Annotated in this window: 55 protein-coding genes (2 of these 55 cut by a window edge); 32 read left to right on the top strand and 23 right to left on the bottom strand. The window is 59.7% G+C overall.

Features of this window, described 5'->3' with window-relative positions; translation table 11 throughout:
* The 3 genes in view from AC1DA5_RS01835 to AC1DA5_RS01845 are tightly spaced (at most 11 nt apart) and all read left to right on the top strand, a layout consistent with a single transcriptional unit that may run on beyond the window.
* Positions 1–274 carry the final stretch of a peptidoglycan recognition protein family protein gene (locus AC1DA5_RS01835; RefSeq protein ID WP_480289098.1) on the top strand. It extends 476 nt beyond the left edge of the window, so the window shows 274 of its 750 coding nt (coding positions 477–750); the start codon falls outside the window, past its left edge; its stop codon occupies positions 272–274.
* Positions 274–522: a phage holin gene (locus tag AC1DA5_RS01840; protein WP_480289099.1), complete on the top strand. Its 249-nt coding sequence runs from the start codon at positions 274–276 to the stop codon at positions 520–522. The genes AC1DA5_RS01835 and AC1DA5_RS01840 overlap by 1 nt, the downstream gene beginning before the upstream one ends.
* A gap of 11 nt (positions 523–533) precedes the next feature.
* Positions 534–857: a hypothetical protein gene (locus AC1DA5_RS01845; RefSeq protein WP_480289100.1), complete on the top strand. Its 324-nt coding sequence runs from the start codon at positions 534–536 to the stop codon at positions 855–857.
* Here the strand turns inward: AC1DA5_RS01845 and AC1DA5_RS01850 are convergent.
* Genes AC1DA5_RS01850 through AC1DA5_RS01865 form a run of 4 tightly spaced genes read right to left on the bottom strand, consistent with a single transcriptional unit; the run spans position 854 to position 5287 of the window.
* The gene (locus AC1DA5_RS01850) at positions 854–1690 is read right to left on the bottom strand and encodes a tyrosine-type recombinase/integrase (RefSeq protein ID WP_480289101.1); all 837 of its coding nucleotides are present in this window, start codon (positions 1688–1690) and stop codon (positions 854–856) included. The genes AC1DA5_RS01845 and AC1DA5_RS01850 overlap by 4 nt on opposite strands.
* 19 nt (positions 1691–1709) lie before the next feature.
* Positions 1710–2771, bottom strand: a complete 1062-nt coding sequence (gene gluQRS, locus AC1DA5_RS01855) for a tRNA glutamyl-Q(34) synthetase GluQRS (RefSeq protein ID WP_480289102.1) — start codon at positions 2769–2771, stop codon at positions 1710–1712.
* A gap of 28 nt (positions 2772–2799) precedes the next feature.
* A complete protein-coding gene (locus AC1DA5_RS01860; protein WP_092648961.1) occupies positions 2800–3624 on the bottom strand; it encodes a hypothetical protein in 825 nt (274 codons plus the stop codon).
* A 16-nt stretch (positions 3625–3640) separates the two neighbouring features.
* On the bottom strand, positions 3641–5287 hold the full coding sequence (locus AC1DA5_RS01865) for an L-serine ammonia-lyase (RefSeq protein ID WP_092648960.1): 1647 nt from the start codon (positions 5285–5287) through the stop codon (positions 3641–3643).
* A 110-nt stretch (positions 5288–5397) separates the two neighbouring features.
* Here AC1DA5_RS01865 and AC1DA5_RS01870 point away from each other — a divergent pair, with 110 nt between their 5' ends.
* The 7 genes from AC1DA5_RS01870 (at position 5398) to ppgK (ending at position 13336) form a co-directional block, all read left to right on the top strand.
* The gene (locus tag AC1DA5_RS01870; RefSeq protein WP_092648959.1) at positions 5398–6636 is read left to right on the top strand and encodes an ROK family transcriptional regulator; all 1239 of its coding nucleotides are present in this window, start codon (positions 5398–5400) and stop codon (positions 6634–6636) included.
* A 237-nt stretch (positions 6637–6873) separates the two neighbouring features.
* Entirely contained in the window at positions 6874–8310 is a 1437-nt protein-coding gene (locus AC1DA5_RS01875; protein ID WP_480289103.1) for an extracellular solute-binding protein, read from the top strand.
* Between the two features lie 4 nt (positions 8311–8314).
* Positions 8315–9211: a carbohydrate ABC transporter permease gene (locus AC1DA5_RS01880; RefSeq protein WP_092649160.1), complete on the top strand. Its 897-nt coding sequence runs from the start codon at positions 8315–8317 to the stop codon at positions 9209–9211.
* Positions 9208–10050 (top strand): carbohydrate ABC transporter permease, encoded by an 843-nt coding sequence (locus AC1DA5_RS01885; protein ID WP_092648957.1) that lies wholly within the window; start codon positions 9208–9210, stop codon positions 10048–10050. Before AC1DA5_RS01880 ends, AC1DA5_RS01885 begins: the two co-directional genes overlap by 4 nt.
* On the top strand, positions 10047–11156 hold the full coding sequence (locus AC1DA5_RS01890; RefSeq protein ID WP_092648956.1) for an ABC transporter ATP-binding protein: 1110 nt from the start codon (positions 10047–10049) through the stop codon (positions 11154–11156). Before AC1DA5_RS01885 ends, AC1DA5_RS01890 begins: the two co-directional genes overlap by 4 nt.
* Positions 11156–12433, top strand: a complete 1278-nt coding sequence (locus AC1DA5_RS01895; protein ID WP_092648955.1) for a CehA/McbA family metallohydrolase — start codon at positions 11156–11158, stop codon at positions 12431–12433. The genes AC1DA5_RS01890 and AC1DA5_RS01895 overlap by 1 nt, the downstream gene beginning before the upstream one ends.
* 150 nt (positions 12434–12583) lie before the next feature.
* Positions 12584–13336, top strand: coding sequence for a polyphosphate--glucose phosphotransferase (ppgK, locus tag AC1DA5_RS01900; RefSeq protein WP_092649159.1), 753 nt, complete (start codon positions 12584–12586; stop codon positions 13334–13336).
* 3 nt (positions 13337–13339) lie between these two features.
* On the opposite strand, the gene AC1DA5_RS01905 is transcribed toward ppgK, so the two are convergent.
* Positions 13340–14812 carry a mannitol dehydrogenase family protein gene (locus AC1DA5_RS01905; RefSeq protein ID WP_092648954.1) on the bottom strand — a complete coding sequence of 491 codons (1473 nt, stop codon included), beginning with the start codon at positions 14810–14812 and terminating at the stop codon, positions 13340–13342.
* 121 nt (positions 14813–14933) lie between these two features.
* On the opposite strand from AC1DA5_RS01905, the gene mtnN reads away from it, so the two are divergent.
* The 3 genes from mtnN to AC1DA5_RS01920 are packed head-to-tail and all read left to right on the top strand — an operon-like array spanning position 14934 to position 17020.
* Entirely contained in the window at positions 14934–15656 is a 723-nt protein-coding gene (mtnN, locus tag AC1DA5_RS01910; RefSeq protein WP_058237922.1) for a 5'-methylthioadenosine/S-adenosylhomocysteine nucleosidase, read from the top strand.
* 4 nt (positions 15657–15660) lie between these two features.
* On the top strand, positions 15661–16137 hold the full coding sequence (locus AC1DA5_RS01915) for a low molecular weight protein-tyrosine-phosphatase (protein ID WP_058237530.1): 477 nt from the start codon (positions 15661–15663) through the stop codon (positions 16135–16137).
* Positions 16121–17020, top strand: a complete 900-nt coding sequence (locus tag AC1DA5_RS01920; protein ID WP_227469118.1) for a hemagglutinin — start codon at positions 16121–16123, stop codon at positions 17018–17020. Before AC1DA5_RS01915 ends, AC1DA5_RS01920 begins: the two co-directional genes overlap by 17 nt.
* Here the strand turns inward: AC1DA5_RS01920 and AC1DA5_RS01925 are convergent.
* Positions 16996–18192 carry a glycoside hydrolase 5 family protein gene (locus tag AC1DA5_RS01925; protein ID WP_480289104.1) on the bottom strand — a complete coding sequence of 399 codons (1197 nt, stop codon included), beginning with the start codon at positions 18190–18192 and terminating at the stop codon, positions 16996–16998. The two genes, AC1DA5_RS01920 and AC1DA5_RS01925, sit on opposite strands and share 25 nt — an antisense overlap.
* 288 nt (positions 18193–18480) lie before the next feature.
* Here AC1DA5_RS01925 and AC1DA5_RS01930 point away from each other — a divergent pair, with 288 nt between their 5' ends.
* From AC1DA5_RS01930 to AC1DA5_RS01940, 3 genes are all read left to right on the top strand, one after another.
* Positions 18481–19788, top strand: a complete 1308-nt coding sequence (locus tag AC1DA5_RS01930; protein WP_092648952.1) for an ABC transporter substrate-binding protein — start codon at positions 18481–18483, stop codon at positions 19786–19788.
* A gap of 100 nt (positions 19789–19888) precedes the next feature.
* A complete protein-coding gene (locus AC1DA5_RS01935; protein ID WP_092648951.1) occupies positions 19889–20851 on the top strand; it encodes a carbohydrate ABC transporter permease in 963 nt (320 codons plus the stop codon).
* Positions 20848–21693 (top strand): carbohydrate ABC transporter permease, encoded by an 846-nt coding sequence (locus tag AC1DA5_RS01940; RefSeq protein ID WP_092648950.1) that lies wholly within the window; start codon positions 20848–20850, stop codon positions 21691–21693. Before AC1DA5_RS01935 ends, AC1DA5_RS01940 begins: the two co-directional genes overlap by 4 nt.
* Positions 21694–21782: 89 nt before the next feature.
* Here the strand turns inward: AC1DA5_RS01940 and AC1DA5_RS01945 are convergent, their stop codons facing one another.
* On the bottom strand, positions 21783–22679 hold the full coding sequence (locus tag AC1DA5_RS01945; RefSeq protein WP_480289105.1) for a type 2 periplasmic-binding domain-containing protein: 897 nt from the start codon (positions 22677–22679) through the stop codon (positions 21783–21785).
* Between the two features lie 111 nt (positions 22680–22790).
* Here AC1DA5_RS01945 and AC1DA5_RS01950 point away from each other — a divergent pair, with 111 nt between their 5' ends.
* The gene (locus AC1DA5_RS01950) at positions 22791–23510 is read left to right on the top strand and encodes an ROK family protein (RefSeq protein ID WP_257590326.1); all 720 of its coding nucleotides are present in this window, start codon (positions 22791–22793) and stop codon (positions 23508–23510) included.
* Here AC1DA5_RS01950 and AC1DA5_RS01955 read toward each other — a convergent pair.
* The 8 genes from AC1DA5_RS01955 to AC1DA5_RS01990 form a co-directional block, all read right to left on the bottom strand.
* Complete coding sequence (locus AC1DA5_RS01955; RefSeq protein WP_058237521.1) at positions 23494–24123, bottom strand: nucleoside/nucleotide kinase family protein; 630 nt, start codon at positions 24121–24123, stop codon at positions 23494–23496. The genes AC1DA5_RS01950 and AC1DA5_RS01955 overlap by 17 nt on opposite strands.
* Positions 24104–24688 carry a phosphoribosyltransferase gene (locus AC1DA5_RS01960; protein ID WP_058237520.1) on the bottom strand — a complete coding sequence of 195 codons (585 nt, stop codon included), beginning with the start codon at positions 24686–24688 and terminating at the stop codon, positions 24104–24106. The genes AC1DA5_RS01955 and AC1DA5_RS01960 overlap by 20 nt, the downstream gene beginning before the upstream one ends.
* A gap of 11 nt (positions 24689–24699) precedes the next feature.
* Positions 24700–25830 (bottom strand): 6-phosphofructokinase, encoded by a 1131-nt coding sequence (locus AC1DA5_RS01965; protein WP_058237519.1) that lies wholly within the window; start codon positions 25828–25830, stop codon positions 24700–24702.
* Between the two features lie 84 nt (positions 25831–25914).
* On the bottom strand, positions 25915–26439 hold the full coding sequence (locus AC1DA5_RS01970; protein ID WP_257525591.1) for a SprT-like domain-containing protein: 525 nt from the start codon (positions 26437–26439) through the stop codon (positions 25915–25917).
* A 9-nt stretch (positions 26440–26448) separates the two neighbouring features.
* Complete coding sequence (locus AC1DA5_RS01975; protein ID WP_074026221.1) at positions 26449–27801, bottom strand: carbohydrate ABC transporter substrate-binding protein; 1353 nt, start codon at positions 27799–27801, stop codon at positions 26449–26451.
* Positions 27802–27817: 16 nt separating this feature from the next.
* Complete coding sequence (locus AC1DA5_RS01980) at positions 27818–27997, bottom strand: DUF6903 family protein (protein WP_058237517.1); 180 nt, start codon at positions 27995–27997, stop codon at positions 27818–27820.
* Positions 27994–28932: a carbohydrate ABC transporter permease gene (locus AC1DA5_RS01985; protein WP_257525590.1), complete on the bottom strand. Its 939-nt coding sequence runs from the start codon at positions 28930–28932 to the stop codon at positions 27994–27996. The genes AC1DA5_RS01980 and AC1DA5_RS01985 overlap by 4 nt, the downstream gene beginning before the upstream one ends.
* A 10-nt stretch (positions 28933–28942) precedes the next feature.
* Positions 28943–29869, bottom strand: a complete 927-nt coding sequence (locus AC1DA5_RS01990) for a carbohydrate ABC transporter permease (protein WP_082628613.1) — start codon at positions 29867–29869, stop codon at positions 28943–28945.
* A 241-nt stretch (positions 29870–30110) separates the two neighbouring features.
* On the opposite strand from AC1DA5_RS01990, the gene AC1DA5_RS01995 reads away from it, so the two are divergent.
* Positions 30111–31568 carry an alpha-L-fucosidase gene (locus tag AC1DA5_RS01995; RefSeq protein ID WP_058237515.1) on the top strand — a complete coding sequence of 486 codons (1458 nt, stop codon included), beginning with the start codon at positions 30111–30113 and terminating at the stop codon, positions 31566–31568.
* Here the strand turns inward: AC1DA5_RS01995 and hrpA are convergent.
* A complete protein-coding gene (gene hrpA, locus AC1DA5_RS02000) occupies positions 31558–35910 on the bottom strand; it encodes an ATP-dependent RNA helicase HrpA (protein WP_058237514.1) in 4353 nt (1450 codons plus the stop codon). The two genes, AC1DA5_RS01995 and hrpA, sit on opposite strands and share 11 nt — an antisense overlap.
* 38 nt (positions 35911–35948) lie before the next feature.
* Positions 35949–38975, bottom strand: a complete 3027-nt coding sequence (locus AC1DA5_RS02005; RefSeq protein ID WP_480289106.1) for an alpha-mannosidase — start codon at positions 38973–38975, stop codon at positions 35949–35951.
* A 135-nt stretch (positions 38976–39110) separates the two neighbouring features.
* Between AC1DA5_RS02005 and AC1DA5_RS02010 the strand changes: the two genes are divergently transcribed.
* The 3 genes from AC1DA5_RS02010 to AC1DA5_RS02020 all read left to right on the top strand — a co-directional run bounded on the left by AC1DA5_RS02010 (position 39111) and on the right by AC1DA5_RS02020 (position 42533).
* Entirely contained in the window at positions 39111–40457 is a 1347-nt protein-coding gene (locus AC1DA5_RS02010) for an MFS transporter (protein WP_480289107.1), read from the top strand.
* The gene (locus AC1DA5_RS02015; RefSeq protein ID WP_070725475.1) at positions 40454–41149 is read left to right on the top strand and encodes a ChbG/HpnK family deacetylase; all 696 of its coding nucleotides are present in this window, start codon (positions 40454–40456) and stop codon (positions 41147–41149) included. Before AC1DA5_RS02010 ends, AC1DA5_RS02015 begins: the two co-directional genes overlap by 4 nt.
* Positions 41150–41273: 124 nt before the next feature.
* A complete protein-coding gene (locus AC1DA5_RS02020) occupies positions 41274–42533 on the top strand; it encodes a hypothetical protein (protein WP_141757251.1) in 1260 nt (419 codons plus the stop codon).
* A 9-nt stretch (positions 42534–42542) separates the two neighbouring features.
* Here AC1DA5_RS02020 and AC1DA5_RS02025 read toward each other — a convergent pair whose 3' ends face one another.
* On the bottom strand, positions 42543–43313 hold the full coding sequence (locus AC1DA5_RS02025; RefSeq protein ID WP_058237510.1) for an alpha/beta hydrolase: 771 nt from the start codon (positions 43311–43313) through the stop codon (positions 42543–42545).
* A gap of 100 nt (positions 43314–43413) precedes the next feature.
* On the opposite strand from AC1DA5_RS02025, the gene AC1DA5_RS02030 reads away from it, so the two are divergent.
* The 8 genes from AC1DA5_RS02030 (at position 43414) to AC1DA5_RS02065 (ending at position 50217) form a co-directional block, all read left to right on the top strand.
* Positions 43414–43698 (top strand): YtxH domain-containing protein, encoded by a 285-nt coding sequence (locus tag AC1DA5_RS02030; protein ID WP_058237509.1) that lies wholly within the window; start codon positions 43414–43416, stop codon positions 43696–43698.
* 143 nt (positions 43699–43841) lie between these two features.
* Complete coding sequence (locus AC1DA5_RS02035; protein ID WP_082628612.1) at positions 43842–44882, top strand: VIT1/CCC1 transporter family protein; 1041 nt, start codon at positions 43842–43844, stop codon at positions 44880–44882.
* Between the two features lie 19 nt (positions 44883–44901).
* The gene (locus AC1DA5_RS02040; RefSeq protein ID WP_070725480.1) at positions 44902–45657 is read left to right on the top strand and encodes a trimeric intracellular cation channel family protein; all 756 of its coding nucleotides are present in this window, start codon (positions 44902–44904) and stop codon (positions 45655–45657) included.
* Positions 45657–46298, top strand: a complete 642-nt coding sequence (locus AC1DA5_RS02045; RefSeq protein WP_058237507.1) for an SOS response-associated peptidase — start codon at positions 45657–45659, stop codon at positions 46296–46298. The genes AC1DA5_RS02040 and AC1DA5_RS02045 overlap by 1 nt, the downstream gene beginning before the upstream one ends.
* A 34-nt stretch (positions 46299–46332) precedes the next feature.
* A complete protein-coding gene (locus tag AC1DA5_RS02050; RefSeq protein ID WP_257525588.1) occupies positions 46333–47787 on the top strand; it encodes an amino acid permease in 1455 nt (484 codons plus the stop codon).
* 49 nt (positions 47788–47836) lie between these two features.
* Positions 47837–48499 (top strand): HNH endonuclease family protein, encoded by a 663-nt coding sequence (locus AC1DA5_RS02055; protein WP_058237505.1) that lies wholly within the window; start codon positions 47837–47839, stop codon positions 48497–48499.
* Positions 48500–48516: 17 nt separating this feature from the next.
* The gene (locus AC1DA5_RS02060; protein WP_058237504.1) at positions 48517–49368 is read left to right on the top strand and encodes a DUF5926 family protein; all 852 of its coding nucleotides are present in this window, start codon (positions 48517–48519) and stop codon (positions 49366–49368) included.
* 39 nt (positions 49369–49407) lie between these two features.
* Positions 49408–50217 (top strand): glycosyltransferase family 2 protein, encoded by an 810-nt coding sequence (locus AC1DA5_RS02065; protein WP_257525587.1) that lies wholly within the window; start codon positions 49408–49410, stop codon positions 50215–50217.
* On the opposite strand, the gene AC1DA5_RS02070 is transcribed toward AC1DA5_RS02065, so the two are convergent.
* The 4 genes from AC1DA5_RS02070 to AC1DA5_RS02085 form a co-directional block, all read right to left on the bottom strand.
* Positions 50141–52441 carry a heavy metal translocating P-type ATPase gene (locus AC1DA5_RS02070; RefSeq protein WP_480289108.1) on the bottom strand — a complete coding sequence of 767 codons (2301 nt, stop codon included), beginning with the start codon at positions 52439–52441 and terminating at the stop codon, positions 50141–50143. The two genes, AC1DA5_RS02065 and AC1DA5_RS02070, sit on opposite strands and share 77 nt — an antisense overlap.
* A gap of 8 nt (positions 52442–52449) precedes the next feature.
* A complete protein-coding gene (locus AC1DA5_RS02075) occupies positions 52450–52689 on the bottom strand; it encodes a heavy-metal-associated domain-containing protein (protein WP_070725493.1) in 240 nt (79 codons plus the stop codon).
* An 11-nt stretch (positions 52690–52700) separates the two neighbouring features.
* The gene (locus AC1DA5_RS02080) at positions 52701–52982 is read right to left on the bottom strand and encodes a metal-sensitive transcriptional regulator (protein WP_058237500.1); all 282 of its coding nucleotides are present in this window, start codon (positions 52980–52982) and stop codon (positions 52701–52703) included.
* Between the two features lie 125 nt (positions 52983–53107).
* Positions 53108–53842 (bottom strand): transaldolase family protein, encoded by a 735-nt coding sequence (locus AC1DA5_RS02085; RefSeq protein ID WP_058237499.1) that lies wholly within the window; start codon positions 53840–53842, stop codon positions 53108–53110.
* A gap of 79 nt (positions 53843–53921) precedes the next feature.
* Between AC1DA5_RS02085 and AC1DA5_RS02090 the strand changes: the two genes are divergently transcribed.
* Positions 53922–55340 (top strand): alpha/beta hydrolase family protein, encoded by a 1419-nt coding sequence (locus tag AC1DA5_RS02090; RefSeq protein WP_070725494.1) that lies wholly within the window; start codon positions 53922–53924, stop codon positions 55338–55340.
* On the top strand, positions 55327–55857 hold the full coding sequence (locus AC1DA5_RS02095; protein WP_058237497.1) for a hypothetical protein: 531 nt from the start codon (positions 55327–55329) through the stop codon (positions 55855–55857). Before AC1DA5_RS02090 ends, AC1DA5_RS02095 begins: the two co-directional genes overlap by 14 nt.
* A gap of 12 nt (positions 55858–55869) precedes the next feature.
* Here the strand turns inward: AC1DA5_RS02095 and purB are convergent, their stop codons facing one another.
* A complete protein-coding gene (purB, locus tag AC1DA5_RS02100; protein ID WP_070725496.1) occupies positions 55870–57324 on the bottom strand; it encodes an adenylosuccinate lyase in 1455 nt (484 codons plus the stop codon).
* A 128-nt stretch (positions 57325–57452) separates the two neighbouring features.
* On the opposite strand from purB, the gene AC1DA5_RS02105 reads away from it, so the two are divergent.
* Positions 57453–57671, top strand: the 5' end (the start) of a protein-coding gene (locus tag AC1DA5_RS02105; RefSeq protein WP_058237495.1) for a gluconokinase. 303 nt of this gene lie beyond the right edge of the window; the window shows 219 of its 522 coding nt (coding positions 1–219); the start codon lies at positions 57453–57455; its stop codon lies beyond the right edge, outside the window.

Below are 57671 nucleotides of genomic sequence, written 5' to 3' on the forward strand. Positions count from 1 at the left end.
CATGACACCCGACCAAGACCGCAAACTCACAGCAATTCTTGACTTACTGACACCCGGTAAAGCCGGCGTCAAATATGCCGGCGACATCGTTCTCAGGCTTGACCGCATCGAGAAACAGGCCGCGCAAATCAGCGCACTATCAGCAGCCCTTAGCGCGCTTTCTCAAGCCAAAGGCCTAGACGGTGAGGCGATCACGCGCGCAATTACCGACGCCGTAGCCCAAGCCCTAGAAGACGTCAAGATCACACTCACCACAGGCAAGGAGAGCGAATAATGAGCGAGTACACGCCTCGGCATATGGCCGACGCGCCACCCGCGCCGCGCGCTGATCTGACCCCGCGCCGCGTTGAATGGCTCACGCCTCAGGCTAGAGCATGGCTTTACGGGATATGCCTCGCAGTCATTGCCCTATTAGGTGCCTACGGGATTATTACCGCCGAAGTAGTGCCTATGTGGATTAGCCTTGCGTCAGCCATTCTTGGCACCGCGACCGCCCTCGTACACACGCCTAAGACCTCATGAACGATCTGGCCATGATTATCACCGCGCTAGGCGGCCTAGGCGGCCTAGGCGCACTCATCGCGAATCTGGCCACGCTTGCCAAGACCCGGCGCGTGAAAGAGGACACGGCGCAATTGCGACCCGATCACGGGAGCAGTATCGCTGATCAGGTGACCCGCATCGAAAAGCACTTGACCGGGGTTGCTGCGACCGTGACCGGCCTAGACGAGCGCACGCGCGCGGTAGGTCACCAGATAGGCGAAATCCGCCGCGATCTAGCAGATGCAGCAAGCGAGCACGCGCGCCGGCTTGATCATCATGATGAGCGGATTAATCAGCTAGAGCAGCGCCGCTAGACTGCTGCAGCAGCCACAGCAGAACGCAGCCGCCCGGCATCTATTGCCACGTAGCGTTGCGTCGTCGCTACTGAGGCGTGACCCAGTAGGCGTTGCACGGTAAGCAGGTCAGACGTAGTGGAATACACAGACGTGGCGAACCGGTGCCGCAAGGTGTGCAGCGTGTACGGCTCAGGCAGCACCCGTGATGCCAGTTTGCCGACCCAGCGAGGCGAGAGGTGCCCGCCGCGCTCAGAGGGCAGCAGCCAGCCAGAGGCGCTATCAGCCAGCACCCCGCGCACCTCACGCGCAAGAGAATCAGTCAAGGGCACCGCGCGCACTTTCTCGCCCTTGCCGTGTACTCTCAGCGAATAGCCCATGAGATCACGATAAAGATCCTTAGTGCTGATCTGTGCTATCTCAGCGCGCCTCAGACCCGCCTCACCAGCGAGACGCAAAATAACGTGAGTGCGAGGACTGGCCGCTGCCAGTGCCGCGCGGTAGGCGCTTTCATCAGCCGGCCGTGGAGCAGGAGCAGCAGCCCTTACCCGTGGCAGCGCGTCGGAAATGTCATCATTGACTGTGCCGCTTTCGAGTGCCCATCTGTAGAACGCTTTGATAGTCGCATACATTGACCGGCGTGTTTCACGCGCCCATGTGTGGCCGCCCGCCCATTCAATAAGGCGTGAGCGAGACAATAGAGCAGGAGAAAGCGCGCCCGTTTGCCGCGACATGCGCCGCATGTGCTCAAGGCGTGTCTCAATGGTCTGTGGTGTGCGACCGGCTGCAACCAGCGCCGCGCGCCACTCGGCTAAAGACTTTTGCCATGCCGGTGTGATCGTTCGCTGTTTCATGTTTGATCAGGCTATATGGCTAGATAGCGCGCCGGTAGTCATCGAGGTTGACCACATTATTGGACACCAAACAGAAGGTTGGGGGTTCGAGTCCCTTCGAGCGCGCAGCGGCCCCGCTCGGTGCGATCCACCGGTCGGGGTTTTGCTTTATTTGCGAGGGCGGCGTCACCATCCAGGGATCTCGCGGCAAGGCGCGAAGCGCCGACAGATCCAACGCGTCAGAAAGATCATTGATCGAACGTGCACCGCGAACCCCCAGTGATTCACCGATCCACTCAATGACGTCGCTAACCGTCCACCCCAGCTTGCGCAGATCCGACAGCGTCACCGCGCCATCGCGCTTCGCCAGGCGCTGACCGGTGCCTGCGGCGAGCGCCAACGGGACATGGACAAAATTCACCTGGTCGATTCCAAGCATGTCGGCCAGCGCTCCCTGCGCCGACGCCTGACTGAGCAGGTCGTCACCACGCGTCACCTGATCCACACCCTGCGCCGCATCGTCCAGTACGACCGCCAGGTTATAGGCGGGCGTACCGTCGGAGCGCTGAATGACAAAATGATCGACCGGAGCGCGCACCTCACCGTAGAGCTCATCGTGAATGGTCCACTCATCCATCGGGGCGCGCAGCCGCAGCGCCGGACGCCTGCCAGATTCAGCCAGGGCCGCTCGGCGTCGCCCTCGTTCCGCATCACTGAGGTTCAGACACGTGCCGGGATAGTGGCCCGGCGGGCGGTGGGGAGCCGACGCAGCCTCACGAATATCGCGGCGCGAACAGTAGCACTCGAAAACCAGTCCCTGCTCCACCAGGTAGTCGATCGCGCGGCGGTGCACATCCAGGCGGGTTGACTGATACATGACTGGCGCATCCCACATCAGACCCAGCGCCGTCAGGTCAGCGATCTGCGAGTCAGCTGCTCCTGAGCGCACCCGGTCCAGATCCTCGATGCGTAACTTGAAACGCCGGCCCGTTGCCTTCGCCCACAGCCACGCCAGCACCGCGGTGCGCAGATTACCCACATGCAGATCCCCCGACGGAGAAGGCGCGAAACGTCCGGCTCCTAGGGCTTTCACCTCACTCATGCGTCCCTCCTTTCATTGTCGAGGGCGCCTAGCGGCCACTTTGATGCAACGTGATGGATGCCCATACGAACAGGAAGACCGCGACCAGGGCCAGCAGGTGTAACACCACGGTGAGCCAGTTCATCGGATGGACGAATGTGCGATACGTGGCCCAGCCGTCCAGAACGAGAGCCGTCATCAGGTAGTACCAGCGGGCAGTGCGCAGGGGATTCGATGTCACTTCCGGGCGTGACGTCAAACGCGCGGCATACTCCTCAGGCGTGCCGAAATACTCCCACGGATCCAGGTCGTCGGCCTCACCCGGTTCAGTCAGGTGCGACTGGGCGTGTTGCAGGTCGGCACGTGCCAGACGCACCTGCGCCTCGGCTTCCTCCGGGGTCCAGAAGTGGGCGGCTCGCAGAACCCGCGAGGTGCGGACGTACCAGTTGTTTTGTCTGTGATCATTGTGCTCGTGGAGGGCGTCAGTCTCGCGCCACAACCCGATGCATACGATGATGACGCCGACGGCGAGGATACCGAGACGCGGAACCAGGACGCTGAGTTCATTGGGCACGCGCTGATCCACGATGTGAGCCAGTGCGATGATCATGCCGATTGTGGCGATGGCGCCGACAGACCACGCCACCATGTGGTGCCACAGACCCCGTACATATGACAGGGAAATGCCGTGCGCACAGGTCGCCACGAAGAAGACGGCGACGGCGATGAACAGGTGCCGGGTTTCAAATATGGTGGGTGCCATGCGCAGGCGCCATGTTCCCTCGCCAAGAAGTGACAAGGCAATGATGACGATGCCGAGGATCAGGGTCGCGCCTTTCGCCACGCCCCAGTATCGCTTCGGTGGTGGAGCCATTTCGTCACCTTCTCATTCAGCATTCCACGACGTTGACGGCTAATCCGCCAGCTGACGTCTCTTTGTATTTCGACAACATGTCGTTACCGGTTTGGCGCATCGTTTCGATCACGGCATCGAGGCTCACTGTGTGCCTCCCGTCGCCCCATAGTGCCATACGGGCTGCGTTGATCGCTTTGACGGCGGCAATCGCGTTGCGTTCAATGCATGGAACCTGCACCAAACCTCCCACAGGATCGCACGTCAACCCTAAAGAATGCTCCATGGCGATCTCCGCTGCATTTTCCACCTGGAGTGGTGAACCACCCAGAGCCTGAGCCAGTCCGGCTGCAGCCATCGCAGATGCTGATCCCACTTCACCCTGGCATCCCACTTCGGCACCAGCGATTGACGCATTCGTCTTGATCAGCGCGCCGATGGCCGTGGCTGCGAGCAGGAATTGGCGTATGGCTCGGGTGCGGCGCATACCCGAGCCGCCCTCGTCATCACTGGCGAACAGAGATGAGTCGACGCTGGGCGTAAACGTGGTGGCCCCCGCCTCAGGGCAATACGACACAAGGTATCCGAGCACGGCGGGGATGACGCCGGCTGCTCCGTTCGTCGGAGCAGTGACGATCTGGTGACCTGACGCATTTTCCTCATTGACAGCCAGTGCAAACAGGTTGACCCAGTCGATTGCGCGCATCGGATCGTCAGGTCGCTCGGCCCACGATGGTGCTGCAGAATTGCCATGCTGAGGGCGGTTACCTTGGGCGCACAGTTGAGTGAACAATGTGTGGGCGCGTCGACGCACATCGAGTCCGCCCGGCAGGATCCCGGTCGCGCTGATTCCCGCTTCGATGCAGCTGAACATCGTCGCGGCGATGCGGTCAATGTACCCGTCGACCATTTCGGTTGGACGCATCGACCGCTCATTGGCGTAGACGAGATCTGCGATGGACAGCTGCCGGGATGCGCACTGATCCAGCAGCTCGCGACCAGATGCAAAGGGATAGGGAGCCTGGCAGCCGTGAATGTCGGCAGCATCGGGAGCTACGAGGGATGTCACCTCCGGATGGGCGGTGTCATCGTTGGTTTGCATCATGACGAAACCGCCGCCGATGGAGTAGAAGGTGCGCCTGCGCGCAATGCGCCGATACATCTGGTCTGCCCACGCCGTGATGGTCAGCGCGTTGACGTGGTACGGCAGGATCGTTTCAGGTTCGAAACGAATATCGCGCGCGATGTCGAAGAACACGGAGCGGTGGGCACCCACGGGCAAAATTCCTGTGCGGCTGACCGTGGGGAAGAGCGATTCGACGGTGGTGATGTTCACGGTTTCCGGGTCGTAGCCAGCCAGTCCCAACAACGTGGCTCGGTCGGTGTTGTGGCCTCGTCCAGTTGCTGCCAGCGACCCGTACAGGTCCACTGTGATTCGTTCGGGTGCAGTGTCGGTGTACTCCAGCTCGGTGGCAAAGGCCAGCCCCGCGCGCATCGGGCCAACCGTGTGGGACGAGGAAGGCCCAATCCCAATGCGAAATAGATCGAAGACCGACAGGGGGTGCGGCGCGTCCGCTGCACTGACGGCGCCGGCCAGGAGTGACGCAGGGGTAGGCTCTTCAGCCCCTCCCTGAGCAACAACTGCCTGCCCCCGGTTGAAATAATGGTCGTTAATCCTGTGCATAGGCCTATTGTGCCGCCTAATTGGACTTCAAGTTGCGTAAAGTAGTAGGTGATTATGTTTGTTGCTGCCACCGTTGCGGATGGTCGCTCAATAATCTAACGGAGGGGAAGATGAGAATCGGGACCAGTCTGGTAGAAGTTGGTCAATATAACGAAAAAGTTGTCCTAAATGCTTTAAGACGTCTGGGGCCTGCGAGCCAGCGTGATATTGCCGCAAGCACCCAGCTATCGGTTCAAACTGTGTCGGCAATCGTTCGCCACCTTCTGTCCATCGACGTCCTCAGGGAAATCGGTACGGACTTTCGTGGACGAGGGCGTCCCCACGTCATCGTTGATCTGGTCCCGGAAGCTGCCTACTCGATCGGCGTTCACGTCGATCCGGCGGTGACCAGCCTGGTTATGCTCGATATGAAAGGCCGTGTCGTTGCTTCCAGCGATTCCGATGAGCCAACCTTGGCTGATCCGGTTGAGGCGATGAAGCAGACTGCCGGAAGGATCCGGGAGCTGGCGGAACGAACCGGTGTTCCGGAAGACAGAATTGTCGGCGTGTGCATGGCAGTGCCTGGAGTTGTTGACGTGGCGAACGGATCGCTTAGGGAATCCGTCTGGCTTCCTGAATGGCAGGACGCACCGCTGGGTGCACTGCTGGCGGAAGGGCTGGGAGCTGAAAAGCCCATTCCGGTTGTCAAAGACACGATTTCGGCATCGATCGGTGAATGCTGGGTGCGCGGTGGCGACATCTTGGATTCAACGATGGTCTTCGTCTACCTCGGCGCCGGTATTGGCTTGGGACTGGCCGTTGACGGTGAGCCGCTTGCCGGAGCGTCCGGTAACTCCGGTGAAGTGGGCACAATCCTGAAGACGCTGGGCATGTTCGAAGAGGATAGCGACGGTGGCCTCGACAACGATCCTGCTCTGCTTGTAGAGCGGGCTCACGGAAAGGGTGCCATCGACGGTGATCTTCCGCCGCGCGCCGACCACCACGCTGTGCGCGAAGCTCTGCACCAGGTGTGTGACAAGGCCGAAAATGGCAACCAGGAAGCACGCGACATCCTCCAGGCAGCTGCGCAGCGTATCGCAACCCTGACGGTGGGGGCAGTAGAACTCATTGATGCTGACCTGATCGTGCTGGGCGGTCCGTATTTCAAGGAACTGCAGCCCTACTACCAGAAAGCTGTGGAGGATCTGCTGGCGGAGTCCGCAACTCAGCGTCACCGTGACGTGCAGATCATGGAGTCGATTATGGACGAGGATGCCGGCGCCATCGGCGCAGCAGCCGTCGTTCTGGACCGCAGGTACACGCCACGTTCGCGACGCACGCGCATGGAGGATATGCCGAACAGAGACTGAGCACACCATGTGCTGACGGCACGCGACGAGATGTTTCGGATGAATGTCGCATCCTGGTTGACAAGTAGGTGAGTGCGAATAAGACTGGGTGTGACTCGAAGAACAGCTCGCCGCGTGCCTGTTCTTTTGACGCGGCGGCCCCTTCGGATCAGACAGTGAACACCATCTGACAATCTGACAATCTGACAATCAGAATTTGTACCAATACAGCTCACGCGTAAAAGAGGTTTTCACATCATGAAGCGTCACAATCGTCTTGTTCACACAGCTTTGTTAACTGCAGCAACGTGTACTTTCATCACCGCATGTTCATCGGGTTCAGGCGGCGAAAGCGATCAGCCGGATGCGGGGCAATCCTCGGGCGAAGATGGGGGAGCCATTTCGCTGTCGATCACTGCCAACTCGATTGCCGGAGGCAAGGGAGCGGCTGAAGCCGAATGGATTCAGGACTGGGTTATTCCCGAATTCGAAAAAGCTCAGGCTCAGGCGGGTAAAGATGTGACGGTGACGTTCATCCCGCAGGGGGTTGGCGATGAAGACTACAAAACCAAGATTGCGCTCGACTTTGAATCAGGCAAGAGCGCTGACGTGGTCGGACTGGACGGAATCTGGATCGGGGAATTCGCGGAGGCAGGCTACATTAAGCCGCTGAAAGAGGTTGTAGGAGATGCGGTTAGCCAGTGGGATGGCTGGGAGCAGATCCCTGAAGCTGTTCAAAATGCCGCGTCCTTCAACGATGAGCTGTATGGTGTTCCGGTGGGCGCTGATGGCCGCGTCCTTTACTACAACAGGGAGCTCTTCGCTAAGGCTGGGCTTCCTGAACCGTGGGAACCGAAGTCGTGGAATGACGTTCTCGATGCGGCACGCCAACTGAAAAAACTGGATGGAATCACACCGATCCAGCTCAATGCCGGTACGGCAATGGGTGAAGCGACCACAATGCAGGGCTTCCTCCCAATGCTGGTGGGAACCGGGGAGCAGCTGTGGGAAAATGGCAAATGGCGCGGCGATACCCCTGGGATGCGCGCAGTTGTGAACCTTTACAAGACCATCTATGTTGATGAAGAACTTGGTGACCCGATCCTGCAGCAGGAGAGCGCTGGGCGTGATAATTCCTTCGCTGAATTTGCGGCCGGTAAGATCGGTATTCTTCTTGAAGGCGATTACCTGTGGCGGTCAGTGATCAACCCGGCTGAAGGCGTGGGAACAGCTCCGATTGAGAACCGTGAGGAAGTTGTCGGATACACGCTGATTCCGGCGATGCAGCCAGGAAAGGGCGTGCGCTCGCAGGACTTCGTTTCAATGTCAGGTGGTGTCGCCAGGGTTCTCAATCCTGCCAGTGCGCACCCTGAAGAAGCATGGGAATTATTGACGTTTATGAGCTCACCGGAGGCTTTCGAGGTGCGGGCAAAAGGCACGTTGTCAATCTCTCCGCGGCTCGATGTTAATGAAAAGCTCCTGCCCAACGAACCCATGCTCACCTATGTTTCGGAAAACGTTCTGCCGATTACGTCCTATCGTCCAGGCGTAGCTGAGTACCCGGAGGTTTCTGTCGCCATCCAGCAGCTCACTGAGGACGTTGTCGCAGGCGTGTCCATTGACGATGCCCTTGCCACGTATGTGTCCACGCTTGAAGGAATCGTCGGAGCCGAAGCGGTCGCGAGTGCGAACTGACACCATGAAACGTCGCCGCGTACGCGCCGATGACGTTGCGGGGCTCGGGAAAGCCCGAGCTAGCGCATTCGTCATTCCGGCGCTCGTGCTTATCGCGTTGTTCCTCCTGTTTCCGGCTGTCTGGACGATTGTGCTAGGCATGACGAACTTCAGGCTGACAGGCAGCGCCGCAGCGAACACACAGTTCGTTGCGCTGGATAACTATTTTCACGCACTGAAAGATCCCTCATTTTGGAACTCGGTGCGTCTCAGTGTTGTTTTTGTCGCTCTTTCGGGCGTGGTGGGGCAAACGGTAACCGGTTTCTTCCTCGCGTGGAGTACGCGGCGCATTGCAGGGTGGGCCCGCACACTCTTGGAATCCGTCGTCCTTGCCGCGTGGGTTATCCCAGGGTCAGTCGGCGCATTCGTGTGGCTCGCTCTGCTTGACCGGCGTGGCGGAACACTGAATGCGCTTGTGCACACCCCGAACACCGCTTGGCTCATTGACCATCCGCTCACCGTCATCATCATTTTCAACATCTGGTGTGGAACGGCGTTCTCGATGCAGCTTTTCTCGTCCGCTCTGTCATCGGTGGCTCCCTCGCTGCTGGAAAGTGCCAGGATGGCTGGTGCGTCACCCCTCCGTCAGCTCAATGACGTGGTGATTCCTACCATCCGTGGCCATATTCTCACGAATACCCTGATGATCACGTTGTGGACATTCAATACATTTACGCCCTTCCTCCTGACCGCCGGAGGCCCGGGTCGCAAGACGGAAATCCTTTCGGTATATATCTACAAAACAGCAATTCCGGGCGGAAAGCTGGGCTTGGGAGCAGCACTGTCAGTACTCATGCTGGGGATCAACCTCATCATTGCCCTGATCTATATGCGGGTGGGACGCGGAAAGAAGACTCCATGAGCACGACGTCCATAGGCGCACATGGTCGACATGTCCTGCACAGAATCGTTTTTTCAATTCTGCTTGGGTTCATTGGAGTGTTCTTTGCACTTCCACTGACGTGGCTTTTCATCGCACCTTTCGATGAGAACCCGACGATGGCGTTGAAGATGCCCGAATGGTCTTTGGCCAACTTTCATCGTCTGGCTGACAATCCGTATGCGTTTGCGTCAATCGTCAATTCCCTGATCATTGCCGGTGGGACGATGCTGCTGACAGTCGTTGGAGGCACCCTTGCGTCATACGCACTTTCACGGGTGCGCATTCCCATGCGAGACGGATTGCTCTACGGCATGCTTCTGCTTTCATCCATCGTGACGGGCACTGCCGCCATGGTTCCCACCTTTCAACTGATGAATGCCATTGGGCTGATCGATACACACACAGGTGTCATCCTGGTTCTCACCGGAGGCATGCTGCCTACCGTCATTTTCATTCTGAAAGACTTCATGGACTCTGTCCCTAAGTCTTATGAAGAATCCGCGCGATTGGCCGGCGCAGGTCCTGCACGTATCCTGTGGGACGTTGTGATCCCCATTGCCCGGCCCGGTATAGCATTCGTGGCAATCTGGACGGTTGTGCAGGTGTGGGGTAACTTCCTTGTTCCGTTCATCCTGTTGCGTGATCCCAGCAAGCAGCCAGCAGCAGTAGTGATGTACACCTTCTACACGGAGGCGGGGCAGGTGGATCTACGGCTCCTGTCTGTATTCGCACTGGTTTTCGCGTTGCCGGTGTTGCTGATCTATTTCTTTGTGAACCGTCGTTTCGGTTTTCGCTTCTACGGAGGAATCAAATCATGACTGAGACCGTTTCAATGCGCCAGCTGGTCAAAGAATTCCCGAACGGGGTGCGTGCCGTGAACTCAGTTTCCATGAACATTCATGAGGGTGAATTTTTCGCGCTGCTTGGCCCGTCGGGTTGCGGCAAGACCACTTTACTTCGCCTCATAGCAGGTCTCGAGCAACTTACCGGGGGCTCACTTGAAATCAACGGCGACGACATGACGGAGGTGGAGCCGGGTGATCGAGGCGTAGCGATGGTCTTCCAGGACTACGCACTGTTCCCGCATATGAATATTTCCGACAATATCTCCTACCCGCTTAAGGTCCGCCGGGCCTCACGAGAGGTTCGCCGCGAAGCGGCCGAAACAACTGGTAAACGACTTTCACTGGAGCATTTGCTTGAACGCAGACCCGCCCAGCTATCAGGCGGACAGCAGCAGCGTGTCGCTCTGGCCCGTGCGATCGCCACCCGTCCTGACGTCCTGCTGCTGGACGAACCGCTGTCAAACCTCGACGCTCGGTTACGTCTTGAGGCGCGATCCTTCCTGAAGGAGCTTCAGCGTGAGCTTGGTCTGACTTCGGTGTTCGTTACGCATGATCAGGCTGAAGCGCTCGCTTTGGCAGATCGTATTGCAGTGATGAAGGACGGGAAGATCCAACAGGTAGGAACGCCCCGCGAGGTGTTTCACTCGCCAGAGAATGCTTTTGTGGCGTCCTTTATTGGATCGCATCCGATGAACCTGAATGCTGGGACGCTCAAGGTTGAGAACGGAGTAACGATGCTGGATGCATTCGGGATCCATATTCCGCTGGCCGCATCGGTTATCAGCATTGACGTGCCCGGCAGCGACCCGCGACCCGTCATATGGGGAATCCGTCCCGAATACGTTACGTGGTCGCAAACGGAAACGCCCGGAGCGCTGCGCGCCAGGATTGCGACTGTGGAGAATCTAGGCGCCTCGGCCCTCCTGACCGCACGCTGCGGAGATGACCGATTCCAGGCAGTTGTGCCCGAGAGTCCGCTTCCCCATGTCGACCAGGAATGCTGGTTCGCATTCCCTGTCTCAAAGGTGCTTGTCTTCGATCCTCAAACAGGTCATCGAATTGGCGGAGGTGATCAGTGATGGCACCTGCTCAACGCACACTTGTTGAACGCACCTTCCACGTGACCCTGGCGGATCAGGCCGCCAACCGTTACCCGCGCGTCGAGTTCGAGGTTGATGGGTTCGACTCCATCGAAGCGACACTGAGTTTTTCGCGCGAAGGCGGCGCTGGTATCGACATGGGCTGCGAATCACCGCAAGGTTGGCGCGGATGGTCCGGCGGTGCGCGCACCAGCTTCATCATTGCCCGTAGCGACGCCACGCCGGGCTACATTCCCGGTGACCTGGAGTCGGGCACGTGGGCAGTCGTCCTCGGACTTCATACTGTCCCTTCGCACGGGTGCGACGTGACGGTGTGCGTGCGCACACCCGCCAGCGGATCCATTGACCACGGACCGGCCGATGAGCCGATCCACCGTGAGGTGCGCGGCAGTGAACGCGGACTGCCTGCCCCGCCCGGACTGACGTGGTACGCAGGTGACCCGCATAATCACTGCCTGCATTCCGACGGGCAATTGTCGCTGTGGCAACTCGCGAACGAGGGCGTCGCCTCCGGCCTTGACTACCTCGGCTGCACGGATCACAACACAGTGAGCCACCATCCCCACCTGGCGGCTGTCAGTGCTCGCCACGGAATTACGCTGATTCCCGGTCAGGAGATGACAACGCACCGCGGGCACGCCAACGCGTGGGGCCAGGTCGGCTTTATCGATTTTCGTCAGCCGGCGCAACGGTGGGTGGACGAAGCTGCTGAGCGTGACGCATTCATGTCCATTAATCACCCGGTGTCCGATGACTGCTCGTGGCTGCATCCACTGGAGACGGAACCACCAGGCGCGGAGCTGTATCACGGAAGCTGGTACCTGCGCCCGACTGACACCTCGATCCTGGCGTGGCATGCCCGCTGGAAACACGATGTGGTGGTGATGGGCGGAGGAGACTTCCATCATTACTCCACACCGCTGCGCCCCGGTATGCCGACCACATGGCTGGCAGCTGAAGAATGTACGCCCGAGGCGCTGATCGACGCGATGAAAGCGGGACGTACTACCATCACAGCGGCGGCACGGATGGTCAGCGAAAATGAAGCACGTCCGATCCTGTTCGATATTCCGACAATGATTCGGCTGGATGAAGACGGGATTATCGCTGTCGATGCGGTCGGTACCGTTATGGTCGACCGTTTGGGGGAGCGCATCTGTGTCACCGACCAGAATCAACGCCTCGCCGCGCCGCGCCGCTTTGGGCCGTTCCGCCTGGAAGGAGCAGACCGCCGCGTACTGGCTCTGTGCGGGTGAGTGCGCTGCGCATGAAACCGCACCACGTGGCTGCCGAATTCTGCACGAATGAGGCATAACGCGTTTGAAGATGTTCGCACTGAGGGCGACGTGGTGGAATAGTAAGATCGGTAAGTAAACAATCGTGGCATGAAGAGCGGAGCAGGTCCCATGGCTACCCAGGCATTTGGAATCGACATTGGTGGATCAGGCGTCAAGGGGTCACTCGTTGACCTGAAGACCGGGCGCGTCCTGCGCGACCCCATCACAATCCCCACACCTGCTCCGGCCACCCCGGACCACGTCATCGCCGCATGCCAACAACTGATCGACCAGTTTGACGTTGCAGACGACGTGCCCGTCGGCATTTCTTTCCCCGCACCGATCAAACACGGCGTGATCCCCTTCATGGCGAACCTTGACCAGGAATGGGTTGGCATCAACGCCGAGGAACGATTCTCCACTCAGCTGGGACGGCCCACCGTCGTCATTAACGATGCCGACGCAGCCGGCCTGGCAGAGGTTCGCTTTGGTGCAGGCGCCGGCGTAGGAGGCGTTGTCATTGTCACCACGCAGGGAACGGGCATCGGATCCGGCATGTTCATTGACGGCACACTGGTTCCCAACACCGAGCTGGGACACCTTGAAATTGACGGGCGTGACGCCGAGTCACACGCGTCAGCCCGCCAGAAGACGGTGTACAACCTGACGTGGGAGCAGTGGGCAGAGCGTCTCCAGCGCTACTACTCGCATGTCGAAATGCTCTTTTCACCTGACCTGTTTGTCGTAGGGGGCGGCGTGTCGGAAAATCACGACAAGTTCCTGCCGTTGCTGGACCTGAAGACACCGATCATTCCGGCGAAGCTGGGTAACCTCGCCGGAATCATCGGAGTTGCGTGTGCTGCCGGTGAGGCAGCCCGCTAAGCGTCAGTTCGCCTGAGCAATCAGCTCACGCATGACGGCGCGGGCACCGTCGCGCCGAATTGCGTGCAGCCAGTGTTCGAAGCGATCCGCAAACTCACTGGTTGATTCCAGCTCGCCGAACAGGCGGGCATCGCTCAGCAAAGCGCGCGTATTTCCGGCCTTTTGCTGCTGCGCCAGCGAGATCAGGCGATCCCGATACTGGTCGTTGATGGTGATCGGCGCGCCGTCCTCGTCGTTGCCTTCCAGTGTGAGCGCCCACGCCGCACACATCGCCGCACCCAGATCAACCGGGCGACCCTGCTCGATGCATCCGCGCAGAGCCGGCAGAACGAATTTGGGCACGCGGTCCGATGCGTCTTCGGCCAGACGATTCAGCGTGTCAGCAATGGCGTGATTGGTGAAGCGCTCGAAAAGCGTATCGACATACTGGTCGAGGTTGATGCCCGGCACGGGGCGCAGGGTGGGCAGCGCTTCACGCTCCAGGTAGGCGCGCGTCACAGCTTCAATGTCCGGATCTTCAGCGGCCTCATGCGCGTAGGTCATTCCCAACAGGCGGCCCCAGTGTGCGAGCATCTGGTGGGCGGCGTTGAGCAGGCGGAGCTTCATCAGCTCGTAGGGCACCACGTCCGTGACCATCTGGGCGCCGACTTCTTCCCACTGCGGGCGGCCTGCCGGGAACTTGTCTTCAATAACCCACTGAATGAACGGTTCAGCGCCAACCGGCCACGCATCTTCGATCCCCCACTGCTGTTCGACCAGTTCGCGATCTTCGTCAGTGGTCACGGGCGTGATCCGGTCGACCATGCAGTTCGGGAACGCAACATTGTCGTCGATCCACTGCGCCAGCTCCTGATCCGACAGTGCTGCCTGCCCACAGGCTGAATCGTGCGCAATGTGACCGTTGCCCGGCAGGTTGTCGCACGACAGTACGGTGAACGGTTCAATTGCGCGCTCGCGGCGCAGCCTGAGTGCCTCGACGATCAATCCGAATGGCGTGTGAGGCGACTGAGGTGACTGACCGTCCTCACGCGCAGCGTCATCCGGGGCGAATTCACCGGTCGCATCATCGATCGGGTAGCCTCCCTCGGTGATCGTCAGCGACACAATGCGGGTCGAGGGAGCTGCAAGCACGTCGAGCACTGCCTGAGTATCGTCTACCGCCAGCATGTGATCCATGATCGAGCCGATCACGCGCGCATCGTACGAGCCATCGGGTGCTTTGAGGACCAGAGTGTACATGCAGTCCTGCGCATGCAGAGCATCGTGCATACGTCGGTCTCGCTCCAGCACGCCTACACCGCAGATGCCCCACTCCGGCACGTCATCATCATGCTGACTCAACAGTTCATCAAGGTAGGCGGCCTGGTGAGCTCGATGAAAGTTTCCCATTCCGAAATGCACGATCACATTGCGTGGCTCGGATTTCGGTGAGCGTGAGTATGTGGGTGCAAGATCGCTGTGCGCGGGTAACGTCATCTGTGGCTCCCTCTGATCTTAAACTTGGAGATTTTTCCGTTGTCCCTGACATTTCCAGTGTAGGACACACGTATATCCAAAGGTGGCGGCAGGATTGCAGGCCGGCGATAATACGTGCGTGATGATCTTTATCCAGTGCGCCATGGCGATGGAAGCAGCACCGTTTGTCGACCAGCTTGAGCCAGGCGCCACCCGCCACATTATCGGCCATGCTGACACTCACCAGCAGGTCTTTACGCGAGGGACACTGCGCGGCCACGACGTCGTGGTGGTCGAATCCGGTATCGGCCTGGCGAATGCTGCGAGCGCCACAGCCCGCGCACTCACATTCGTCGAGGACCCGGCGACTGCGTTAGTCGTTGTTGCCGGAACATGCGGTGGCCTGGATGAGGAAGCCCAGGTGGGTGACGTCATCGTCGGTACCAGCACCGTGTATTCCAGTGCCGATGCCACAGAATTCGGGTACGCACCCGGCCAGATTCCGCAGATGCCTCCGGAATACACTGCAGGGCAGCGCGCTGCGGCATGTGCCGCCCGTGTCGAGGGTGTGTGCGCCGGCCAGGTCATTTCCGCCGATTCATTTGTCACCGCGCGCACTGTCCACACTGTTCGCACTCGTTTCCCTGCAGCGCTGGCGACCGACATGGAAACAGCCGGTGTAGCTCAGGTCTGTTTCGGCACACGCACCCCCTGGATCAGCATGCGGGCGGTATCCGACCTGTGCGGCCCGCAGGCCGGCCAGGACTTCCACATGGACGGCGACAAGGCCGCGCGCATCTCTGCCGCAGCGGTATGTGAGCTGCTCGACCTGATCGGCGGCACTCAGGTGGATCAGGCACAATAGTCGCATGTCGTTTTCAGTAGTCATGGTATGTACCGGAAACATTTGTCGATCCACAATGGCCGAACAGCTCCTTCGTGAAGCTGTCGAGCACGCGGACCTTGATGTGCGAGTGGATTCGGCAGGGATCTCCGATGAGGAGGAAGGTAACCCGATCGATTATCGTGCCGAGCGTGTGCTGCGCGAAGCAGGATACGGCATCCCCACCCATCGGGCGCGCCAGCTGCTGCCCAGTGAACTGAGCCAGTGGGATTTGATCATCCCGATGACTCGCGGCCATGAACGGGCAATCGAGCGCATGGCTGCACGCACTGGAACGGATCCGGATGTCCACCTGATGCGCGAATTTGATCCGCAGGCAGATTCGGACCTGGATCTTCCTGACCCGTGGTATGGCGGGCATCAGGATTTCGTCGACACCCTCGAGGTTCTCGAACGCTCTATCCCGGGCGTGGTTGACTATATCCGTGAGCACAGGCAATAGGCACCACTCCGACAGCCAGTCGCCTCGGGCAGCGTTGACGTCGATCGGAATCATCATGCTCGCAGTCGCCGTGGTGATCGCGCTGGTCGTTCTTGTGACGACGACGCTGTCTAGCCGCAGTAAGAAGGACACGTTTGAACCGCCCGCGCACTCTGCGCCACCTTCGGGGCCTGTGACACCACCGCTGGATTTTTCGGGCTTCGACCCGTCGAACATCATCTCTGACGAGGAATTCTTCAATGACCGCGCACTGACGCAGGATCAGATCGAAGCGTTCATCACCCAGTGGAACGATGGCTGCAGACCCAACCCCGATGGCACGCCGTGCCTGAGTTCCTACCGTGAAGACACGGCCGACATCCCCGCCGACGAGTACTGCGATGGTTTTGCGGGCCAGGCGGGCGATACCCCGGCATCGATTGTCTCCAAAACTGCTCTCAGCTGCGGTATTAACCCGGAAGTGCTGCTGGTGATGCTTCAAAAGGAACAGGGATTGATCACTGCTTCGGGCGCGAAGTTGGTCCCGAGTCGTTACGCCTCCGCGATGGGATACGCATGCCCCGACCGGCAGACGTGCGACCCGCAGTATGCAGGTTTTGCCACGCAGGTTTTCCACGCTGCCAGGCAGTTCAGAATTTACGAGGGCGCCCCCGGCATGTACGACGTGATTCCTGGACAGGTCAACACCATCCGATTCCACCCCGACGAGGCGTGCGGTGGCAGCGATGTGATGGTGGAGAATCAGGCCACAGCGAATCTGTATAACTACACGCCTTACCAGCCCAACGATGCCGCACTCGCCGGTCATCCCGGCGACCAGTGTTCAAGCTGGGGCAACGCGAACTTCTACGCGTACTATCACGCGTGGTTTACACGCAGCTGAGGCCACACGTGATCCCTGGTCCAGATGCGTTGGAAAGTGTCGAAGACGTCGCCCTGGGGGCCTGCCTCGTGACGCAATGCGGGGTCTGCTGGCACGTCTAGTACGGGACGCTCAGCTGAGTCAGCGCCAGCCGTGCCGATATTGTCACCGGAACGCACAGCGTGAGCAAATTCGGCTACTGCCCGCCCGACGGGCTTGACTTTACCGTCGCTGTCGATCAGGCCGAGTGAATACTCCAGTTCGGGGAAGTCAGCCAGTTTGCGGGACACATCATGGGAACACCACCAGGTGATGCCAGTCAACTCCGGCACGTCGATCACTCCGCGGATTGTTGCGGTAGCAAAGTCTGCAGCGTCCTCAGCCGTGACACATGTGATCGGAGCGCCCACCTCCTGAAGCCATACGCCGCGGTCAGGCACGTTGCAGTATCTGTTCCATGCGCAGGCCAGCTCGACCAGGTAGCGCGCGAATACCTCCAGTGCCGGATGCCGCTTGCCGTAACGCGGCCCGACGTGGGCAAAAACCCACGAATGAACGGTAGTCAGATCGCCGAACTGCGTTGCAAATGGTGGAATGAACGGATGAGTGGCATCGAACCAGAGGTCATCATCAAAGCAGTGCACGCATGCACAGCGTCGATCAACTGCCCCGAATATTTCAGTGAGCCAGCGACGCGCTCCGTCTGTATCGACCCTGCTGTGCTCGGGATGGCGTGCTGCGGCAAACTGAGGAAATTCGTTTCCAATGCATATGCCGGCCGTGCCGGGCTCGTCAGCCAACTGTGTGCTCAACTCATTGACGAGGGCGGCCTGTCCGCTGCGAATACGCTCGGACGTGAAGAGATCATCATGATGCCAGGTCAACGTCCACGAAGGAAGAAAATCAAAAGATGACAGGTGTCCCTGCAGGACATCGACCCATGTGCTCATTCCACGTTCGTGTGCCAACTGCACGAGGCGGCGCACGTCGTCGATTGCTGATTGGCGAATCAGTGTGCGATTGGGTTGGAGCAATGGCCACAGCGGGAAGATGCGGATGTGATCCATTCCTAAAGCGGCGATCGCATCGAGGTCGCGTGCTGTCTGATCGGCATCGAAGTCGAGCCATGAATGAAACCAGCCTGCCCGGGGCGTGTAATTTACGCCGAAGGCAATCGGTCGAATACTGCTCATGACAGCCTCTTTCTCGCGTGGAGTATGACAATGTGGGAATGGCGGTGTGCTCACCTGAAGAACAGGAGAACGAACCATCCTAGCTCTCACTTCAATTGCTGTTGTGCAGCAGGAACGGCCAGCGCCAGGTACCGAAGCCCTTGTGCTCTAGAGAAATTATATAGAAATCAGTGAGCCTGACGGAATGTACGGAAGATCTAATCTGATGTACCTGATACGTGCTACTAGTGTCATACTGGTTGCTGTGCGCAATGCACATGTCATCATATTTTCGAGGGAGAAACACAGATGAAGGCTTGGAATAAAGCCGGTCTTGCCATGCTGGCAGGTACGGCAATGCTGATGGGGTTGACGTCCTGCACTGGTGGTGGTCCGGTCACTACGACGAACGAATCCGGAGACGATGCGCTTCAGAGTGGACCGGTCGAAGGGGAGATCACTTTTCAGACATGGTCGCTGAAGAATGACCGATTCACACCGTATTTCGAAAAGCTCATTGCAGACTTCGAAAAAGAGAACCCAGGAACGAAGATCAAGTGGATGGATCAGCCCGGTGACGGCTACGAAGACAAGGTTCTTCAACAGGCAAACTCCGGTGAGTTACCCGACGTCATTAACCTTCCACCCCAGTATGCCTATCAGTTGGCCAAGGCTGGACAGTTGGAAGATTTAGCGAAGGCGGATCCTGAAGCCCTCAATGCTTATGTCGACGGCGTGACGAAAGCGTACACATTTGACGATGCAGGAGGCGGCTCATACGGATATGGGTGGTACCTGGGAACCGACGTGAACTGGTGGAATACCGCCATGCTTGAAAAAGCAGGTGTTGATGTCAGCACGTTGCCTGAAACACTCGATGACATGCTTGACATGGCGATCGACGCGGCGAAGAAGACCAACGGTGAAGTGAAAGTAGTTTCCGATCTGCCTGCCTTGGCGACGCTCGCCTCGGAGGGTGTTGAGATTATGAAAGATGGGAAGTTCACGTTTGCTACTGATCGGGCTAGGGAGATTGTCGAAAAATACGCCGAAGCATTTAAGGCGGGAGCCATGCCGGCTGAAGCACTGTCCGGTGAGTGGGTAGGCAACTCTGCTTCCTACAAGGAAGGCAAAGTCGCCTGGACAACCGGTTCAGGAGGATTTGCGTCGGAGCTGGAAAAAGAAGCTCCCTCCATCCTTGAAGCTACGAAGACAACGCCACGTTTCGGTATTCCACCTCTGTTCAGCCAGGCACTGTCCGTGTCAGCCAACTCGAAAGCCAAGCCGCTGGCACTGAAATTCGCGCAATACGTGACCAGCAATGAGAACCAGGTTGAGTTCTTGAAGATCGCCCAAGGCTTCTTCCCTGGCACGAAAGAAGGCAACGAGAATCCGGAGTCCTTTACCTCTGTGATTGAGAACCCGCTGCAAAAGGAAGCCACCGAGATGGCGACTGTATCTATTTCCGGCAAGACCCAACCTGAGCAATTCCAGCTCACTGAGAAGATCAGTAACTACTACAACCAGCAGATCGCTCTGGCTGTTCGTGGTGACATATCTGCCGAGGAAGCACTGAAGAAAGCAGAGGATAACGCCAACGCTGAGCTCAACAACTGATCGATGAGATCTTTTCCGAATGTTCCGGCCAGAAAGCCCGCCGCGCTTTTAGGCCGGAACTTCGGTCTGCTAATCACGTTAATCAAAAAGGTGGCTCTCTATGCGCATGCATAAGTGGTACACGCCGTACATTCTTTTGGCCCCAGCTGTTATCTGGGTTCTGGTCTTCTCACTGTTGCCCTTCCTCAATACTGTCATCCTGTCTTTTACGAACGCCAAGCCCCTACAGCCAGCAACGTTCGTGGCATTCGATCAATACAGGCGCCTCCTGAACGATGAGATCTTTCACTTCGCCATCGGTAACGTCCTTGTCTATGCCTTGGTCTGCGTTCCGCTGCTGACATTCCTGCCTTTGCTTCTGGCCATGTTGGTTCACAGGAACATTCCGGGAATAGGCTTTTTTCGCACAACCTTCTATTTCCCCGTCATTGCGTCTGCTGTTGTGGTGGCAATTATCTGGGCATGGCTCTTCGAATCTCGCGGAATCGTGAACGCCACACTTGATGCTCTCGGGCTCAGTACCGTCGACTTCTTGATTCACCGATGGTGGATCATCTTCGTCGCCATCACTCTGACGGTGTGGAAGGGGCTGGGATATTACATGGTGATCTATCTGGTTGCACTGTCGAATGTCAATCCGGATCTATACGAAGCTGCAGAGATCGATGGTGCAGGAGCGTGGCGCAAATTCTGGTCTGTCACGGTGCCCGGTGTTCGCGGCGCAATGCTCCTGATATCCGCCCTTATTACAGTGTCGGCGATGCGAGTTTTCACGGAGATTTATACGATTGTTGGCTCCGGAGGCGGCCCCGGCGGTGAAGCACAAACCATGGTGGGACATATCAAACAGACCGGTTCGGGGCTGGCAGGGAACCTCGGCTATGCATCGGCATTGTCTGTGATCTTGTTCCTGCTCACCATTGTGCCGTTGGTAATGGTTGGGTGGATGAATCAGGGACAGGAGATCCGCGAAGCGATCAGAATCCACAGGCTCTCGCGAAAAGTGCGCCGTTCCATTGAACGCGGCGATAAGAGGTCCGAAAAAGAGAAGGTGTCACAATGACATCAAAGAAAACGCGCCAGATCTCAGGACTGACGATTCGCTATATCCTCCTGATCGTCATCTTCGTCATTTCTGTTTTCCCGTTTCTGTGGCAGCTTACGACGTCTCTCAAGGGGAAGAATGAAGATCTGTATTCGTTCCCTCCCAGTCTGATTCCGCATGACTTCACTCTGAGCAACTACGGAGAAGTCATGCGCACCATTCCCGTGTTTTCATACGCGTGGCACTCTTTGATCGTTGCGGTGTCGGTCGTTGTCCTGAACTGCTTTTTCTCGTTGCTCGCAGGGTATGCGTTGGCGTGCATGAAGTTCAAAGGCAAGGCGGTTGTCATGGCAATCATTTTGTCCACCTTGCTGCTGCCTGGCGAAGTAACATTTACCAGTCAGTATTTGACGGTGAAAGCGCTGGGGGCGGCCAATTCACTTGTTGGAGTAATCCTGCCCGGAGCGATCGGTGCGATCAACGTTTTGTTGATGGCCACGGCCTGTCGAGCTATTCCACAGGATATTCTGGATGCTGCTGCCATCGACGGTGCTACAACAGTCCAGCGCATACGCCACATTGTGTGGCCCAATGCCCGAGGCATGACAGCGGTCGTTGCCCTGATGAGCTTTATTGGCGCCTGGGATGATTTTCTGTGGCCACTCGTGGTGTTGTCAGACCCGGAAAAGTACACCCTCACAGTTGGAATGCAGTACCTGGCCTCGAACCAGACGCTGGGATCTGATCCGAGGGTCGTGGCTGCCGGAACGATTATCGCCCTCCTGCCAATTATCGTCCTGTTTGCAGCGACTCAGAAGTTCTTCTTCCGCGGAGTGGAAGTTGGCGGAGTGAAAGGTTAGGAACACGCTCATAGCGTGATGAGTGGCCCAGACAGCAAGTCGCCCTCGCTCATCATGAACGAGGGCGACTTGCGTGACGGCGAATCGTGTTATTCGTCGTCTCTGTTCGAACTCATCAGCGTGTTGACGCGATTATTGGCCTCGGTCAGTGCTGACGGGTCATCTTCGAAGGCGATGACAGCGGACATTGCCGGTTTCATCAACGATTCGACCTGTGCCCAGCGGTCAGCCACCGGGGAAGGAACGGCTGTGCCTTCTTCGACATGAACGGAAAATGCGCGTGCGTCGATCCCCATGTCCTCAAAGGTCTTAATGGCTTTTTCCGTTGACGACATGATCGCGGGGAACACGGTACCCTGCTTAGCGATGACGTCCTGGCAAGAAGCCGAACCCAGGTACTTCACCCACCGCCACGATTCTTCCGGATGCGACGTCCCGATCCACACCGAGTCAGCCAGGCCGTTCATCACCGATGCACGCTGGCCATCTGGGCCGATGGGCGTGGGTGCGACCTGAATGGGAAGCTCCGTGGTCGTGGCAATGTTCGTGATGTTCCACGATCCTTCAATCAGCGTCGCATAGGCACCCGAACCGAGCGATTCGATTGTGCCGATGCCGGAGGACGCCACCGACAAAGGCGGCATGTAGCCCTTTTCGATGAGCGAGCGCCACCAGGTGATGCTTTCCTGAAATTCAGGGGCATCGTAGTTGAAGTGCTGACCCCACGGATTCTTGTCGGTCCATGTCCAGTGCCCGTTCGACAGCGCGTACGGCGACCATTGGACCTGTCCGTAGCCGGAACCAGCGTCGTTGTATCCGATTCCGTAGACCTTCACGTTGTTTTTATCGAAGCCTTCTTCATCGCCGCGCACACCGTTTGCGTCGACGGTCAGATGAGCCAGGAACTTCTCAAAGGAACCGCCCTCAGCCGGATTCCATTCCAGTTTCCACAGGTCTTCGGGCGCATAGCCGGCATCTTTGACCATGTCTTCGTTGTAGAACAAAGCCTCGGTATCCCAGTCCTTGGGCAGGCCATAGCGCTGCGTGCCGTCGGCCGAGAGCCACTGGTCGGCCAGATCCGGCGCGTAGGAGGACAGGTGGACGGAACGGTTGTCCGATCCAGTCGATTCCTCGGGTGGGACGATATCGACCTGGCCCGTGAGCTCGACCTGACGATTCCACTGACAGTCATCAACGATGTTTCAGCCCTGACCATGCTGGAACTGTGGTTCGGACTGGGACGGAACTGCGAGGACTTCCTCATCGTCACGGTTGGTGCCGGAATCGGACACGGTATAGTGCACGGCCTGCGAGCTGTGCGTTCGCCGCTGCGGGGCCTGGGTATGACGGCTCATATCCCCTTGGCCGGAGCGCATGGAGTATGTCAGTACGGTCATATCGGGTGCGCCAACGGCGCCTTGACGGTTCCCGCAGTGATATCTCGGGCGCGCTCGGGTCGCGCCATTGTCGACGATGACGGCCGCCCCGCCTCGGCTGACGAACTCATCGCTTTGGCTCAAGACGGTGACCAGGCCAGCCAGCGTGCCATCAGGGAATTTGCCACGAACCTTGCGGTCTATGTGCAGACAGTGGCATCAGCCGCCCTCGTGCGTGATGTTGTTCTGGACGGGGAAGGTGTGTGCCTGCTGGAGACACCGTGGGCGGACAATTTCCAGCGTGAACTGACGTCATTTTCCCGGCCCGATGACCCGCACATCCGCGTCCATCAGCGCTCCGGCAGTTTTGACCGTTGGGCGCAGGGCGCTGCCACCGCAGCGATCGTGCAGTGGCTGGTTGACTCTACGCTCGCACAGTAAAATCTGCGCGGCCCGCAGCCGCACACACCAGGTCAATATTGTCGCTGTCCACCGTTCGCACCCAGTGCGCCGCCTCGTCGGTACGCCGTCCGTGCTGCTTATGCCGCTCCACCAGGCGTCGCACCAGCTCGGTGCGATCAGTGTCGATGAAAACAAGCTCATCGAGCAGGCCGCGAACGTCACGCCATCTCGGCAGATCCACGCCCAGATAGTTCCCCTCCGTCAACACGATCCCCCGAGGGGCAATTGCGACGCTCGCAGCAATCGGCTCATGCATGTCGCGGCGATATTCGGGGGCGAAAACGGTTCCTTCGGCACGCCGAACACGGCGCAGGATTTCACAATACCCATCAACATCAAAGGTGTCGGGAGCGCCCTTGCGGTCAGCCCGACCCAACGCGTGCAGCACTGCATTCGACAGGTGGAAACCATCCATCGGAACAATTCCCGCGACCTCGATGCCGCGCTCATCCAACCCTCGTGCCACCAGGGCACACACCGTGGACTTACCAGTGCCGGGCGGGCCGGTTATTCCCAGCAGGCGCAGGCGGGGGTGAGCGGCGATGCGGTCAACGATCTGGCGAGCAACTGATTCAGACGCGCTTGGTGTCATTGTCCTGACTGCGCTGGATCACCGGCAATGTTGACCAGGGGAAATTGATCCACTTATCAGTCTCACGCCACATGTAGTCCGGTTCGATCACGGAGCGAGGCTTCTTATAGATCACCGCGCTGCGGGCCTCTGCCTTGACAGTGGTATGACCATCCAGTGACAGACCGTGAGCGTTGATCATGTCCATCACCATCTTCAGGGTGCTGCCGGAATCGGCAACATCGTCGACCACCAGGACGCGTTTGCCGTCCATCGCCGAAACATCCATCAAGGGGGGCAACAATTGCGGTTCAGTCAGAGTCTGACCCACCCCGGTGTAGAACTCGACATTCATCGTGCCCATCGCCTTGACGCCGATGGCGTAGGAAATCGCACCGGCGGGCAGCAGTCCTCCGCGTGCAATCGCGACAATCAGCTCCGGCATCCAGCCTGAATCCACAATGCTCTGGGTGAGTGCGCGCGAGGCGTCACCGAACCCCTGCCACGTGAGGGTTTCGCGATCTGGCTGCAGGTCAGCTGGTCGTCCGTCGGTAGTGGTGGCTCCGTCATCGAATGGAAGTGTCACGAATAATCCTTCTAGTCGCCCATTCCGGTTCCGACGTGGCGTGCAGCAGTGATCCACGGGTGATCCAGAGGAACAGTCTTGAGCGTGCCGGCCACGTCCTTCAACGGCACCGGCACAGCCGCCTGTCCCTGTGCTGCCACGGTGATGCCGTATTTTTTCTTGGCCACGAGATCTGCGCCAGCCCCGCCGAGCAACGTGCCAAGCATGCGGTCTTCAGCATTCGGCGTGCCGCCACGCTGCACATACCCCAGCACCGTCACGCGGGACTCCAGGCCGGTGGCCGCTTCAAGTTCTTCGGCCAGTTTGAATGCGTTGCCGCGATGCGCCAGTTCCAGGGACTGCTTATGCATCTTGGCTGCCGACTTTGCTTCCGGGCTGTCTGCAGCAGACAGCAGTGCTTCAGCAGCTTCGAGGTCAGCGGTGTCCTGAGTGTCACGGGCGCCCTCGGCAATCGCGACAACCGAGAACGAATGCCCGGCCTCGGCACGTTTGCGAATCGATGCGGCGATGGAGTCGATGGAATAGGCGATTTCGGGGATCAGGATGATGTCGGCGCCGCCGGCGATGCCGGCTCCCAGTGCCAGCCACCCTGCTTTGTGACCCATAATTTCCACCACGATGATGCGGTGGTGGGAGTGGGCCGTTGAATGCAGACGATCAATCGCGTCGGTCGCGATACCCAGTGCAGTGGAGAATCCGAAACTTGTGTCGGTGTGCGCGATGTCGTTGTCAATGGTCTTGGGCAGGTGGATGACGTTCAGACCTGCTTTGGCCAGCCGGTTCGCATTCTTCGCAGTTCCGCCACCGCCGATGAACACGACACAGTCCAGTTTGTTCTTCTCGCAGTTCGCCAGGATCGTGTCCGTCATGTCAACGGTTTTGCCATTGACGTTCATCTTGTGCGGCTTGTCGCGCGAAGTTCCAAGGATCGTGCCGCCGACGGTCAGGATCCCGGAGAGGAAGCGTGAATCGATGGGAATGGTGCGGTTTTCCGCCATGCCGCGGATGCCGTCGCGGAAGCCGATCAGTTCCATCCCGTAATGCCCGATGGCCGCTTTTCCGAACCCGCGGATTGCTGCGTTAAGCCCAGGGCTGTCGCCCCCTGCGGTAAGGATTCCCACGCGCTGTATTTTCTTCGCCATGATCCGCTTCCTTCCTGTGCGCCGATCGGCAGTGATTCCCATGGTAGTGGACGAGGTCGTGCCACGAGTAATGACGAGGATGATTTAACGTCGTGAAGATCGGCGTGTCAGTGAGCGCAGTTCACGCTGGTAGCGCCCCGGTGGGGTACGAGGGTGGCCGAGGTGTTCCCACTGCCAGATCAAGGCGACATCAAAGTGTGGTGAACATGACGCGCATGATGACACGCGCCTGGGTGCGGAATATAGATACCTGCGTGCTCCGCAGTGCGGACAGGTTCCGATCCACGGCGCCTCAGGAGCAGGCAAGGCCGCAGACAGGCGCGCCTCGGGTCGCGCCCCCAGGTTGCGAGCCGCCTTCTTCCATACCTCGTCATGGTGGTGGCTGGCGCCTGCCAGAGCGTGAGCCACTTCGTGAGCGATGACGTCTCGAATTTCATCTGGGGGATACAGTGTCATCAACGGCCGAGAAAACGACAGGGTGTGCGTCGTGTGGTTGCACTGTCCAGCACGACGGCGTGCACGGTCGAACTTAACAGTCCAACCATGCACGCCGTGCGAAGTGAGCAGGGTTTGTGCTTCTTTAAGCACCCAGCTCAGATCATCAGTCACCTGGACAGGTTACTTCTGATCTTTGGGCATCGCCTCATTCAGAGCATTCGAATCGTCGTTGAGCTTTTTCTGCCACTCATCAACGGTCTTCTTGCCCGAGGCAATTGAGTCGATCGTTGAGTACAGGTCATCCTTGATACTGACACCTTCAACGCTTGCATTCTGGCTGAAGGAGGTGCCGGGAATAATCTTGACGCCTTCCTGGTCGAAAGCACCATACAACTCAGCGAGTTCTGGTTCGAGCTTGTCGGTAATGCCCTTGATGGGCTGAGCTTGACCAATCTTGGCGAAGATTTCGGCAGCCTTGTCGGAGTACATGAATGCCATGAAACGCTTAGCTTCTTCAGGGTTCTTTGCCTGAGTTGGCGTCCACAGTGCGTCCATCAGTACCGTCAGGTAGCGCTCGTCGGGAGTAAAACCGGGAGCGGGTGAGAGCGCCCACTTGAAGTTTTCAGTCTTCGGGGCGTCCTTCATTTCGTTGCGGATCCAAGTTCCGTTGGGCATGAACACTGCATCACCATTGAGAACCGTCTGCTGATTCTTCTTTGAGTCCTGCACGTTTGCGTATCCCAGTGTGTCCGGGTGCAGGTAATCGGGGCTGACGATCTTGCCGATCGTGTCGAGGACTTTGCGGGCCTCGTCCGACTTCCACACGTCCTTCTTATAGAACATCACGTCCTGGAAGAGCTGTTCGCCGCCAGCGTCTGCAAGCAGGGCACCCACGAGCGAATCGAAGTAGCCTGAGGTTGCGTAGGTGAAGACCGAGATACCTTTTTCCTTGGACTTCTTGCCTAGTTCGAACATTTCATCCCATGTTTGCGGAACTTCCCAGCCGTTCTCTTCCAGCAGGGTCTTGTTGTAGACCAATCCGGCAGGTGAGTAGAACGTCGGCAGCAGGAAGGTACGATCGTCGCCATTTGGGTTCGTGTAGGGTCCGATGATGCCGTCGATCAGCTTTTCGCCAACGGTGACTTCCTCGCCGGGAATTTGCATCGACAGGACATCGGTGACATCGGCAATTGCGTTGTCACCGAGCATGGTTTCAACGAGCCCGGCCTTTGCATTCAGGCCACGCTGGACCAAGTCCGGGTACCTGCCCGCTTTCATGCCAGGCATGATTTCGTCTTCGATTTCCGTTGACGTCACAAGGTTGACTTCCACGTCAGGGAACAGTTCCTTGTAGGCTGCCACGACCTCCTGGTAGGGTTCAGGGCCGTTTCCGCCATCGAAGAACGCCAGGTTCAACGTCGATTTGCCGTCTGATGCGCTTTGAGATCCGCCGGCGCCGCATGCGCCTAGCGTTGCCGTCAACGCAAGGCAGGTTCCCGCGCACAACAAAGTGCGTTTGGTGTGATATTTCACGATTACCTCTTTCTAGTTAGCGGTATTGATGGTTGTAGAAAGCGAGCATGCCGAGGACGCCAGCCAGTCCGATTAGCTGGATGCCGAGGCTACCCCAGCTGGTTGTACGTTGACCGATGACGACCAGTGCAACGAAGAATATGAAGATCAATGCGGCACCGATCATGCCGATAATTCGTAGTGCGCGGTCGCTCATCCCTTGATACCTCCAGCATTGGTGACGTTGAGTAGACGCTTTTGAACGAGTGAATAGAAAATGATCACTGGAACGATCACGATGACCATGCCTGCGTACAGGCGGCCGTAATTGGTGGCTGCCCGTTGCGTTGCCATCAGGTTGAGCAGACCGACCTGGACGGTGCGGCTGGATGAATCGGTCATCAGCGTCATTGAAATGATGTAGTCATTCCAGAAGCTCAGGAAGTTGAAGAGCATTGCCATGGATATGGCTGGTGTCGCCATGGGGAAGAAAATGCGAACCATGACGGTGAACTGGTTGGCGCCATCAAGCAAGGCAGCTTCTTCGTAATCTTCAGGGATGCGCGCGAAGAAGTCCTGGAGCAGGAACACTGTGAAGGGCAGTGAAGTTGAGGCGTACACAATGGCAAGTACCACGAGGTTGTTAATGAACAGGCCGTTGGGGAACCACTGGTATACCGATGAGTCGAATCCGACCAGCATCAGGAAGATTGGGACGACAATATAGTTCACGTTAATGAACAGTCCGCCTTGGATGGCCATCTGCAAGATCCTGCGGCCAGGGAAGTCGAATCGTGCCAGTACGTAAGCGCAAGGCAGCGCGATAGCGACAACTAGCACCATTGCCAGAGCAGTGACGAACAGAGAATTCAAGAAAAAGTCGCCGATTCTGGCGTCGGTGAAGGCGTCGACGTAGTTCTGTAGGTAAAGGCTGCGAGGTAGGGACCACGGGTTTCCGTAAAACTCGTCTCTCTGCTTGAAGGAGGCAAGGAAAACCCAGATCGTCGGGATGATGATCGTCAGGGAAACCAAGACGAGAATGACTTGGTTGAAGATGCGATGCGGGGTCCACCTGTCGGCAACACTCCCCGAGGCTTTGCGCATCCTCTTTGAAGAGGATTTCTTCGTGGAAACTGAAACTGTTGGTGTCATCTTTCTTCCCTCACAGCTCAATTGGTTCGCGTTTGGTCGCGCGGCTGACGATCAATGACAAGATGAAGCTAAACAGGAAGATCACTACTCCGATCGCCATGCCGTAACCGTATGAGGAGTTTGTATAGGCCTGGTCGTACATGTATCCCAGAATGACTTGGGATGCGTTATCTGGACCGCCGTCAGTCATTGCCTTAACAAGGACGAAACTCAGATTGACCGACCCTAGGATGAAGAAAATCAATGTCGTTCGGATGTTGCTCCAGATCAGTGGCACCGTCACGCTCACCAGGGTGCGGATCTGGCCGGCTCCGTCCAATGATGCTGCCTCGTACAGGCTCTTATCGATGCCAGTCATGGACGCCATATACATCACCATGTAGTAGCCAAAGGACTGCCATACCATTGCGAATGCGATTGAGAAAATGACGATCTTGTGGTCGCCGAGCCAGACTTGCTTAAGCCAGTCAAGACGCAGGATGTGCAAGGTACCGTTTACTAGGCCAGTATCAGCCTGGTCGTAAATGACGGAGAACATTGCTGCGATGACAACTGCCGATAGAATCGACGGAATATACATCACGAAGCGGAGCAGATTTGCTCCGAGAATCTTCGTTTGAATCAGCATTGCAGCAAAGATCACGGCAACGGGCATCGTGATACATGTCACGACAATAAGGAGTAGAAGGGTGTTTTGTAGCGAGTGGACGAAATTCATGTCACCCAACAAAATCTTGAAGTTGTTCAGCCCAACGAATTCGGGAACACCAGAAAAACCGCTCCATTTGTAGAGTGACATTCTGAAAATGTTGATCGTCGGAACGACGATGAAGACAGTGAACAGGATGGCCGTCGGGAGTGCGCACGCAATACCGAAGATGCTTCGATTGCGCTGAAGCTCGGCTGACCTGCGCTTTCGCCTATTTGTCGTTGACATAGTTGATCCTCTTTGAGTTGAAAGAAAGGATGTGAGGGTGCTCCGCCAAATAGCGTGACAACATCGGCATCCTCAATTCGTCAGAATCCAAGTCTCCGGGTCATTGACATTTACTGTCAGCTGGCCGGAAAAGAACCTCGTAACAATCTACATCAGAAAGGGTGCCAAACTATCACAAGTTAGTGAGTGTTATGTAACATTTAATCGCTGCTGTCAGATACAAAGAAAAGGACTTTCCATCATGCATGCGGGTGACGCACTGAATTATCTGTCCAACGTTCGACCATCATTCCGTCAGCTCCGCTGGCAGGAGATGGAAATGTACGCCTTCATCCACTTCGGCATGAACACGATGACAGACCGCGAATGGGGCGAGGGGCACGAAGATCCTGCACTCTTCACTCCCGGCAACGTTGACACCGACCAGTGGATGCGCGCCCTCAAGGACGCCGGAATGACCGGCGTGATCCTCACCTGCAAGCACCACGACGGTTTCTGCCTATGGCCCAGCGCCTACACCGACCACAGCGTCGCCTCCAGCCCCTACCAGGGTGACATCGTCGCACAAGCCAGCGAATCAGCCCGCCGCTTCGGCCTCAAATTCGGCGTCTACCTGTCCCCGTGGGATCGCACCGAAGCCACCTACGGGCAAGGCGTCGCCTACGACGACTTCTTCGTCAACCAGCTCACCGAGCTGCTCACCAACTACGGCCCGATCTTCTCCATCTGGTTCGACGGGGCCAACGGTGAAGGAGAGAACGGCAAGGTCCAGTACTACGACTGGGAACGATATTTCACCCTGATCCGCGCCCTGCAGCCCGAAGCAGTCATCAACATCTGCGGACCCGATGTGCGCTGGTGCGGTAACGAGGCCGGCGTTGCCAGGCCGGCAGAATGGAGCGTCCTTCCAGCAGAACTCCAGTCCGCCGAACGCACACAGGAACACTCTCAAAAAGCAGATGACGGCACATTCTCACGCGAAGTGAAATCCACCGACGAGGACCTCGGATCGCGAGCTGCCCTCGCCAATTACGACGGGCCGCTTGTGTGGTACCCGGCCGAAGTGGACACGTCGATCCGAACCGGATGGTTCCACCACGCCGCCGAAGATGAGCACGTGCGCACCCCTGATGAACTGTTCGCCATCTGGCACGGCAGCGTCGGCGGGAACTGCTCGCTGCTGCTCAACGTGCCACCCACCCGCAAGGGCGTCCTGGCCCAACCCGACATCGATTCGTTGAAGGGGCTGGGAGATTTGGTGCGCGACTTCTACGCGCGCCGCATCAGCACCGTCACCGTGGACGCGTCCACGTCAACCGTGCCTGACACGCTCACCGCCCAGGCGGGCACCCCGTTCGATGACTCGTACGACCCCCTCATTCCCGCCCTGCTGACCGCCCCGTACTGGCAGCCGGACGAGGGAGACTCAGCGCCCACGCTGACCATCAGCTTCGACCGGTCCACCCCTGTCAGCGCCGTCATTATCCGTGAAGCCATCGCTGAAGGCCAGCGCATCGATCGAGTCACGGTGCGCGGCACCTGCCCAAATGGCACCACAGTTGACCTGGGCAGTGCGAACTCAGTGGGCTACCAGCGCATCATTTCGTTCGATCCGGTCGAACTGGCCAGCATCACAGTGTCGGTCGAGCAGTCACGCGGATCAGTGCGCCTGGCGCACGTATGGCCAGTCAGTGCCTGAGCAGGGAGTAGATCCTCTTGGCTGAAACTTTCCGCGGAGTGCCCAGCTGCTGAGCGAACAGTGAGACGCGCAGCTCTTCGAGCAACCAGCGCGCCTCGCTGATCGTGCGCGCCCGCTTCGCATTGAACGGATGCTCATCCAATGCGTGTTGCGCCTGCTCAATGGCGTCTTCAACATCACCGATCACGTGCGCATTCTGCGCGTCCTGATCGAGCATGGGTCGCCCTCGCGCCGCACGGTCAAGGCGCACGGCACCGGCACGCACATACCTGGCCAGGTGAGGCAGAACCTCAAACGGTGTGGCTGAAATGAAACCGGGGAAGACCAGCGCCTCAGTCGTATCACGCACCTCCTGGCGAACTTCATTCAGTGACGCGTGCTGATGAGTACGCACACTGTCCGCCACCTCGCTGGAAGCCTCAAGCGTGCGGATCACATGCTGAAGGATCTCGTAAACACGGTCTTCATGCCGGTCGCGGGCCTGCGCAACCAGGCTGTCGAAACGGGTGCGGCTGCGGATCGCTGCCGGCCCGTCATCACCGGAAAGCTGGTCCACCAGGCTCAACGCGGAGGCCCACTGCGCGTCAGAAACCAGCGCCTGCGTCGACTCATACGGGGAGGCAGCCAGCATCATTGCCTGCCGGCCACTCCACCGGGTCGTTACCCGCGCAGTCGCCAGCTGAACTTCGCGCACCAATAGCCGCGCCACCCCCACGCGGTGCAGACGGTTCGCCTCATCGGGATTCGCCACGATCTGCAGACGCACCTCATCTTTGTCAGAAACAAGCGCCGGGAAACCGCGCAATGCCACCTGCGTCGCATCTGGCTCCACCGACCAGGGCACATCCTCGGGAAACTCCGTGACAGGTTCCGGTGTCAGCGCAGGCGAGGGTGCAGCCGCCCGTGCAAACGCTTCGGCCACAGCCCCGCGAACAGCGGTGCGCACGGCATCGTCGGCTGTGCGTGCCAACGTGCGCTGCAGGTACGTCAATGACGGACCCGAACCCAGCTCACGACCATCCTGATCCACTACTCGCAGCGTCATCACAACATGGGAGGGAACATTCTCACGCGCATGAGCCAGATCCTTTGCACCCAGGTCAACGCCACGAATCTGACGCACCGCATCAGCGAACACCTCCTCAAAAGGCGGACGCCTGGCGGGATCGGGATCAATGCCGGCCGAGCGCTTCACGACCGGGGCATGGTCTGGCTCTGGCTGCGACTGCGCAGATGCCGTCCTGTTGCGCCTGACTGATCCGCTGGTCGCCCCCCACTTGGCCAGGCGATCCATCGCGGCGTTCAGGGAACGAGGGTCCTCAGGCTCGTCCACTTCAACGCTCACGACTTCATCGTCTCCGCCGATGCGTGAACGAATCCATTGAGCCACATCCACTCCCACTTCGGGCGCCGGAGCCAGCAGACGCCGTTTCGCTTTGGGCAGCGCACGGATCGTCTCAATCACCAGTTCGTCCAGCAATCCAGGCACCAGCCAGTCCATGCCGCGTCCCGTCACGCGCGGAAGCTCTTCTACACGAATCGTCGCCGTCACGCCGTCACGGGCGGCACCGGGGTGAAACTCGTAGGACAGGGGGAACTCCAGGTCGCCCTCGTTCCACGTGTCAGGAAATGCGTCGGCATCCGTTCCCGAGCCGCGCGGCAACAGCAGCTGTGGCGGGTACGTCAGCAGGTCAGGCTTCGAGCGGCGCTTTTTGGCCCACCACCGGTCAAAGTGGCGGGCAGAGATGATGCCCTCAGGCAGCAGGTCGTCAAAGAAATTGACGAGGGAGTCTTCGCCTGCAACGAGTCCGCTCGTGCGTGAACGCTGCTCCACCTCATGAGCCTGCTCCAGCAGGTCACGATTCTGTGCCATGAAACGGTGGTGCTCACGCCATTCGCCACGCACCAGCGCATGGCGGATAAACATTTCGCGCGCCAACTGGCGTGCAGTCAGCGGCTCAATCTCTTCCACGCTGACGGGGGAGTTCTCCTCAACGGTCGTTTCTCCCAGGGCGTCCGACAGTGCATCAGCGAACACGCTTGGCCCCTCATGGCCGCGCAAACCCTGCGCAATACCAGCCAGTGTTCCCGGACGCGCTACTCGGGAACGGCGTGGGCCACCCTCGTCCATCGTGATGTCGAGCCTGCCGAGCAGGACCGTACGGTCAGCTTCCAGCGTCAACCCGTACAGCATGGTTTTCTGGTGGATCATCGCAGCGCCCTTGCCTGATGACCAGTATGGTTCGGAGTAGACGCGGGTGAGCAGAGGGCCGGCCAGAGGCTCGATCCACTCGGGTTTGATGCGCGCCACCGTGCGGGCGAACAGGCGCGAAGTTTCGACCAGCTCCGCCGTCATCACCCATTCGGGGTGGCTGCGGGTCAGGCCGGAGCCGGGCCAGATGGTGAATCGTGTGCCGCGAGTGCCCGCATACTCCTTCTTCGCCGGATCCCAGTTACCCAGGTTCGACAGTAAGCCAACCAGAAGCGAGCGGTGGATTTCGTCAGCATCAGGTGAGGACGTTGAACGCGTGTAGGCAACGACTGCGCGCGCAGCGGCATTCGCAATTCCGCCACTGTTGGCAGCAAACGCCACTTCTTTCGGGCTGGGAATGCCGATGCGGTGAGTATCCAGGCCGAGGGGGCGCGCCATGTCCCGCAACTGCCCGACCACGTCACGCCATTCACGAAAACGCAGATAGTGCAGAAACTCTGCGCGGCACATGCGGCGGAAAGCGGAGCCGGACAGGTCACGTGACTGCACGTTGAGGTAGCGCCAGATGTTCAGGTAGGTGATGAAATCTGAATGCGGATCCACGAAGCGCGCATGCGCCTGGTCGGCAGCCTGCTGAAAGTCCAGAGGGCGCTCGCGGACATCCTGGATCGACAGGGCCGCCACGATGACAAGGACATCGGAGCCGCATCCGTTACGGTCACCTTCAATGAGAATGCGGCCCAGCCGCGGATCGATCGGCAAATGCGCCAGGGAGCGGCCGATCGCCGTCAGCCCGTGGTCAGCGGTCAGTGCCCCGATTTCCACCAGAAGCTGCAGGCCATCCCGAACGGCACGCTGCGCGGGAGGGTCGATGAACGGGAAGCGCTGCACGTCACCCAACCCCAGTGACACCATCTGCAAGATGACGCTGGCAAGTGAGGTACGCAGAATCTCCGGCTCGGTGTACTCGGGGCGCGCGTCGAAGTCATCCTCGGAATACAGCCTGATCGCCACGCCGTTGGCGACGCGACCACAGCGTCCTGCCCGCTGGTTCGCTGAAGCCTGCGAGATCGGTTCGATGGGCAGGCGCTGTACCTTCGTGCGGTTCGAGTAGCGGGAAATGCGCGCCAGACCCGGGTCGATGACGTATCGGATCCCCGGCACAGTCAGTGACGTTTCGGCAACGTTCGTGGCCAGGACAATTCTGCGACGCGAATGACGTTCAAAGATTCGGTGCTGTTCGGCCGATGTGAGCCGCGCATACAGCGGCAGGATGTCAATGTCAGAAGTGCTTCCTAGATGGTCAGCCAACGCCTGCTGCGTGTCACGGATGTCGCGCTCACCGGGCAGGAACACCAAAATGTCGCCGGGACCTTCCGTACGCAGCTCATCGACAGCGCGGCAGATACCTTCTTCCTGGTCGATGTGGTCACCCTCGTCGTCAAAAAGCGGTTCGTAGCGTATGTCGACCGGGTAGGTACGTCCGGTCACCTCGATGACAGGTGCGGGGTCTTCCGGTGTGTCGAAGTGACGGGCAAAACGCTGCGAATCGATCGTGGCGGAGGTGATGATGACCTTCAGATCAGGGCGCACAGGAAGCAGGCGGGCGAGGTACCCCAGGATGAAATCGATGTTGAGGGAGCGTTCGTGGGCCTCGTCGATAATCAGAGTGTCGTAACGACGCAACAGTGGGTCCGACTGGATCTCAGCGAGCAAAATGCCGTCAGTCATGAGTTTCACCAGCGTCGTCGGGCCGACCTCGTCAGTGAAACGAACCTGGTAGCCCACAACCTGGCCGGCTTCGCGCCCCACTTTCTGCCCCAGTTCGTGGGCGATACGTTCAGCAACAGTGTGTGCGGCGAGGCGGCGCGGCTGAGTGTGTCCGATCATGCCGGTCACGCCGCGCCCCAGCTGCAGACAGATCTTCGGAAGCTGGGTCGTCTTGCCTGAGCCGGTTTCCCCGGCCACCACGACAACCTGGTGATCCCGAATCGCAGCGGCGATCTCGTCGCGCCTGTCGCTGACCGGCAAATCCGGGTATGTGATCACCGGAATGGCGGCGACGCGCTGCGCAAGCTGTTCAGGTGTGAACGGCTTGAACGCTGAATGTTTACGTGGTCGTCGGGGCACCGGCCCAGTCTATGTCGATTAGCCTTTCACTTCTCCTGTTAGTTTCGATGTATACGAACTGTCACCAGTTCGAATGGCTTGAGATCAACGTCGAAGCCGCTTTCATCGGCGCGAAGGTCAGCCTCGTCCTCGCACTCGCGCTCCAGTCCATCTACCAGGCCAATTGACGCGAGGTGGGGAATATCGACACTGAATCGCGCCGTGGTGCGCCCGCCTCTTGTTTCATGGAAACGCACGATCACGTCACCGGATTCGTCATCAGCCAGCTTGACTGCCTCAATCAGGGCATTCCCGCTGTCCAGTGCTACCAGTGCCGGCACGCCATGGTCGCCTCGCACTTCGCGCACCGGCAGGTTCAGGCGCTGCCCTTGCGCGATCGCATCGTCAATCTCAGCTCCAACGGTCAGGGAGGTGCGCAGGACGTGGTGGCCCTGATCGGCATCCGGATCCGGAGCCATCGGCGCGCGCAGCAGTGACTCACCGATCTGTACGAACGGCCTGCCCTCGTCGCTGCGCATGCGTACGAACGAGTGCCCATAGGTGCGGTCATTGGCCACGGCCACGCCGAAATCATCTTCTGCCACGCGCACCCACCGCAGTCCCACAGTTTCAAAGCGCGCGTGCTCCCACGACGTGTTCTCGTGAATGGGGCGCGTGATATGTCCGCACTGAATTTCGGATTGGGCGGTTGTGGTCAGCACGTCAACCGGCAACTCCAGTTTGAGCATCCGCCGGCGCTCATGCCACTCGACTTCAGTCGTGAAATCAACCGTCGCAGAATCGGGCGCGATGCGCATCGTCTGAACGAACGTCGACGTGCCCCAGGACCGCTCACACGTCACGACGGCAGCGCCGTCTTCTTCGCGCACATCCAGAGCGTCCACCGAGTCAATCGGGTTCGGGTGGCGACGGTAATCACCGTCGATATTCCACGCATCCCAGTCCACCGGAATGTCGCGGTACGCGTTGAGCCTGCCGAGCACCTGTCCTGCCGGCACAACCTCACGATTACGGCGCGCATCCACCAGCGAGTCAATCAATCCGTCCCGCGTGACATGTACGTTCAGCACGCCGTTCGAGATCTGCCAGCCGTCGTCGCCCTCGTCAATGGTGATGGACGAGGGAGCCTGCGCGCTGACATGTGCGATCACTCCGGCACCCACGCCACGCTGCTCGGCGGACGAGGCGTTCGCGGTGAGCGGGGTCTCACCGTTGCCGGCAACAATGCTGAGCGCGTCATTGATCAGGGTGTTCAGGCGCTCCATGAGGCGCTCGAAGGTTTCTTCAGCTTCGCGGTGGACCCACGCGATTGAGGATCCGGGCAGGATGTCATGGAATTGCAGCAGGAGGACTTCCTGCCAGATCTCGTGCAGCTCATCGTAGGGGTAGTCGGCACCGGTGCGCACCGCTGCCTGCGTCCACCAGTATTCGGCCTCGCGCAGCAGATGCTCGCAGCGTCGGTTCCCGCGCTTGGTGCGCGCCTGCGAGGTGAGCACGCCGCGATGGTTCTCCAGGTACAGTTCGCCCACCCACGTCGGCGCATCGGGGTATTCGGCCTGCGCGTCGACAAAAAAGTCGGTCGGTGAGGCGATGCGCACGCGCGGGGAGCCTTCCAGGTCTTTTTGCCTGTGCGCGTTGGCCAGCATTTCCCTGGTCGGGCCGCCGCCGCCGTCACCGTAGCCGAACGGCACCAGCGTCCTGGATGCTCCGCCGCTGTCGCGGAATGTGCTTTCAGCGTGATGCAGGTCGGTCGGGCTGAGCGTGGAGTTGTAGGTGTCAACGGGTGGAAAGTGCGTGAAGATACGCGACCCGTCGATCCCTTCCCACCACAGAGTGTGATGCGGGAACGTGTTCGTCTCATTCCACGACAGCTTCTGCGTGAGCATCCATTTCATACCCATGTGCCGTGCGATGGTCGGCAGTGCTGCCGAGTATCCGAAGGAGTCCGGCAGCCACACGTGTTCGGGCATGACGCCGAATTCGCGCTGGAAGAATCGCTGGCCTTCCAGGAACTGTCGAACCATTGCCTCCCCGCCGATCATGTACGGGTCGGATTCGATCCACTGACCTCCGACGACTACCCACCTGCCTTCGGCAACGCGCTGACGCAGGCGCTCGAACACGTCAGGGTGCTCGTCACGCAGCCACTGATACTGCTGGGCTGAGGAGGCGGCGAACATGACGTCGGGGTCGACGTCCATCAGGTGCAGGACATTCGACCACGTGCGCGCTACTTTGCGTCGCGTCTCTCGCAGCGGCCACAGCCACGCCGAATCGATATGCGCATGTCCGATCGCGTATGCGGTGGTCGCTGACGCGGAGGCCGGAGCGCTCAAAACATCGCTGAGCATCTGCCTCGCCTCGTGTGCGCTGCCCGAGAGATCGTCATAGTCGAGGGCGTCCAACGCGCGGTCAAGTCCGCGGATGATCTGTTCGCGCCTGGGTGAGTCGACGACGGTCACGAGGTCATTCAGCACGGTCAGGTCAGCCTGGAGTGCTTCAACCGTGGTGTCGATGGCGCGCAGTTCGCACGTAGTCATTGTGTAGATCGACTCTGTGCCGGCTGTTTCTTTCGAGCCCATCGTCGGTGGTGTCACCCAGTCACCTTCGATGACATTCGGGTTGGCGGCCGCTTCGATGAAGAGCTCGAATTCTTCACCGGGCGCTGCCTCGATCGGAATGTAACGGTTGAGTGGTTCGAGCGCCTTAATCATCGTGCCGTCTGGCCGATATGCTGCGCCTTCTGCCTGGAAACCGGGGCCGGCGTCGGAAAATCCCAGGTCAACGATGATTTCGTGGCGGCGCTGGTCGGATGCAGGGTCCCATTCCTGCGGTACGCGCCCGCTGACGTGGAACCATGTCGTGCCCCAGGGGTGCGACCATGCGTAGGGCAGGCTGATGTCGGAGTATTCCTGTGTGACTGCCTCGTCGAAGGGGACGGGTTCGTCGGGCACTTCCCATGCGGTAAGGGTCAGATCTGCTCGTTCGATCGTGACACCCGGGGTGAGCCAGTCGCGCAGTACGCGTGACACCTGGCGGCGGGTGCGTGAACTTTCATCGAACATGAGGCTCCTTTGGCTCGAATTGTGATGTGTTCCTCTCTATTATCCATCATTATTGATGTATTTGAAGAGGGAATGGATCATGAATCATCCTCAAACGTAAAATGTATGCATAATGAGGCGTGCTACGATGCTGCTGTGACCGCCATCTCACCTGAGCGTCGACAGACGCCGCCGTGGCGTTTCGCCATCGGCATGTTTGGCACATCGATTCCGATCAATGTCATCAAAGGGTCGATGCTGTATTTCTACGTGTCGGTCCTCGGTATGGATGCTGCCATCTACGCCGCCGTCTACACGGTCTACGGGATTATTGACGCCATCGATAACCCGATCTTCGGCTATTTCTCCGACCGCACGCGCTCCCGTTGGGGCAGGCGCCGTCCCTACCTCATCGTCGGCGCACTGGTGCTGCTGATCGGCATGATCGCACTGTTCTGGGTGCCTGACGCCGTCGTCGCGGCGAAGACAACATCGCTGGTCGCCTGGTTCGCCACGTTCGCCATCTTGTCCGAAGCGGCCGATTCCATGATCAACGCGGCCTACGGGTCGCTGCTGCCGGAACTGTTCCCGCAGGAAAAGCGACGCGCCCTCGCCAATTCGCTGCGACAGGGATTCCAGTTGGTCGCCATGATCTTCTCCCTCGGCCTTACCCCACTGCTGGCCCGCAACATCCTGGGATGTGACGTCAGGGATGCAGCGTGTGCTGATCCGACCGTGGGATACGAGCGCCTCGCCGTCATCTACGGTGTTATCGCCGCTGCAGTCATCATCTTCATGGCGCTGGGGATCCACGAACGCCACGGCGACGTCGAAGAAAAACGCCCGACGTTCCTGCGATCCATCCGCGACATCGTCACCAACCGCTACTTCTGGACGATCGGCGTGGTCTCAGCACTGTATGGCGCGTCGATGGCGATGCTCATGGGTGGTCTGCAGTTCTACGTGGACTACGCGCTGGGTGGCGGCGCGTTGGAAGCCACCATCATGCAAGGTGTCGTCATCTTCACGTCACTGGGATCACTCGCCATCTGGACCTCGATCGTGCGCAGACGCGGCGCGGCGTGGACATGGCGCCTGGCCCTGCCGGTATGCGCACTGACCTTTGTGCCACTGTTCTTTGCCCACAACCTCATCACCGGCATCCTGTGCGGAATCTGCGTGGCGTTCGGCTGGTCCGGTATGCTCGCCACCAACGACCTGATCTTCGCCCGCGTTCTTGACGAGGATGCCCGCAAGACTGGCATCCATCGCGAAGGGATCTTCCTGTCGGCATTCGGCGTGCTCGGCCGTCTCAATGCGATCCCGACCTCCATTGCGTTGCTGTCGCTGGGCTGGTTCTTCGGATATCGTTCCGGGGAGGTGCCCGGCCCTGACCCGGCGATGGCGTGGCGCGTCTACATGGCCATCTATCCGCTGGTAATCATGCTGATCGGCACGCTGATCTCGCGCTTCATTCGCCTTCCGGAAGCCGACGAAGCATGAGTGCCGAGCGTCGCATCGTCATTACCGCTGATGACTTTGGCATGAACCCCGCGTCCTCGCGCATCGTGTGCGACCTTGTCGCCAGCGGCCGTGTCAGTGCCGTGACCGCCCTCGCCAATTCTGACGACCTGCCCGCGCAGCTGAACATGCTGCGAGACGCCGGACTGAGCAGCGTCGGCCTGCATCACGAAGCAACCGGAGGTGAGATCGCCGATGAGCTGCGCGAACAGCATTCGCGCTTGACTGACTGCGGGATGGACGTCATACGGCTTGATTCGCATTGCGGCGCACTGTATACGCCCGAGGCGCTCCCCGCCGCGCTCGAATTCTGCACCCACTTTTCGTTGGCTTTCCGCATGCCGCGCACCTTCCCCACACAGTTTTTTGCCGAGGGCGACTCGCCCATGCGTGCCCTTCATGCGCAAGCCGTGGCAGCAGCAGACCGCCTGGGAGTGGCTCTGCCGGACGTGATGCTCACCAATACGACGCCGTATCAAGACCTCGCCAGCTACGAGCAGCTGCGGGACAGTTATATTGCGATGCTGGATGATGTGCCTGTCGGAGTCAGTGAAGTGTTTGTGCATCCCGGTGTTGATGATGCCAAGCGGCAGTGGGAGGCGCGGCTCGTCGTTGACTCACAATGGCTGGAAGCACTGGAGGAGCGCGATATTCGCGTGGTCGATCGCTGGTAGCTGGTAACGGGTAGTGGTGGGGTCGTGACGCCGGTCGACAATGTGACGTACATCACTTAAATCAGGATGGTTGTTGGCTGTGTGTGGAACGCAGATGCCAGTGGGTGCTGCCACAATAGAACACATGTTCGACGAAGTAAGTGTTCTGCAGCTCGCGCAGGACGATGCCATAGCTCGCATCGATGCCCTGCGTGAGGCGGATACGCGCTGGAAACAGGCCGAAGCTGATCGTGCCCGCCTTGTCGTCGACGCTGTCCTGGCTGTCAGCCGCGCAGCTCCTGCAGATGAAGAGCGTGTCATTCGCAGTGGCGCGGGTACACCCCTGATTGCCGAGTTCGCTCACCTGGAGGTGGCAGCTGCTCTGGGGTGCTCCCCGCACGTGGCGCTGAACCTTATTTCAGACCTGCTTGACCTGCGTTTCCGCATGCCGCGCCTGTGGCAGCGCATACTGGATCTGGACGTGCCCGTGTGGAAAGCGCGCGCTATCACGATGCGCACCACCAGTTTGTCGCTGGACGTGTGCAAGGAAGTTGATCGCCGAATCGGTGACATCGGCACGTGGAGCAAAGAGCGCACCATCCGGCACATCAACGAGCTGATTGCCGAGGTTGACACCGAACGCATCGAACGATGCTTCGACTTGAAGAAGTCGCACCGCCGAGTCGCCTTCGACCGTGAGAGCTCGACGGATCTGGTGTATCTCGATGCCACCTTGAGCGTGACCGACGCGCAGCTTCTGGAAGGAACGGTCAACGCTTTGGCGCGCACGCTCGTGAGCGAACACCCCGACGAATCTCTGGACGAGCGCAAGTCCCGCGCCCTGGGAATTCTGGCGACGCCCGCCTATGCGCTTGCGCGCCTGGAAGGCGCCACTGGTAAGGCGCTTGATCGCACCCGCCCGCCTGCCACGCTTCACCTGCATATCAACGCTGCGTCGCCGCGACTGGTACACGGTGACAGGTGCGGCACGATCCCGGCGCAGGCTCTTTCCGACCTGCTGGCTCACTGCCACGTCACAGTGCGTCCCGTCCTTGACCTCAACAGCAACCGTGCGGTCGACCGACATGACCCACCGCCCTTGATGCGCCATGCGATGCATATTCGCGAGCCCGTCGAAGTCTTCCCGTACTCCACGATGCGCTCCTCGGCATGCGACCTTGACCATACCGTTCCGTATGATCCGCACGGACCACAGGGCCAGACCCACCTCGGCAATCTCGGTCCGCTCTCACGTACCGTGCACCGCGCCAAGACGCATTCACGCTGGCACCTGACTCAGCACCGACCGGGAATATACGAGTGGACATCTCCGCTGGGGTACCGCTACAGCGTCACCCACGGCAAGAGTCGATACCGCGGACACCGCCGACCTCAGCGCGAATAGGCCTGCCGACTATCGACGAATCGGAACGTGCGTGCGTGACCACTCAAGCGACAGATCCACAAGCGTTTGAGCATCTTCACCTGCGCCGAAATGCGAGCCGTGAATGACCTGGACGGAACTTCCCAGCGGCAGCTCCGGCATGACTTCCTCAGTCATTTCCACCAGGCCGATCTCCTCATCGTCGGCATCGTGAATGATCAGAACCGGCATGGTCAGGTGATCCACTGTCGCTTTCGTGTCGACCAGCGACAGATCCACCAGAGTCTGCCTGGAAATCGTGAAGTTCTGGCGAGGGCCGGGTGAATCGTCAGGGATGGTTGTAACGCCGTGACGCTCCAGTTCATCAAGCTGCTCGGAAGAAAAAATAGCCTGCCAGTCATACGACACGGGACCCAGTACCGCCCCGGACAGCACCATAGTTGTCGCTGCAGGTGGAGCAGCGTTCATGGCGACGGTGGCGCCGTAGGAGTGCGCGTGGATCAGCTGGCGATGGAAACCCTGGTCAGCCAGCCAGCCTGATGCGGCACGCAGATCCTCCGCGTGAGAGTCAAGAGTGATGATGTCATCGTCAGACAACCCATGTCCCGAATAGTCAAATGCCAGCGTCGCATACCCCGCCGTGCGGTAGTGCCCGGCGAGGCGATCGAAGTGCCCGCCGGAGTGACGATCGGACAGGAACGAGTGAGAAAACAGCACGGCACAGTCAGTGCTGTCCACAGGGTTGACGAACGAACCCGACAGGCTGAGCCCGCGGGGTGTTTCAATCAAGACCTCACTCATACCTTCCAACCTAGCTATTTTTGTCAGTTCTGTGGCAAAAGCGTGAGACAATTCGCCCTAAGGAAAATACACTGGGTGTCGACGCGAGAGGAGATCGTCAATGGGAATGAAAATTGGACTCGCCCTCGGACTGGGAGTGGGGTACGTCCTCGGAACACGAGCCGGACGTGAACGCTACGAGAAGATCAAAGCCGCAGCGCACAAGCTTCGTGAACAGCCTTTCGTGTCGCGTCCCCTCGACAATGCCGGCCAGCGGGTATCCGAAGCGGTGCGCACCGGCGGCGAACGTGTGACCGACAAAGTTGCCGATGCTGTGAAGGAACGCCTTTTCGGCACACCGACCAGCACCTACGAATATGTCGACGTTGAGGTGGAAGAAGAATAATTCCGGACGCCCGAACGTCCTCTTTCGACGACGCTCGTGGACAACGCGCCGGTGGGAGTGCCACTGTAGTCACCGTGACGTCTGAACACACTCCGACCCGCGAACAGATACGCCGGTGGCGCAGGTACCTAGCTGAAGAACGCATGGAACAGGCGACCTACCGCCATCTCGCCGCTCGACGAAAAGACGGCGACAGCCAGGTGCTGAACGCACTGGCAGACGCGGAAGAACGTCACGAAAAACACTGGCTCGACCTGCTTGGCCCTCATGCCTACCCTGAACCCAGGCCTTCGTTTCGCGCCCGGGCACGCGCATTCCTCGCACGCATGTTCGGAACAATCTTCGTTCTCGCGATGGCTCAACGATCCGAACAACGCACGGCGTACGACCGGGACGACGACGCGACCGCGCAGATGGCAGCCGACGAACACATACACGGCGAAGTGATCCGAGGCCTGACCGCACGATCGCGCCAGTCTCTGGCCGGCACGTTCCGCGCGGCAGTGTTCGGTGCCAACGACGGCCTCGTGTCCAATCTGGCGTTGATCCTGGGCATTGCGGCAACCGGCGTGAGCTCCAGGATTGTCCTCGTCACCGGCATCTCCGGCCTGCTCGCCGGTGCCCTGTCAATGGCAGCAGGGGAATGGGTCAGCGTGTCCAGTCAGCGTGAACTGCTCGACGCATCCCGGCCCGACTCGCAGGCCCACCAGTCAGTGCCCGCCCTCGACGTGGATGCGAACGAACTGGCGCTGGTGTTCCGCGCTCGCGGCGAAACGCCTGAAGATGCAGCCGAACACGCGCGCCGGGTCTTCCAGCAAGTCGCCGCCCATCCATCAGGCCAATCCGGACCGATCGCCGTGCGCACAGCGCTCAGTGGCAACGACTCTGGCGGTGCCGGTGAAGAAGTGGGGACCCCGTGGCGCGCGGCAATCAGCTCTTTCATCTTCTTTGCCGCTGGCGCGTTCATCCCGCTCATTCCGTATATTTTCGCGGCCGATGGCCTGCTCGCCGTCGTTATTGCCGCCGTGCTGGTGGGAATTTCGCTGCTGCTGACCGGCGGAATGGTGGGTGTGCTTTCTGGTCAGGACCCCATGCCTCGCGCATTCAGACAGTTGGCAATCGGATTTGGAGCAGCCGCCGTGACATACGCTCTGGGCTGGTTGTTCGGTACAACAGCACTTTAAAATCGACGATGTGACTTCTGTGCTCCATTCGCTCAACGATGCGCTTCCCGACATTTTTCGCGCCATCGACCTGATCGGCGTGGTGCTCAACGGCGTTCTGGGTGGCCGCCTGGCACGCATGAAAAGGTTCGACATCGTCGGATTCGGCGTCCTCGCCGTGATGTCTGCGCTGGCCGGCGGTATTCTGCGTGACGTCATGCTGCAGGTTGGCCCGCCGGCAGCACTCACCGATCCGTTCTACCTGGCAGCGGCGCTGGTCGGAGCCATCATCGCTTACATGTTCACATTTGATTCACGGCGCTGGCAGATCGCCCTCGCCTTTGCTGACGGAACAGTACTGGGCTGCTGGGCAGCAACCGGAGCCGCGAAAACACTCGAAGCAGGATTTGGCATCATGCCGGCACTGATCCTCGGGATGACCACCGCAATCGGCGGCGGCATGATCCGGGACATCGCAGCGGGAAACACGCCGATGGTGTTCGGAGGAAACAACCTGTACGCCACGCCTGCACTGGTGTCCTCCGCGATCATGGTGGCCTTCTGGAACTGGCACCTCGACACCATCGGAATGGCGACCGCAATCATAGTCGGGTCAGCATTCACATTCCTTGCTTTCCAGCGCTCCTGGCAGCTGCCGCGCAACTCGGAATGGTCGCTTGCACACCTGTGGGGCCGCAACCGCGTGGAAACCGCCGCTGTGACCGCTGAAGCTGCAGCTCAGGCAGCGACCGACGCGCTCAACCAGATCCGTGAAGAACTGGATAAGGAGCAATAATGTGCGGACGGTTCGTTCTGTTCGGTAACGACGACGATATGCAGGATCTCTTCGAACTCGACCAGCTGCTGGGGCGTACCATCGCGTCCTACAACATTGCGCCCACTCAGCCAATCCGCGTCATCATGGAACACTACGCCGACCGCCTTGTCCGCGTGATGACCGATGCGACATGGGGGCTTGTGCCAAGTTGGGCCAAACCCGGTTTTCGCCCCATGATCAACGCGCGCGCCGAAACAGTCACGGAAAAGCCGTCCTTCCGCGGCCCCGTCCGGCACCACCGCTGCCTCGTTCCCGCGAACGGATACTACGAGTGGCAAGGCAAGCAGCCCTGGTTTTTGTCCGCCGACGAGGGCGACCCCCTCATGGCCTTTGCAGGCATCTGCGACAGCTGGACATGTGCGATCCTGACACGCAGCGCGCCGGACGCCCTCGGCACTATTCATGACCGCACGCCGCTGATCGTGCCCAGGGAATTGTGGGGAGCATGGCTCGACCCGCACCTGGACCGTCCGGATGAGGTGCGCTCACTGATTGACGCTGTTCCCGAGCCACACCTGTTGCCGCGCCGCGTGGGCCGGGAAGTCGGGTCGGTGAAGAATAACGACCCGTCGCTGATCTCACCACTTGAGCGCGCATGACAGCGCACGAACGGAAAGTGTGAGAATCATGACTATGACTGAAACCAGAAAACCGCGCCGGTTCAAAACGCGCCACCTGTCAATGATTGCTCTTGGCTCAGCGATCGGTGCTGGGTTCTTTCTGGGGACCGGGCAGGCCATTGCATCGGCCGGACCGGCCGTTCTTGTGTCGTACCTGATTGCAGCGCTCATCGCGATCACTGTGATGTACTCGCTGGCGGAACTGTCAGCCGCGCTGCCGTCGACCGGATCGTTCTCCACATATGCCGAAGCCGGCATCGGACGGTGGGCCGGGTTCACGGTCGGATGGATGTACTGGTTCATGCTGATCATGGTGCTCGGCATGGAAATCACAGGTGCCGCACAGATCTTCGTGCAGTGGTTCCCTGCGGTCCCGCAGTGGATCGTCGCCCTCGTCATTGTGGTGGTGCTCGGCGGAGTCAACCTGATGGCAGCCGGTGACTTCGGTGAGGTCGAAGCGTGGCTGGCCGGAATCAAAGTCGCAGCCATCATTATGTTCCTGCTGATCGGCGTCGGTTTGCTGATCGGCTTCATTCCCGGCAAGACCGCCCCGGTGATGGAAACCGTCCTTGGCAACGGTGGGTTCGCACCGTTGGGCATGGCGGGCATCGCAACCGGCCTGCTCGCCATCATCACATCGTTCGGCGGCATTGAGATTGTGACGATTGCGGCCGCCGAAGCGGAAGACCCGCAGCGCGCCATGAGCAAGGCGATTCGCTCAGTACTGTGGCGCATCCTGGTGTTCTACGTCGGCTCGGTGATACTGCTGATCTGCCTGCTGCCGTGGAACTCGCCTGACATGGTGCTCAACCCGTTCGCAACGGTGCTGAACATGGCGGGTATCCCAGCTGTCGGCCGCATCATGGAAATCATCGTGTTCGTGGCCCTCGTCAGCGCTTTTTCAGCCAACGTCTACTCGTCGTCGCGTATGGCCTACTCGCTGTGCGCTCGCGGCATGGGCTCACCGTGGCTGCTGGGCGGGTCGGCAACTGCATCGGATTCGCCGGACGCACTCGCCCATGTGGTCACCGGCGATTCAAAGCGTGATCTTGAGGCCGTCATGGCGGAAGAGACTGCAGTCGGTGATATTGCACGAGGGCGAACCCCGCGCCGAGCCGTCAGCCTGTCAGTCATCCTCGCCCTGGTGTCGGTCGGTCTGAACTGGTGGCTGCCGGAGGCGATTCTGGGGATCCTGATCAACGCGATCGGCATGGTGCTGCTCATTGCGTGGGTCTTCATCATCATTTCGCAGATTCGTCTGCGCCCAATCCTGCGTGAAAATCATGACCTGCCGATCCGCATGCCCGGCTGGCCGTGGACGGGGTATCTGGCTCTGGCTGGCCTGGCCGTGATGGGTGTGCTCATGGCTCTGAGCCCCTCTGCGCGCCCGCAGCTGATCTCGATGCTCGGCTTGATGCTGATCATCATGGGGATCTACTGGATCCGCGAAAAACTGGCGCGGCGCTAGCCCTGTGGATAAGTCGGGCAGGTGCCGACGTGATGCTCATAATGAGTAGGTGCGTGGGCGATTCAGCATCGGCGATTTCATCATCGCGCTGGCAGTCATTGTGCTGCTGGCGTGGGTGTTGTGGCTGTTCATACCCGCCCCACGAGTCGAAGCTCCCGCCGGTCCCGCCGGTGACCAGCTTCGCACACTGATCGTACGCAGTGACGAGGGCGCCCCTGACTACAACCGGGACCAGTTTGGTCAGAAGTGGGCCGATGAGGACCATAACGGGTGCGACACTCGTAACGACATTCTGGCCCGTGACCTCGCGCGGCCAACGTTCAAGCCGAATACTCGCGACTGTGTGGTGCTCAGCGGAACACTGGCAGAACCCTACACGGGCAAGGTCATCGAATTTCAGCGAGGTCAGGACACGTCGACACTGGTGCAGATCGATCACGTCGTGGCGCTTGCCGACGCATGGAGATCGGGAGCCTGGCAATGGGACACAGCCCGCAGGCAGGCCTTCGCCAACGACCCGGACAATCTCCTGGCAGTTGACGGACAGGCCAACCAGGACAAGATGGCTGCTTCAGCTGATCAGTGGCTGCCACCTGACCGCAGTTTCCGCTGCGAATACGTGACGCGGCAGATCGCGGTGAAAGCCAAGTGGAAACTCACGGTGACCAGAGCGGAACACGATGCAATGGCACATGCGCTCGCACACTGTTAGCCAGTATTGTTGTGCGTATGGGTAAAGCAAGCCGTCGTAAAAAAGTACAACCCGGACGCAGCACGTACCGTCCGCCGATCCGCTTCGTGGAACGACCCTTTGACGGGCTTCCATGCGAAAGCGACCTGGTCGCCATGAGGGAAATCATTCCGTGTGCGCGCATGAGTGCCCGCACGACGGACGGCGTCGAATTCGACATAGTCTCACTGCTGCCAGACGGGCAGGGTGCCATGGTGCGCGGTGACGGCCGAATCATGGTGGGCATGCAAACGCGATTCCATTCCGGCGACCTGTCTCACGATGTGGGTGGCGCGTTGCAAGCCGCCCTCGACGCGAAAGACGAAGGTATCGTTGCCTTTGACGTGCGTGACCCCGCACCCAGGTTGCAGGAACTGCTGGAAAGCGCCGAACCGATGGAACTGTGCGACGATTTCTCATTCTGGTTCGACCCGACCGAAGAAATGTCCGAGGACATCCGCTCCACGATGGAGCAGACACGCAACGAACTGATCCCCACGCAGGAAGTCCCGGGAGCGCCCGGCATGTATTGGTGCGAAATGAACCGCAACTTCGTGCGCTACGTGACCGATGAGGACGAAAACAAGCTCTTTACCGCGCTGGCACGTATGCAGGTGGCCGGAGATGCCCACGTGGGGGAGGGTTCCCGCTTTGTCGGAGCCTTCCGCGCCTGCGGGCTGGCCATCCCCGTGTTCGAACTGGCAGAAGGAGTCAGCTCTGATGACGTGTCCAAGCCTGCGCAGAACTTCATCAGCAAGCTTGAGGACGCGCTCAATGCGACCGAAGCTCTGACACATGACGAGCGTCGAGCCAAACAGGGGCTTGTTTCTCGACAAGTCACCATCCGGTAGAGGTACAAGAAGAGGCAAAGTCGGAGTAAAGTTGTGGGCGTGAACGATTCGGGACCCCAACGCGTTGCCGCGATCATCTGGGCGCACGACGATGCTCATGACATTGCCTCCACAGTCCGATCCTGCCGCGCCATTCCCGCAGTCGATTTGCTCATAGTCGTCGATGACGGCTCCACTGACGAAACAGGCGCGCACGCGCGAATGGCAGGTGCCGTCGTTGTTCGACACTCAGTGCCGCGTGGACGCGCATCCGCGATGGAGACAGGCGTGAAAGTCGCAGCGATGCGTGACCGCGCCGACTGGCCACCACGCCTCCTGCTCTTCCTCTCATCCGACCTGGGCGAATCAGCCGTCGAAGCCGCCGTGCTGGTCGAAGCAGTGATGACCGGGATGGCGGACTGTGCCTGCGCCAGTGAGAAATCCAGTCGCCGCCTGCCCGCCGCACGGATAGCGCGTCGAGCCATCCGGCGCGCAACAGGGTGGGCACCTGAATCGCCCATGTCCGAAAATCGCTGCATCACGCGCGAAGCGCTGACAGCCATCATGCCTTTCGCCAACGGGTACGGGCTGGAACCCGCGATGACGATCGACCTGCTGATGCAAGGGTTCACCATGGTGGAGCTGCCGTGCGCATTCGTCCACTTGGGTGGAGATCGCACCCTCGGTGAACTCAACAAACCACAGCAGCTGATCGATACGCTGGTGGCGCTGACCGAACGCGGGCCACGCGTGCTGACGCGTTCGCCTTTGAGGCGCTCCGAGAGCCGCGCGTTTAAGCTGGGTGACCCGTATCCGCATCGGGCTGACGAGACCCCAGGGCGCGAATCCGACGCAGACGAAGAGAATTAGTCACCACGCACACCGATGACAACGCCATCGCGCCGGCTGCGATCATCGGGTTGAGCAGTCCTGCGACAGCCAGCGGAATGGCAGCCACGTTATAGCCGAACGCCCACACCAGGTTCTGCCGGATGACGCGCAGTGTCCGCCGTGACAGGTCGATTGCGGTGGCGGCTGCGCGCAGATCCGAGGACACCAACGTGATGTCAGCAACCTGGATCGCCACATCCGTTCCGGATCCCATCGCCATACCCAGCCCGCGATGTCCCGCCTGAGCGAGCGCCGCAGCGTCGTTGACGCCATCACCCACCATCGCCACAACGCGTCCCTCATCCTGCAGGCGCTTCACGACATCGCGCTTGTCATCCGGCAACACATCAGCGATCACGTGGGAAATGCCGACCTGGTCGGCTACCACGTCAGCAGCACCCTGATTGTCGCCGGTCAGCAGGATCGGCTCAATATCCAAGTTGCGGAACAGGCCGATTGCCTCAGCTGACGAGTCCTTCACCTGGTCGCGCAATACGATCACACCATGCACCTGCGCCCCGGTCAGTGGTGCGTCCAGCTGGCGGCCCATACTCGGTGCAGACGGCTCGGCAGTCTCACTGGTGCGCGAGCGCACACGCGCCTGGTACCCGGCAGCTTCCACAACGTGCACCAACTCATCGTCACCGTGGTCGCGGGTGAGCAGAATCGATGCGCTTTCGGTCGCCAGGTTGACGTGCGCCTCGACTCCATCAAGTTTGCCCAGCTTGCGTTCCACACGATTCACACACGACGCGCACGTCATTCCGCCCACCGCCATGTCAACACGGACCGGGCTCTCAGCGTCGCTTTCGTCGGCGTGGATTGTCGAGGGCGACTCATCCCACCCTGGAACGCTGGCCACCACGATGGGCGTTGCGCAACGCGATCGGGCAGTGCGCACGATGTCCTCGGGAATACTGATACCCAGCCCCGTGAACCACTCGGGCCTGCCCACCAGAGCCAAACCGCCGTCGATCAGAGCTGAGACACCCATGCCGGAATGGTTGACGAAGCGGCGAGTCGCAACGGGCGTGAGTGAGCGGGACTGTGTGGCGCGCACAATTGAGCGCGCCATCGGGTGTTCAGAGCGTGCCTCGATACCGGCTGCGAGGGCGAGCGTGACGTCGGGATCGCTTGACTCGACGTGTTCGACGGCCAGGTTGCCGGTTGTGACCGTGCCGGTCTTGTCCAGCACAATCGTGTCGATCTTGCGGGTTTCTTCGAGGATTTCAGCTGAGCGGATCACGATGCCCAGCTGGGAGGCGCGCCCTGAGCCGACCAGCAGGGCGGTGGGTGTGGCCAGTCCCAGCGCACACGGGCAGGCCACCACGAGCACGGCAACGGCGGCGGTGGCCGCGGCCTGAACGTCGCCAGAAAAGATGAGCCAGCCGATCAGTGTTGCCGCGGAAATCGCAAGCACGACCGGCACGAAAACCGAACTGATCGTGTCGGCCAGGCGCTGGATCGGTGCCTTCGTGGCCTGAGCTTCGCTGACCATGCGACCGATTTTGGCCAACGCGGTGTCGGATCCAACTCGGCGGGCTTCCACTTCCAGAGCGCCCCACGTGTTGATCGTGGCACCTGCTACATCGTCACCGGGAGCAACATCTCGCGGAACGGATTCACCGGTCAGCATCGACGTGTCAATGGCGGATTCGCCTGAGATGATGCGTCCATCGGTTGCGATGGATTCGCCGGGGCGAACCTCGAAAATGTCTCCGACCTGCAGGTCGGTGCTGTCGACGTCTTCGCGCGTACCGTCAGGCAGAATGCGGTGCGCTGTGGTGGTGCCCATTGAGAGCAGTGAGCGCAGCGCGTCGCCGGCCCGATGCTTGGTGCGCGCCTCCGCATAGCGCCCGATCAGCAGGAACAGGACGATCACGCAGGCGCCCTCGAAATAGAGCATCGCGGATTCGCCGCCCCACAGCAGTGCCCACAGGCTCCACGCAGTTGAAGCGGTCACGCCCAGGGAGACCAGTGTGTCCATTGTTGTGGTGCCGTGGCGCAGACCCTGAATGGCTGAGCGGTGGAAAGGCCACGCGCCCCATGTGACGACAGGTAGTGACAGGATGGCCACCATCCATTGCCAGCCCGGAAAATGCAGGCTGTGGAACATCGAAACGGTGGCAACGACCAGTGTGGGCGGCGCGGTGACGATGAGGCGGCGCCTGAGGTCTTGTGCGCGATCCAGCGCGCTGTGCATATAGCTCCTTAGAAGTCTCGCTTGATTTCAGTCAGTGTGTATCCGGCCTCGCTGATGGCGTCTTTGAGGGCGTCGTCGTCTACGCCGGTCTGCGTGTGAACGGTGATCAGTGAGGTCTTGTTGGCCTTGAGAATGACCTCCACGTTGGATACGCCTTCGACCTCTTTGAGTTCTTCGGTGACGGATGCGACGCAGTGGGAACAGGTCATGCCGTCGACATAGAGTTCAACAGTTCGATCGAGTGCCATGATGAGTCCTTTCAGGATTTGACGAGCCGTGCGATTGCGTTGATCGCTTCGGTGATTTTTTCTTCGCCAGCTTCGTGAGAGTGCTTGGCGGCGTCGAGAACACAGTGGCCCAGGTGGTCGTGAACGAGGCCGAGGGCGACTGAATCAAGGGCGCTTTGAATGGCAGATATCTGCGTGAGTACGTCAATGCAGTAGTCCTGCTCCTCGACCATGCGCTGGACGCCGCGCACCTGACCTTCGATACGGCGAAGCCGGGTGAGGTACTGCTGGGTTGATGCTGAGTATCCGCGCATTGAGGTCTCCTCTCAGGTCTACCAGCACGACAATACCCCTAGGGGGTATTAGTGTCAAGGGGTGCGCCGATAGTAAAACGCGCGCCACGACCACTGACGGTCACGGCGCGCGTGAAGGAAAAAGGTTACAGCTCAGGCTGCGCGACCTTGAGCGACTGCTGGTCGCGCTGGTGAGCCAGAGCAATCAGATCACTGAAGGTCTCCTCGCCGCCGACCTGGCGGGCAAAATCAGCATCCTGAGCGGCGATCGCCACATCCGTGATCGGGTTGGCCACCAACGCAGCCAGCACGGACGGAGCGGCAGTGATCGCACCGATACCGGCCTCAACCAGGCGCAACACCTGATCGGAGTTCTTGAAGGAAGCGGCCAGCACATCCGCATGCAGGTGATGGGTGCGCAGGATCTGATGGATTTCGGTTGCTACACGCACACCGTTGATACCGAAGTTATCCATCCTGTTCACATACGGCGCAACATAGCGCGCACCGGCCTGAGCAGCCATGAAGCCCTGCAGGGTGGAGTGGACGCCCGTTGCCGTGACCGGGATACCTTCCGAGGCCAGCATGTTGATCGCGGCGAAACCTTCATGGGTGACCGGAATCTTGACATGCAGGTGCTTGCCGAACTCCGCACGCAGCGCGCGCCCCTCGGCCACCATGGATTCGCGATCATGGGACACGACCTGCACGTGCAGTTGCGAGCCTTCCGGCAAAACCGAGTGGATTTTACGGAGAACCTCCAGCGGGTCGCCTCCCTCGTTCGCCAGAATGGTGGGGTTCGTAGTCACGCCGTCGATGGGAAGGTAATCGAGAGTCTCACGAATGAGGTCAATATTGGCGTGATCGATCAGAATGAGCATGATTCTCCTTGAATTCGTAGCCTGACCCCATTGTACGATTCGGCAGGCATCAATAAATGGGACGTGCCAGACTACACATATGGGTCGCAGCGAAGACAGGTGGTATCCACTCAAACGTGTGCCGCAGTCTTATCCGCCGACCTACGTGCGCATGAAACTTGTGCCGATGATTCCGGCCATTGCTCTGGCAGCCGGTGCCGACTTGCTCTCCGATGCGCGCTTCGTGCCGAAGGATGCACAGAAAGTGCTGAGGGTCGCCTCCGAGCGCATGGGGTCGGAAATACTTGAACGCTTCCAGCGGATCTTCTTCGATGAACCGGGCCTGGACACGCTTTTGGTGCGGGCAGGAGCCGCTGCTGCGCGCCGCGTGGCCGACGCTGGCCGACTGTATCTGAAGGCGCGGATCGCCACGCACACCGACTGTGATGGGCGTGCGCGCGCCATGTTGCCATTGGTTCCGCGACGCGGATATGAAGCGTTGATGGTGATCGCACTGACTGTTGGCACAGCGACCGGGTATTTTCGTGGCGGAGCGGTTCACACCGCGGTGATCCTCGATAGTGACGACGGTACGCCGACCGTTCCGCCCGGCCACCCCACACCGCAACTGCGCAGAACGCAGCCACCCTCGTCACTGGGTGACATCGCCGCTGACATCGACGACATGTACTACTGCGGGTCAATGGGGCAGATGGTCAAGGTGGTGCGCGTGGGCGAGGGCGACGCGCGACGCTGGATCGTGGCCATCCCCGGCACCATGCACCTTGACCCGACATCGACTCCGAACCCTGCCGACACGGAATCGAATATCCGCGAAGTCCTCTTCCTGCCTTCAGCCGTGCGGATCGGAGCGGTCAAGGCGGTGCATGAAGCGATGCGACGCAGCGGTGTGGACCAGGATGACTGGCCGGCCGAACGCGTCTTGATCTGCGGCCACTCTCAGGGCGGCATGGTGGCAGCAGCCCTGGCGTCGATGGACCCGGATGAGGCGGGTATGCGCGTGAGCGGCGTGATGACGATGGGATCACCATGCCGGCGCATCAAAATTCGCCCCGATGTGACGATGGTGTCGATTGCTCACGACCAGGACGTGATTCCAGCCCTGGACGGCACACCCGCACTGACCCCCGACCAGCGGGTGACGATCCACCGAAACCTGGTGCGGCCGCGTCAGTCGCCGCTGTACTACGCGCATTCATCGACGATCTACACCGACACGGTGCGTCTGCTGGAGCGGCGAGCCAGCGTCGTCCGACACGGATACCCCTCGGAATGCGTGGACCGCCTGCAGGAATTCCTGCCGCGCGAGGGGGAATCCGTGCACACCACATTCCATGAGGTGTGGCAGGACGTACTCGAAACCGTCGAAGAGCCGACGTGGGACCAGTACGTCGTGCTCGACGCACCCGAATCTGACCTGGTGGGCAGTGACTGGCAGTGGCAGCCCAACCCATTGATCGACTTTTCAGCGTTGAGGAGGACACATGCGCAGGCGTAAGGGAAAAGGCTCACCCACCCCCGTCAATAAGGGGCATGGACGAGGGCGACGCGGCCGTCTGCCACAGATCGACAACCCTGTGCTGATCAGTGTGCTCACCGCCGGAGCGCGGGGGGTCAGCGCCGCGCTGGATGTTCTTAAACCGCCGAAACGGGCGGGTCGCGGGCACCGCGTGCAGCAGTGGCTGACTGAGCGCATGCCGGACATGATGGGAGCGCACCTGTCGTTGGATGTGCGTGTGCACGAAGGGTTCGGCCGTTCACCTCTGATTGACATGCGCATCGTGTGTGATGACGACAGTGAAGATCAGGCGCGCCAACAGCTCGAGGATGCGGTGCGGTGCGCATGGGACAACCCGGAGCTGGCTCCCGTGGCGGTGCGCGCCTGCGTCACGGATTCAGCAGGCGAAGTGCGATGCGACGTCACCAGTGTTGGATTCAGCGAGGAAACCGCGACACCCTCGGCACTGTACGCGCGTTTCGGCGCACCCGACGCTGACCCGGCCTGGCGGCCGTAAACCGTGGACGGACTACTCCCAGCCCGCCATCTTTTCGGACTGGCCAATGTAGGTGGCGGGGGTCAGGTCCAGGAGGCGCTGTTCGACCTCACTCGGCAATCCCAGGCCGGCGATGAATGTGCGCATTTCGTCGGCGCCGACTGTGTGCCCGCGGGTGAGCTCCTTGAGGCGCTCATACGGGTTGGTCATGCCGGTTGCGCCCGCAATGGAAGCAGCGCGCATCGCCTGCTGGACGGCTTCACCCAGCACAGCCCAGTTCTGATCCAGGTCAGCAGCCATGCGCTCACGGTTGATGTCCAGTCCGGCCAGGCCGCGCACCAGATTATCCAGTGCCAGCAGCGAATGTCCGAAAGCGACACCGATATTGCGCTGCGTGGTTGAATCCGTCAGGTCGCGCTGCATGCGCGATGTCACCAGTGTGGCCGCCAACGTGTCGAAGAGCGCGCACGAAATCTCCAGGTTCGCTTCGGCGTTTTCAAAGCGGATCGGGTTGACCTTGTGGGGCATGGTGGACGAGCCGGTAGACCCCTGGGCAGCAAGGTTCTGGTGGAAGTAGCCCATCGAAATGTACGACCAGCAATCCGTCGCCAGGTTGTGCGCGATGCGGTTGAAACGGGCGACGTCCGAGTACAGCTCGGCCTGCCAGTCGTGCGATTCGATCTGCGTGGTCAGCGGGTTCCATGTCAAGCCGAGGAACTCGACGAATCCCTGAGCGAGCGCCGGCCAGTCGGCACCGGGAACGGCCACCATGTGTGCCGCCCACGTGCCGGTCGCACCATTGATCTTCCCGAGGTATTCGGCTTTCTCAATGCGGTCGATCTGACGGTTCAGGCGGTGAATGAAGACCGCCATTTCCTTGCCCATTGTCACGGGAGTGGCGGGCTGACCGTGGGTGTGTGCCAGCATCGGCGCGTCGGCACCGTCGCGCGCAATGGCACGCAGTGACTCAATGAGCTGGCGGGCTGCCGGTAGCCACGTGTGTGTGACAGCCGCGGCGACAGTCAGCGCGTACGCGAGGTTGTTGATGTCTTCGGAGGTGCAGAAAATGTGGACCACTTCGTGCAGGTCCGGCAGACAGGTGGAATCTCCCAGCTCGTCTGGCGCCTGATCCAAGTGCTCTTTGATCAGGTATTCGACCGCTTTGACATCGTGGCGCGTTTCAGCTTCGATGCGGGCGAGACGATGAATGTCTTCCGGCCCAAAATCGACGGCCAGGCGGCGCAGATAGGCGCGTTCCGCATCGGTCAGTGTGGGAGCGCCGGGCAGAACCTCGTGGTCCATCAGGTAGATGAGCCATTCAACTTCCACATGGACGCGCGCACGGTTCAACGCTGCCTCAGACAGCGTGTTTGCCAGAGGGGCGACGGCTGCGCGGTAGCGCCCATCCAGAGGGGACAGGGGTGTGTCCACTGCAAGGTCGGTATAGCCGGATTCCGGATTGAAAAGAGTTGACCACGTATCGCTCATGGCCTTATTCTACGCAATCGCACCGAATCGACGTATTGCCCGCAATTCACACGTTTAATCGTTGCAAGAACAGTAGAATCAGTAGGCTAGTTCTGAACGATTGTTCACAGACAATGGGGTGGAGGAAGATGAGTAACGAGGCAGTGCACCTGGTGTTCATGGGAGTTGCCGGATGCGGAAAGACCACTGCAGCTCAGCAGATGGCCGACTTCCTGAAATGGCCAGCAGCCGAGGCGGATGATTTCCACCCCCAGGCGAATATCGACAAGATGAGTGCGGGCACACCGCTCACCGATGAGGACCGTTGGCCGTGGCTGCGTTCGATACGCGACTGGATGAGCGATCAC

The organism is Pauljensenia sp. C0254C2 (genome assembly GCF_056583835.1).

Coding starts and splice junctions, on each gene's coding strand:
- AC1DA5_RS01840 (WP_480289099.1), top strand. CDS start 274: ATGAGCGAGTACACGCCTCGGCATATGGCCGACGCGCCACCCGCGCCG.
- AC1DA5_RS01845 (WP_480289100.1), top strand. CDS start 534: ATGATTATCACCGCGCTAGGCGGCCTAGGCGGCCTAGGCGCACTCATC.
- AC1DA5_RS01850 (WP_480289101.1), bottom strand. CDS start 1,690: ATGAAACAGCGAACGATCACACCGGCATGGCAAAAGTCTTTAGCCGAG.
- gluQRS (WP_480289102.1), bottom strand. CDS start 2,771: ATGAGTGAGGTGAAAGCCCTAGGAGCCGGACGTTTCGCGCCTTCTCCG.
- AC1DA5_RS01860 (WP_092648961.1), bottom strand. CDS start 3,624: ATGGCTCCACCACCGAAGCGATACTGGGGCGTGGCGAAAGGCGCGACC.
- AC1DA5_RS01865 (WP_092648960.1), bottom strand. CDS start 5,287: ATGCACAGGATTAACGACCATTATTTCAACCGGGGGCAGGCAGTTGTT.
- AC1DA5_RS01870 (WP_092648959.1), top strand. CDS start 5,398: ATGAGAATCGGGACCAGTCTGGTAGAAGTTGGTCAATATAACGAAAAA.
- AC1DA5_RS01875 (WP_480289103.1), top strand. CDS start 6,874: ATGAAGCGTCACAATCGTCTTGTTCACACAGCTTTGTTAACTGCAGCA.
- AC1DA5_RS01880 (WP_092649160.1), top strand. CDS start 8,315: ATGAAACGTCGCCGCGTACGCGCCGATGACGTTGCGGGGCTCGGGAAA.
- AC1DA5_RS01885 (WP_092648957.1), top strand. CDS start 9,208: ATGAGCACGACGTCCATAGGCGCACATGGTCGACATGTCCTGCACAGA.
- AC1DA5_RS01890 (WP_092648956.1), top strand. CDS start 10,047: ATGACTGAGACCGTTTCAATGCGCCAGCTGGTCAAAGAATTCCCGAAC.
- AC1DA5_RS01895 (WP_092648955.1), top strand. CDS start 11,156: ATGGCACCTGCTCAACGCACACTTGTTGAACGCACCTTCCACGTGACC.
- ppgK (WP_092649159.1), top strand. CDS start 12,584: ATGGCTACCCAGGCATTTGGAATCGACATTGGTGGATCAGGCGTCAAG.
- AC1DA5_RS01905 (WP_092648954.1), bottom strand. CDS start 14,812: ATGACGTTACCCGCGCACAGCGATCTTGCACCCACATACTCACGCTCA.
- mtnN (WP_058237922.1), top strand. CDS start 14,934: ATGATCTTTATCCAGTGCGCCATGGCGATGGAAGCAGCACCGTTTGTC.
- AC1DA5_RS01915 (WP_058237530.1), top strand. CDS start 15,661: ATGTCGTTTTCAGTAGTCATGGTATGTACCGGAAACATTTGTCGATCC.
- AC1DA5_RS01925 (WP_480289104.1), bottom strand. CDS start 18,192: ATGAGCAGTATTCGACCGATTGCCTTCGGCGTAAATTACACGCCCCGG.
- AC1DA5_RS01930 (WP_092648952.1), top strand. CDS start 18,481: ATGAAGGCTTGGAATAAAGCCGGTCTTGCCATGCTGGCAGGTACGGCA.
- AC1DA5_RS01935 (WP_092648951.1), top strand. CDS start 19,889: ATGCGCATGCATAAGTGGTACACGCCGTACATTCTTTTGGCCCCAGCT.
- AC1DA5_RS01940 (WP_092648950.1), top strand. CDS start 20,848: ATGACATCAAAGAAAACGCGCCAGATCTCAGGACTGACGATTCGCTAT.
- AC1DA5_RS01945 (WP_480289105.1), bottom strand. CDS start 22,679: ATGGTCAAAGATGCCGGCTATGCGCCCGAAGACCTGTGGAAACTGGAA.
- AC1DA5_RS01955 (WP_058237521.1), bottom strand. CDS start 24,123: ATGACACCAAGCGCGTCTGAATCAGTTGCTCGCCAGATCGTTGACCGC.
- AC1DA5_RS01965 (WP_058237519.1), bottom strand. CDS start 25,830: ATGGCGAAGAAAATACAGCGCGTGGGAATCCTTACCGCAGGGGGCGAC.
- AC1DA5_RS01980 (WP_058237517.1), bottom strand. CDS start 27,997: ATGAGCGACCGCGCACTACGAATTATCGGCATGATCGGTGCCGCATTG.
- AC1DA5_RS01985 (WP_257525590.1), bottom strand. CDS start 28,932: ATGACACCAACAGTTTCAGTTTCCACGAAGAAATCCTCTTCAAAGAGG.
- AC1DA5_RS01990 (WP_082628613.1), bottom strand. CDS start 29,869: ATGTCAACGACAAATAGGCGAAAGCGCAGGTCAGCCGAGCTTCAGCGC.
- AC1DA5_RS01995 (WP_058237515.1), top strand. CDS start 30,111: ATGCATGCGGGTGACGCACTGAATTATCTGTCCAACGTTCGACCATCA.
- AC1DA5_RS02005 (WP_480289106.1), bottom strand. CDS start 38,975: ATGTTCGATGAAAGTTCACGCACCCGCCGCCAGGTGTCACGCGTACTG.
- AC1DA5_RS02015 (WP_070725475.1), top strand. CDS start 40,454: ATGAGTGCCGAGCGTCGCATCGTCATTACCGCTGATGACTTTGGCATG.
- AC1DA5_RS02020 (WP_141757251.1), top strand. CDS start 41,274: ATGTTCGACGAAGTAAGTGTTCTGCAGCTCGCGCAGGACGATGCCATA.
- AC1DA5_RS02025 (WP_058237510.1), bottom strand. CDS start 43,313: ATGAGTGAGGTCTTGATTGAAACACCCCGCGGGCTCAGCCTGTCGGGT.
- AC1DA5_RS02030 (WP_058237509.1), top strand. CDS start 43,414: ATGGGAATGAAAATTGGACTCGCCCTCGGACTGGGAGTGGGGTACGTC.
- AC1DA5_RS02035 (WP_082628612.1), top strand. CDS start 43,842: ATGGAACAGGCGACCTACCGCCATCTCGCCGCTCGACGAAAAGACGGC.
- AC1DA5_RS02045 (WP_058237507.1), top strand. CDS start 45,657: ATGTGCGGACGGTTCGTTCTGTTCGGTAACGACGACGATATGCAGGAT.
- AC1DA5_RS02050 (WP_257525588.1), top strand. CDS start 46,333: ATGACTGAAACCAGAAAACCGCGCCGGTTCAAAACGCGCCACCTGTCA.
- AC1DA5_RS02060 (WP_058237504.1), top strand. CDS start 48,517: ATGGGTAAAGCAAGCCGTCGTAAAAAAGTACAACCCGGACGCAGCACG.
- AC1DA5_RS02070 (WP_480289108.1), bottom strand. CDS start 52,441: ATGCACAGCGCGCTGGATCGCGCACAAGACCTCAGGCGCCGCCTCATC.
- AC1DA5_RS02075 (WP_070725493.1), bottom strand. CDS start 52,689: ATGGCACTCGATCGAACTGTTGAACTCTATGTCGACGGCATGACCTGT.
- AC1DA5_RS02080 (WP_058237500.1), bottom strand. CDS start 52,982: ATGCGCGGATACTCAGCATCAACCCAGCAGTACCTCACCCGGCTTCGC.
- AC1DA5_RS02085 (WP_058237499.1), bottom strand. CDS start 53,842: ATGCTCATTCTGATCGATCACGCCAATATTGACCTCATTCGTGAGACT.
- AC1DA5_RS02090 (WP_070725494.1), top strand. CDS start 53,922: ATGGGTCGCAGCGAAGACAGGTGGTATCCACTCAAACGTGTGCCGCAG.
- AC1DA5_RS02095 (WP_058237497.1), top strand. CDS start 55,327: ATGCGCAGGCGTAAGGGAAAAGGCTCACCCACCCCCGTCAATAAGGGG.
- purB (WP_070725496.1), bottom strand. CDS start 57,324: ATGAGCGATACGTGGTCAACTCTTTTCAATCCGGAATCCGGCTATACC.